Here is a 57671-nt window from a genome sequence, read left to right as displayed (position 1 = left end):
CGCGCGCCACCCCCAGGCGGCAGGCGATCTCATTGGTGGTGGTAAAACGCCGTTCATCCTCGGTCACCAGCTGCTGGGGCACTCCATCAGGCCCCCATGGGGCCGTTCCCCGGTTCATCTCCGCGGTCCGCGCCAGGCAGGCAGCCGCCACCGCCTCCGCCCAGGCGGCCCAAGCCCCCAGCCGGTGGCAGGCCGTCACCAGTTCACTGAGTACTTCACCGCCCAGCGCGGCCAAAGCGTCAATCCCGGTCCCCTCGCCCCAGTCCACGCCAAGTGCCCCGGCCGCCTGCGCCAGGCTCCGATCGGCGGGACTGGTGACAGCCTCCAGTACTCCATCCAGTTCAGGGACATCCAGCACCTCAGTGACCTCAACGTCTGCCTCATCCACCTGCGCCTCATCCCGGTCACCGCGGGCAGCCACTAGCAGACCTGCCAGCAGCTCCTCGACCAAACTCGCCAAACCGGCCCCCGCCGGCGCCTCGGCCAGGCGCCCGACCAGCGCATCCGGGTCCGCAGCGCGCCCGCCCGACACTGCCCGCGCGGCCATCGGTGCCGCCACCGGCAACCGATTCTTGGCCGCCGGTGGCACAGCCTCCGCCACGCAAGCCCCGATGGCTTGGTCCTTGGCGCCCCTGCCCTCCAACATGCCTCCACGGTATCGCCCCACACCGACATGAATTCCGACCTCTTAAACGAGCTCTGCCGGCATGCGAGCACGTTGGGCGGGGAGAGCCGGCTTGCCAGCCCTTCGGACACCATGCCCGCCTCCGTATGATGTCGTGCTGTCACCGGTCAGATGTCTATCTGATCGTGCACGGCCACATTAATCAGTTCTACGCGGCCATCAGGCAGACGCCAGAAGTGCAGCCTGCGAGCCGACGGCGTCTTGACCTGGACGGCCACACGGAAAGCGACGGCGCCGTCCTCGCGCGTACGCGCCTGGCTGCTGTGAGTGCTCATACGCAGCCGATGCAATTGCCGCGACGGGATGTCCTTTACCCGGCCGGTGAGAACCTCTACCACCACCCGCAGCACGCGTTCATGATCCACCCCCTCCAGCGCATTGAGCGAGTCTATGAATCCGGGGCCCACCGCGTAGTCAGTTGGGAGCGGCCACAGCGCCTTGTCCTGCGGCGGCGTCAGTTCCGCCCAGGCCACGTAGATCTCATGACGCAGCTGATCCTCCGGGTCCAGGAACAGTGCTTGCGCGGTGTGGGAGGAATCCTCTCCGTCGCCCGCAGCACTACGCGTCTCCTCCCGCTCGGCCTTGCGCTGCGCAAGTTTGCGGGAGGCGTGGCGGTGCTGCGACATGGAGTGCTGGAGCCGCTCGGTCAGCTGTGCGACCTCGTGCGTCGCCTCACGCTGAAGCTGCCTGGTCAGCGACAGCTCCATGCGCAGATGCTCGGCCTGCTCGCGTTCCTGATCCAGTCGGTCGGCGAGCCGTGACAGGCTCTCCCGTGCACTGGCCAGACTGCGTTCCAGCTCAATGATGCGGCGCGCCCGGGCATCCTCTTCCGCCTCGCCCACACCCAGGGGCGCCGATTCGGCTCCGCCTTCACTCGCAGCGGCGTCCTCGGCGTCGCCGTCCGGCAACACCGCCTGAGGCGGAGGCTCATCCGCGGCGGACGGCGTCCCCTTCCCGGATACGGGGTCTGCGCCTCCCGCCACCAAGTCAGCGCCCTCCCAAGCAGCCGCCCCCGTCTCCTCCAGCCAAGGCGGCCCTCCCGGAAGCAGGCTCGACGCCGTGCGGACCGGCTCGTCGTCGTCGACATCATCCATGGACAGTAGGAGCTCGTCTTCAGTGGCCTCGACGCGGGCGCGCGCCACAGCGCCGATCCAGAACAAGTCATCCAGGCTGTCGAAGGGATTTGGGGTCACGCGGGCCTTGGGTATGCGGACCGTGACTCGTGGATAGGGCTCAACGATCAACTCGTCCGGCGTCATGGCGGAAACCCTGACCAGGACGACTTCCCCGGCAGTCAGCCCACCCAGCGCGTGCTGCGATGACAGGACGCCGGCGGAGACGTCGAGGTAACCGGTGGTGGCGTCGTAGGTGCCCTCGACGTGTTGTCCCTCGGTGACAAGCTGACCGATGCTCACACCGAGTGCGGGCACGGAGTCCTCCGGTGAGATGGTGGCCAGGGTCGCGCCATCACTGCCGCCTTCGACCAGTGCGCGGGACGGGGGAATCAGCATCCTCACGATCCCTTCGAAGCTTCGTGTCGTCGTAGACCGGCCCTCATAGGGCAGCAGGCGTGCGAGCTCTCCGATCAAGCCGTCGGTTGCCCGCTGGCCGGAGGCCTCGTCATCGGCCAGGAACAGCCTAGAGCTCCTCCAGTCCGTCACCCAGGCGAGGTCCGGGGTGTAAATGCGGCCGGCCCCGCCGTACACCTGGGTGTACGGGGGCATCGCATCCGCGAAGGCGTACGAGGCCCGGCCCGTCACCAGCACATAGACCGGCACCACTCCACGTCCGTAACGGGCCAGGGCGACGGCGTCGATGAGTGGCTCCTCGCTGCCCGCCGGAGTGGAGACCACGGCGACGGCGGCCTCTCGGTGCTCGTCCAGCAGAAGGGCGGCGAGATCATGGGCACGGTCCGGTGTTGACACCACAACCGGTTCCGGGGTGCGCGGACGGGCAACGTCGGCGGGCGTCGCGGGGCGCGCCGCAGCCGGACGTTTGTCCTTCCGCCTCCGTTTGACCAAAGTTGCCTCCCAGGGGTGGTTCCCTCGCGCGCGTTGCCCTCGAGGTTGCGCATGAGCCATTCTTCCACGCCCGGCCCGCCGCCGGGCGACCGCCCGACCCGCCGCCAGGTAGTGGGTCCGCCCGATGGTCGCCGGGACGACGGCGTAATGTCCCGCAATCGAATCGTTGTGCCTGGGCGTGTCTGCCCCGACAGTATCGCTATATTGCGAACCGGGAACGCCCCGCCGTAGTCTCGGCATGCGATCGCGGGCTAACCCATCGCCGACTCGACCGATCCCTGGAGGTCATCGTGGCTCGTCTCAAAGACACCGCGGCACCGCTCAAAGACGCCTTGGGCGACGCCCTGCTCACACTTATGCGCGAGATGCCGTTGAAGAAGATCACCGCTAGCCAGATCGCCTCGCTCGCCGGACTGGGCCGGGTGACGTACTTCCGCCACTTCTCATCCAAGGAGGAGGTGCTGGCCTACAAGTACCGCACTGCGTGGCGGGACTTCGCCACGCACCACTGGTATGACCAGGCCGACGACCGTGCGAGCGCCACGGCTCGCTTCCAGTTCTGCCTGCAGGTGCGTGAGATCAACGACGTCGTCTATGACGCGCAGCTCGGGTGCATCCTGCTCGAAGTCATTGTGGACACGCTCGTTGACGAAACCCCGGAACCGACAGCGGTTGCCGGTTCCGACACCCGGGCCGCCGATGCCGCTGACCGGGCCGTGTACCTGAGCCGCTTCAAGGCCCACGCCCTGTCCGGACTTATAGATGCCTGGATCCGCGGCGGCTACCGACAGCTCCCCGAGGAGATGGCCGCCATCTACATCAGTTTCCTCAGTCCCGAGCTGGAGTCCCTGGGAGCGCGCGGCTCCGAGCGCCGCACCGGCGGCAGAGCGGCGCGGATGCGTCGCCTGCAGCGCATCCGGGAGGCGGCGGAGCGACGCAACCCGCGCCGCTACGTCATCGATGACGGATCTTGACATCCGCATTCCATTCAATATTGAATACAGTCTACCGGTCGCAAGCCGATGTCCTGGCCAATGACGTCAGCGCCGCAGCCGCGACTCCCAGCACAGAGCAGGCGCACCTGCTGAGCCGGCGCGCTTTCTGGATCGTGGCCGGCGCCGTCGCCGGGGCCGAGGCCAACACGATTCACCCCGATCACGCTTGCAAAGGAGCAAAGCCATGACCACCGCCCGCAAGACCTGGACCAACGGTTCATTCCCTTGGCTTTCCGAAGCCGACGGGCTCCCCGGGGTGACTCCCCGCACCCGCGTCATCATCGACAACGACTTCGCCGGCGACCCCGACGACCTGTTCGCCCTGGCCCACCACCTACTGGTTGAGGGCACGCAGGTGCGCGGCGTCGTCGTCTCCCGGCTGCGGGAGGATGACCCCTGGAACCGCACCGCCTCCTCCGTGCGCGCCGGCCGCGAGCGCGTTGAGACACTGCTGGCGACCATGGGGGTGACCGGCGTGGAGCTGTACGACGGCGACGACCGCGGCTTCGACACCTACGACGCACCCACCGCCGCCTCCCGCTTCATAGTCGACGAGGCGCTGCGCGACGACGACCGGCCTCTGTTCCTGGTAGCCGGCGGCTCGCTGGGGGATGTTGCCCGCGCCTTCAAGACGGAGCCTGCCATTGCCGATCGGCTGACCCTAATCTGGATCGGCGGCGGGGAGCATCCGGGGCTCGCGTATGTGCCCGAGGGCGGCACGGATCTGGAGTACAACCTAGCGCTCGACCCCGCCAGCGCCAGCTACGTCTTCAACGACACCGAGGCGCGTATCTGGCAGATACCGCGCGACGTGTACCGTTCCGCCACGGTATCCATGCCGACCATCCGCCGCGGCTGCGCCCGGGCGGGAGCCGTCGGCGCCTACCTGCTGAGTGAACTGAACCAGGTGCGGGAAATGGTGGCGGGCATGGCACATCCGGGAGCCACCTACGTGCTCGGCGACCAGCCGCTCGTGCTGCTGTCCTCATTGCAGACCACCTTCGAACCGGACGCCGCCTCCTCCTACTACGACGTCATCCCCACGCCCCGCATCGCGCCAGACGGCACCTACCGCTACCCGCAGAACACCCGGCCGATGCGCCGCTACCAGCGCATCGACAACCGGCTGCTGTTCGACGATATGTTCGACTCCCTGGCCGTGTTGTCCGATTGGCTGGAGAGCTGAGAGGCGCAGACGGGTACGACTCCATGGTTGTCTCCACCGTCCATGGTCCGGTCCGTGAGCGGATCGCAGGGGCGTTGCCGTCTACCGCCCTGGCCTGCTCACCGCATCCGGGCACTTCCCCACCCCACCAGCCCCACCAACCGAACTCGATGGTCATATCTACCGATCTCGATGGTTATTTCGACCGAACTCGGCGAACACGGCGCAAACCGGAAGAGCCCGATTAGTCCGCCAGCAGGGCGCGTGCCGTGGTGGCATCGGTGATGAGGATGTTCACCCAGCCGCCGCGCAGGGCGGCGCGGATGGCGGCGTGCTTGCGCTGTCCGCCCGCGGCCGCCAGTCGCCGCGGGATGGCGCGCAGTTGTTCGGCGTCGGCCCCCACCAGGCGGCGGTCGAAATCGGAGTTCACGTGGTCGCCGTCGGCATCGAAATAGCGCAGACACACGTCCCCAACGGCGCCCGCCCGGCGCAGCTCCTCCCGGTCGGCGTCGGAGTAAATGTTTCCGGACTGGCGCAGCAGCGGCGACGGCTCCAGGCTGCCGATACCCACCAGGGCAATGGTTACCTGAGGCAGCAGCTCGAGGACGCGTATGACGGAGGGGTCATTGCGCAGCTCGGCGGCAGCAGCAGCGGTGCCCAGAACCGCCGGTGAGGGGAAGAACTCGGGCACGGCCCCGGTAGCGCGGGCGAGCAGGTCGATCATACGGGTGGCCTTGACCTGCACGGTGGGGTTGCCGATACCGCCGAAGAGCTGCACGACGGAGGACGCCACCCGGGTTCTGAAAGGCTGCAGCCTTTCGATCGCCGCCAGCCAGGTCGCGCTCCAGGAGGACAGCCCTATCGCATCTCCCCCGGTCAGCGTGGTCTCCAAATAGGTGGCGGCCGCGGCGGCGAGCGCGTTCTCAATGGTCGCCTCGTCCTCACCGGCGTCCACGACCACGCACTCATCCAATCCGTGCCGGGCCTCGACCTCCTCCTCAAGGGAGGTGAAGGTGCCGGCGGGCAGGGTGACGACGGTGCGCACTATGCCCTCTTCGGCTGCGCGTTTAAGGAGGCGGGATACGCGGGGCTGGGAGACGTGCAGCTCGTCCGCGATTTCGGACTGCTTGATCCCGTGCTCGTGATACATGCGTGCAATACGAGCCATTAGGCGCAGCTGAGCATTGTCATTCACCGGCGTGATTCCTTTCCCCGAGGCAGGGCTCAGGGCCTAAACCTACCGCGATGGGGAGCAATACCACGCGGGTGCGGCCGAGATCGCAATGCCGGTCCCGGCCGCACCCGGCCGCTTTGGCGACGGCTCAGGTCTCCGGTTCCTTGGCGCCGGGTCGGCCGAGCAGCTCCTTGGCGGTGGCGATAATGCCGTCAGCACTGATGCCCCAGAGGTCCATCAGCCGGCCCTCCGAACCGGTGGGGGCGAAGGTGTCCGGGATGCCAATCCGCCTCACCGGCACGGGCCGGTGGGCGGTCACCAGTTCCGTCACCGCACCGCCGAGCCCGCCGGATGCGAGCCCCTCCTCGGCGGTGATGAGGCCTCCGGTCTCCTGCGCGGCCACCAAGACCGCCTGCTCATCGAGCGGCTTGACGCAGGCCATGGACAGCACACGCGCACCGATACCCTCCGCGGCCAGTGCCTGCGCGGCAGCGAGCGCCCGGTGCAGCACCGTGCCGTTGGTGATGATGGTCAGGTCGTCGCCGTCGCGCAGCATGGTGGCCCGTCCCGGGGTGAACACGTAGTCGGAGGCGTGGACGGCGGGCACCTTCATACGGGAGATGCGGATGTATACGGGACCGTCGTGTTCGGTGACCGCCCAACGGACCGCGGCGGCGGTCTCAACCGGATCGGCCGGGACGATCACCGTCATATTGGGTATCACCCGCATCCAGGCGACATCCTCCGCACTGTGGTGGGTGCTGCCGAGCTGCCCGTAGGCCAGGCCCGGGCTCTGCGCGGCCAGCACCATGTGCCGGTAGGAGTAGGCGGCGTCGATCTTGATCTGCTCCATGGCCCGCGCGGACAGGAAGGACCCGGCGCAGGAGACGACCGGAATCCTGCCGCCGCCCTCAAGTCCCGCGGCCACACCCACCTGGTTCTGCTCGGCGATGCCGACGTTGATGATTCGCTCCGGGAAGCGGACGGCGAACCCTCCCAGCTTGGATGAGCCCACGGAATCGTTGACGACGGCGACGATACGCTCATCCGCCCCGCCCAGCTCCTCCAGCACCGCCGCGAAGGCGTCGCGGCAGTCATATAGGGCATTGGCTTCGGCGGCGGTCATGCCAGTGCCTCCAGTTCTGCTAGTGCCCGCTCCACCTCGGCATCGGTGGGCAGCCTGTGATGCCAGGCGACGGCGTCGGACATGAAGGAGATCGGGTGCCCCTTGTGGGAATGGGCGATGATGAAGGTGGGCCTGCCGGAGGCGGCCGGCACCTTGGCGAAGGCATCCAGGAGGGCACCAACGTCATGCGCGTCCACATCGACCACCTCCATGCCGAAGGCGCGGGCTTTGCCATCCAGCGGGTTCAGGTCGTTGGTGTCCTCGGTGGTGGCACCCTGCTGGAGGTGGTTGCGGTCGGCAACCACGCAGAGATTGGCCAGGCCGCGTTGGGAGGCGAACATTAGGGCCTCCCAGTTGGAGCCCTCCTGCAACTCCCCGTCCCCGGTCAGGACGAATACCCGACGCGGCGAGCCGTCCAACTGGGCGGCAATGGCCTGGCCGACGGCGATCGGCAGTCCGTGCCCCAACGGCCCGGTGTTGGCCTCGACGGCGTCCACGTACAGGCGGTTGGGGTGGCCGTTGAGCCGGGACTCGGGCTGCACGAAGGTCTCAAGTTCGGTCACATCCAGCAGGCCGGAGGCGGCGAGTGTGGTGTACAGGGCGCAGGCCGCATGCCCCTTGGACAGGATCAGGCGGTCGCGCTCGGGATCGTGCAGCTTCCCCGGGGTCACGTTCAGCACGTGGAGGTAGAGGGTGGCCAGCACATCCGTAATGGAGAACTCTCCGCCCAAGTGGCCCATACCAGCATTCGCCACCAGGGTGAGGTCCTTGCGGCGGATGAGGCGGGCGCCCTCCTTGATGTGCGCAATCACCTCTTCCCGGCTCATGTCGGGCGTGGTACGCCCGAGTACGGGCAGTTCAACGGTGAAAGTCATGTCTGCTCCTCACGCGTCACCCGGTCCGGACCTCAGGCCATGCAGGTCAGCAGGGCGTCCTGGACGATCCGCTGGGCGGCCAGCGGATCCTGCCGGGCCTGGGCATCGGCCAGTGCCGCCTCGTCGAGGTGGTCCAGGGCGCGGTGCAGGGCCTTGAGGAAGCGGATGGAGGTGCGGGCGTTGTCGACGGCGTCCTCCCTGAAGGGGAACTGGTCCAGCTGCCAGACTCCCTCCCAGCCATTCTTCTTCAACGTGTAGAAGAACTCGAAAATCTCGGTGATGTGGACGGTGCCGACCACCATGTCATCATCCCAGCCGCGGTAGTTGTCATTGACATCCATGCCCCATAGCAGGCCGTGGTCGATGAGCAACTGGGCGGCCTCGGCGGGTGCCTCGCCGCCGAACAGGGCGTGCCCGAAGTCCAGAAGCACACCCACATTGTCAACGCCCATCTGCTGGATTCCCAGTACGGTCTTGGCGGCCGAGGACCAGAACATGTGGGTGCGGGGCTCGCGCGGCTTGTACTCAATGACGAACTTCAGATCCGGGTTGGCCTGGGCCAGATCACGCATGCCCTCCACCGCCAGGCGGCTGAGTTCTTTGTAGTCGACCTGGAAGGGGTAGTCAAAGCCGTCCTGCCCGGGCCAGATCTTCACGTAGCGGGCACCGAGCTCGCGTACGGCGTCGGCGGCGCCTTGAATGATCGCCATGGCGCAGGCGCGCTTATCCGGATCGGGGTTGGTGAAAGCGCCCATTTGGTGCTCACGCAGGTAGATGTCCGGGGTCACGCCGATGGCCTTAAGGCCGGTGCGCTCCAGCGCAGCCTTGACGTCGTCGAGGCTCACACCGGACGTGAAGGGATAGTTCAGGTCCACATAGCTGATATCGCCGACCTCGGCGGCCAGCTCGATCTGCTCGATGGTGGAGCGCGGCTCACCGTAGCCGTCGGTGGCGTAGCGGTCGACGTAGGTGGCAAAGTTCCACAGGCCCGCGCCGAAAACGGGGGTGTCAGACATTGGTTGTTCAACTCCAGTCGTAGTTGTGTTGTGTTGGGTTGTGTTCTTGTTGGCAGGTGATCGCGGCCGGCTAGGCCGGCGTGGCTCGGGACCGGGCCAGAGCCTCACGCCACCCGGCCCGGGCGGCGCCACGGGCGGCGTCGTCCAACATGGGCCGGAAGCGTCTGCCCTCCTGCTGCGAGACTGCGGGCAGTTCCCAGCCCAGTCGGGCGAATCCCATCAGGGCGGCCCCCAGGGCGGAGACCTCCGCGTTGGCGGCCACCACTACGTCACGGCCGAGCAGGTCCGCCTGGCACTGCATAAGCAGGCGCGAGGCGGTGGCGCCGCCGTCGGCATGAAGGACCTGCAAGTCGGAGGTGTCCAGGGCCGCGACGACGTCGGCGATCTGGTGCGCGACGGCCTCCAGGGCGGCGCGGGCTACGTGTCCTTGGCCCGTGCCGGCGGTGAGCCCGCAGATGATGCCGACTGCCTGACGGTCCCACCAGGGGGCACCCAGTCCGGTGAAGGCGGGCACCAGGCTGACGCCACCGGAGTCTGGGACGGTAGCGGCCAGCTCATCCAGCTCACGGCCGGGTTTTACGCCCAGCAGCCGGGCGGTCCAGTCCATGGCGGTGCCGGAGGCGACGATATTGCCCTCATGCCCGTACATAGGGGTGTCGGTAAGCCAGGCGACAGTGGTGGACACTCCCTGGCGGACACCCCGGTCCGTACCGGAGGGGATCATCACCGACGAGCCAGTGCCATAGGTGGCCTTGCCCTCGGCGGTGGTGCGGCAGCCGTGGCCGAACAGGGCGGCATGGGAGTCCCCGAGCACCCCCACGATCGGCACGCCGTCGGGCAGGAAGTCCAGTCCGGCGGTGGCGCCGAAGTCCGCATTGGAGGGGGCGACGTCGGGCAGCACGGCGCGATCGATGCCGAACAGCTCGCACATGGCGGGCGACCAATCGAGGGTGGCCAGATCCAGCAGCAGCGTGCGGGAGGCATTGCCGGCCTCAATGACATAGGCGGCCTGACCGGTCAAGCGGGCCACAAGCCAGGAGTCCACGGTGCCGATGCGGACGTCCCCGGAACCGACCCGGTCCAGCAGATAGCGCATCTTGGGGGCGGAGAACATGGGATCCAGGCTCAGGCCCGTGGTGGAGGCGACGGCGAACTCGCGGTCCGGGGAGCGCAGCCAGTCGCAGAACTCGGCGGTGCGGGAGTCCTGCCAGCCGAGCATCGGCGCCAGTGCCTGGCCGGTGGCACCATCCCAGGCGACCACGGATTCGCGCTGATTGGAGATGGCGATGCCCGCCGGGGTGCCCTCCACCCCGGCCAGGCACTCCCGGATGGCGGCGCACTGGGCGTTCCACACGGCGTCGGCGTTCTGCTCCACCCAGCCGGGGCGGGGATAGGAGACGTCCACGGGGGCGGAGCCGGAAGACAGAATGGCGCCGTCGGGGGCGATGGCGAAGGCCTTGGCGTTGGTGGTGCCCTCATCAAGGGCAAGGACGTAGGCAGGCGCCTTCCCCGCCTGTTTCCGTGCAGCCGTGTCGCCCATGCGTTCATCCCTCCTCGAGCTCGAAGAGCGTGTAACGATCGGCGTTGGTCTGGTCGATCAGGATGCAGTCCACGAGCTGCTTCTCCTTCTTCCCGGTCTCGCCGTTCTTGATGTAGGCATCAGCCTGCTCCACGGCCATCTCGGAAATACGCACGGCCGGCTGCATGCCGGTGGCGAGCATGGTGCCCTCCTTGATCGCCTTGACCGCGTCCGGGGAGCCGTCGAAACCGATCACCAGGATGTCGTCGGTCTTGCCCGCCTGCTGCACCGCCGCCACGGCGCCCACCGCCATGGTGTCATTGCCGCAGATGATCGCCTGCACGTTCGGGTCGCGCTGCAACAGGGTCTCGACCTTCTGGTAGCCGAGCTGCTGGTCCCAGCTGGCAGTCTCGGTGCCGACGAGTTCCATTCCTGGGTACTGGTCGAGCACGGAGTGGAAGGCCGTGGACCGCACCTGGGCATTGGTGTCCGTCTCCCGGCCGAACAACTCGTAGTAGCGCCCCCGGCCCTGGAGGGTGTCAGCGAGCTTCTCCGCGACCAGAGCGGCGCCCTGGGAGTTGTTGGCGACGATCTGCGCGACGGCGAGTCCGGCGGCGTTGATCTCGCGGTCAATGAGGAAGACGGGGATGCCGGCCTCAACCGCCTTGCGGACCGCGCCCTCGGTGGAATCCGCGCCGGCGTTGTCCACAATGATCGCCGCCGCATTCCGGGAGATGGCGGTGTCGAAGAGTTCGGATTGGGTGTTCACGTCGTCCTCATGGGAGAAGGCGTCCGCGGTATAGCCGAGCGCCCTGGCCGCGGCGACGGCGGCCTCGGCCTCCGTCTTGAAGAAAGGGTTGTCGTGAGACGGAGTAATGACCGCGAAGTAGTTGGAGTCACCACTTCTGGAGCACGCACTCGCACAGGGCAGGAGGGGAATGGCAAGAGCCCCTAACGCCCCGGCACGCAGCACTGAGCGGCGGGAGGGGTGACTCGTTGATGATCTGAGGGAGGTGATGGTGGATGTCATGATGGTTTCCGCTTCTTTTCCGTTTTACTCATAGTTCGCCGAGATCAGGCCGGACCGCCGCCGGCAGTGGTCGCCGCCCGCTCAATGCGGGCGGCCTCCCGTTTGACCTCCTGCGCGGCCTGGGCGGCGGCGCGGGAGCGCTCCAGGCGCTGCTGCCCCTGGTCGAGCATGACGGCCAGGACGATCACCAGGCCCTTGAGGAAGGTCTGCCAGAACGAGGACACACCGACCAGAACCAGCCCGTCATTCAGGAAGCCGATGACGAAGGCGCCGATCAGGGCGCCCTTAACGTCGCCACGACCGCCCGCCAGTGAGGCGCCGCCGATGACGACGGCCGCGATCGCGTTCATCTCATAGGTCTCCCCGGCGGCCGGGGCGGCCGCAGTCAGTTCAGAGGCGATGATCAGGCCGGCCAGTGCCGCCATGGCACCGGAAACCATGTACACCCGCATTTTCACGCGCTTTACAGGCACACCGGACAACTCGGCGGCGCGTTCATTGCCGCCGACGGCGTAGAGCCAGCGGCCGAAGGGGGCGCGGGCGACGACCAGGGCGATGATGACCCCGAATATGATCATCAGCCACACGCTGGTGGGCAGTCCGAGTGGACGAGACACCCCCAGGAAGGAGAAGCCCGTGTTGCCGAAGGCCTCCTCGCCAGCCAGATCCGGGTAGGTGGCACCCTTGGAGATGAGCAGGGCCGCTCCGCGCGCCATATACATGGTGCCCAGGGTGGCGATGAAGGGGGCGACGTTGAATCTGGTTATCAGCATCCCGTTGATCGCTCCAACGCAGGTGCCCACCAGCAGGGCGACAATCACTACGACGAGCACCGACGGGTAGGCGTTGAGATCGAAGACCGACAGGTGCAGCCCCTTGAGCATGACGCCGGCGATGACACCGGACAGGCCGACGATGGAGCCGATTGACAGGTCGATACCACCGGTGAGGATGACCAGTAGCATGCCCAGGCTGAGTAGTGCGTTGTAGGCGACGTGCTTGGTCATGGTCACCAGGTTGGTGGCCGTGAGGAAGGAATCGGACAGCGAGGCGAAGATGACGATCAGCACGAGCAGGGCGATGAAGGCGCGTTGCGCCATGAGGAACTCGCCGATGCTCCGATTGCCGATGCGCAGGCCGGAATTCTGGGTGGGTGCGGGGGTCATGCTCGGTCCTCGTCCTTCGTGTCACTGGCCGCGGTGTGAGCGGGCGCGGCTTGGTCGTGGGTAGTTGTGATCTGTTCACCGGTTGCGGCCATGACCTGGTCGCGGGTGGTGGTGCGCGGGTCGAGGTCGGCCACAATCCGTCCGCGTGCCATGACGATCAGGCGCGTGGAGGCGCCCAGGGCCTCGGACAGCTCGGAGGTGGCGAACAGGACGCCGACCTTGGTGCTCGCCACCTCGGCCATGGTGGAGAAGATGTCCGATTTGGCGCCGATGTCGATTCCGCGCGTGGGCTCATCCATCAGCAGCATGCGGGGCGCGGTCATCAGCGCCTTGGCGATGACAACCTTCTGCTGATTACCGCCGGAAAGGGAGGTGATGCCAATGCTCGGGGACTCGGTCTTGATGCGCACGGCCTCAATGCCGTGGCGCACCTCTTTGGCCTCTTGCCTGCGCTTGACCTGCCCGCCGCGAGTGAGAATGCTCAGCGCGGCCAGGCTCATATTGCGCCCTACGCTCATGAGTTGGACGATGCCGTCGGCCTGCCGGTCCTCCGGGGACAAGACAAGCCCGGCGTCGATCCGCTCGCCGATGGGAGCGTGGGAGACGTCCCTTCCGTCAAGCAGGATCCGACCCGAGACCGCGGTATGCCGTCCGGCAAGAGTCTCCAGCAGCTCGGTGCGTCCGGCGCCCATGAGCCCGTAGATGGCGACGATCTCACCCTCACGCACGGTGAGTGAGAGGTTGTCGACGGCGATGCGTGAGGGATTCGCCGGGTCCGGCACCACCAGATTCTCTATTTCCAGAATCGGCTCACCGGCAGCGGCCGTGATGGCCGTGAACAGGTCGGATTGCTCACGGCCGGCCATGGTCTTCACGATCCAGGGCAGATCCACATCCGCCATGGGTGCGGTGGCGACGTGCCGGCCGTCACGCAGGATGACCGCGGTGTCCGCGATCTCCAGGCACTCGTCCATGTGGTGGGAGATGTAGACGATGGCAACGCCGTCGGCGGTCAGCTCCCGGATGATGCGGAAGAGCACCTTCACCTCGGTGGCCGACAATGCGGAAGTCGGCTCGTCCATGATGAGCACACGCGCCCCCTCCACCAGAGTGCGAGCGATCTCCACCAGCTGCTGCTGCCCCAGCCGCAGGTCCCCCACGAGGGCGTCGGGGTCGATCGGCTCCTCCAGACGGGCGAGCGCCTCAACTGCCTGCTCCCGCTGGCGTGAGCGTGCGATACCGGTGGGCGAGGTGAGCTCGCGGCCGAGGAAGATGTTGTCCACCACCGACAGGTTGGGGCACAGGTTGAGCTCCTGGTGGACGATGCCAACACCGTGTGCCACGGCATCGGTGGTGTCGGCGAAGGTGATGGGCTCGCCGTCGAGCTCGATTGTGCCGGAGGTCGGCGGCTGCACCCCGGACAGGATCTTCATGAGGGTGGATTTACCGGCGCCGTTCTCTCCGATGAGGGCCACCACCTCACCCCGCCGGATTTCGAAGTCGACGCCGCGCAGGGCATGGGTGGCCCCGAAGGCCTTAGTGATGCCACGGCCGGCAAGGACGACCGGGGCGTTCTCATTCAGGGTCATGACGCCGCCTGGATCGAGATGGGGGTGATGACGACATGCGTGGGATCGGAGTAGGCGAAGGCGCCGACCACGGTGATCTCCTGGCCGATCATGGAGGTCAGGTCGTTGTCGGCGAGCACCCCGGTCTTGAGCGGATCGTTTAGCGAAAGTCCCACCTGGGCGTAGTCGATCTGGTTCTCGAACATGTCAAAGGTGACTTCGCCGGTGACGTCCCGCAGCGCCGTTCCCATGACGGCGGGGCCGGTCTGAACGGAGACGGTGACGTCGGAGGGAACGCCTTCGACGGCGAGATCGACCTGACCGAATCCGCCCTCCTGCACGGTTCCCGTGGTGGTTACTGCGAAGGTGTAGGCGGCCTCGCCGTCGCGCTTGCCCAGTTCCTCGCTGGTGCCCTGCTCATCGGCCCGAAGATCTTCGATGAGCCCGGCCAGGTCGGTGGCGCTGTCGTTGATGTAGGTGATGGTGGAGTCGTAGTGCTCTTCGGCGTAGGCGACCGGATCCGTGGACCCGGCGGTGAGCAGGGCCTCCGCCTCCTCCGGTGTCATGAAGGTCGTACCGAAGAAGCAGACAGCGAGTATCGCCACCGCTCCGCCGGCTTTGACGATGACGCCCCAGGGGCGTCCGCCACGGGTCTTATTGGTACGTGCCATCGCGTGAGCCTCCTCGCTCGACATGGCGGTTCAGGGATGAGCCGCCAACATTGACATACTCATTCGGCTATGAATGGCCACTCAAGTGTCCTATTCACTCCGTCTTTTGTCAAGCGCATGTCACGACCGAGCATCCGGCGCCGATTCGGCGGAGTGACACGGAATCGTCGGCCCGGTTGTCAGATCTCAATGGACTTGATCGCCCCGTAGGAGGCGGCCGCACCCGCAGAGAGAACCGCGGCCGACCCCGCCCGCATGGCCTGCGATACGGCCCGTTCGAAGTCCAGGCCGAGTGCGAGGGCGGCCGCCAGCGCACCCACGGATGCGTCTCCCGCTCCGGTGGTGTCCACGACGGGGCCGGCGGCGATGGCCTCGACATGGGCGCCCCGCGGGCCATCGGCAGCAAAGGCGTCATGCCAGACCGCTCCAGCACCGCCGAGGGTGATCAGGATGCGGCGCGGACCGCGCTCGGCCAGACGGGCGGCGGCACCGAGCGCCTCATCGGTGCCGCTCGGAGCCGGGCGGCCGAGGACCAGGCCGGCCTCGGTCTCATTGACCACGAGGATGTCCACCGCGGCGAGGTCCTGCGGGGCGATGTCGTAGACCGGTGCGAGGTTGAGGATCGTCCTCGCCCCGGCCCCGCGAGCGGCGGCGATGGCGGCGGCATTGGCAGCTGCCGGAATCTCGCCCTGGAGGACGACGACGTCCGCCCGCCCCAGCGTCGCGGCCGCTTCAGTGGCCTGCCGGGCCGTGACCCGGCCGTTGGCACCGGCGTCGATCAGGATGGTGTTCTCCCCAGTGGCGGACACGGTGATGAAGGCGGAGCCGGTGGTGCCCTCGTCGACGAGGAGGCCGGTCACGTCAACGCCGTGGCCGGCGAGCTCTTCACAAAGGGCAGGTCCGGCGGCATCGGAGCCGACGCGTCCGACGAAGCTGGACCGGGCGCCGGCATGGGCGGCTGCGGCGGCCTGATTGGCGCCCTTGCCGCCCAGACGGTAGCTGAGCGAGCGGGTGTACAGGGTCTCCCCCGGCTCGGGGAAGCGGTCCACGGTGACCGTGACATCCTGGTTGATCGACCCGATGACGACAACGCTTGCAGACATGGCCATCCTCGCCCCTTCTCAGTCCTGCGGCCCGAAGCTCGGCAGCACGCCCTTGGTGAGCAGGTAGCAGCCGTACGGCCGGGCCTCCTGGGTGTGAATAACGGCGGAGGCGGAGCGGGCGGCCTCATAGAAGTCGAAGCGCTCCATGGAGGCGCCGGCGATCTCCCGTCCCTCGAGTTCAGCGGCGACGTCGAGGACCTCACGGGTGACCTCGCGCAGCTCGGTGTCCCCCGCGCCGATCATGTAGCGCACGGGTGCGTCGACGAAGGTGTCAAGCGGTATGAGTTCAACCACTAGGCGCACGGCCTCAGGGCTGTTCAGGGACGGCATGGGGATGACCGGTCGGCCGGTGGCATAAGCGGGGTAGTTAGAGTCGACGACTGCGATGACGTCGCCATGGCCCATACGGGCCAGCACGCCCAACAGCTCGGGCGTGACGAGGGTGTTGATTCCTTTGAGCATGTTCATCTCCTGTCAAGGATCGGTTTGGCGGATGGAGGGGCGTGGAGGGGGTTCAGCGCACCTCCTCCCCGGAGCCGCGGCCGCCGGGATCAGATGACGCCGTCACCATGGAGTCGGAGAATCCGATCAGGTAGGTGGTTATGGCGGCGCCGAAGAAGGCGATCGCGCAGGCGACCACGAATCCACCGAAGCCGGCACCCACATAGGCTGGCATGGTCAACAGGCTCGTGGAGACCAGTGCCGAGGCTCCGGCGCCGGAGGCGGCCACGATGGCGCCGGCGATTCCGGAGAAGATCGCGCCGATGACGAAGGGACGGCGGTACTTGAGGTTGACGCCGTAGATGGCCGGCTCCGTGACACCGGCGAGCACGGCGGACAGGGAGGACGAGCCGGCGATGCCCTTCAGCCCCCGCTGGCGGGTCTTCAGGAAGACGCCGAAGGCGGCACCGGCCTGCGCCATATTGTTGGGGCCGGTGATGGTGAACAGGGTGTCGCGCCCGTACAGGCCGAGGTTCTGGAAGACGATGGGGACGAAGCCGTAGTGGACTCCGAACATGACCGCCAGGGGCCAGATCCCGCCGAGCAGCAGCCCGGCGACGACCGGGCTGAGGGAGACCAGCCACTGGTACCCGGAGGCGAGTCCGTTGCCGACCGCCGTGGCCACCGGACCGATGACGAGGTAGGTCAGCGGAACCACGACGATGAGCGTGACCAGCGGGATGATGATATTGCGGATGGACACCGGGATGATGCGGCGCAGCCACCGCTCCAACCAAGACTGTCCGTATACGGCCAGGATGATCGGCAGCACGGAGGAGCGGTACGCCACCAGGGTTACCGGAACGCCCAGGAAGGTGAGCGCGGCGTCGCCCTCATAGGCCGCCACCATGTCCGGATACAGCAGGGCGGCGGCGATCGCCATGGAGACGAAGGGCGTGGCGTTGAACTTCTTCGCCGAGGTGTAGGCGAGAAACATGGGCAGGAACTGGAAGATGCCGTCGCTGGCCGCATACAGGATGCGGTAGGTGCCGGTGTCCTCCGAGAGCCAGTTGAGCGTGGTGGCCAGAATGCACAGGCCCTTGAGCATGCCGGCCCCGGCCATGGCCACGATGATAGGAGTGAAGATCGAGGCGATCACATCGACGACGGCGGCCGGGCCACGGGGCTGCTGCGCACCCGGGTCGGCATCCGCGCCCGCCCCGCCTTCCGGGGCGGTTACGTCAGCACCAGCTCCCGGAGACGCAGAAATGCCCGCGCCCCCGCCCGCCTCGGCGTGAACGCCATTGAGGCCGATGAGCGCCTCATACACCTCCGGAACGCGTTGGCCGACAACCACCTGCGTCTGGCCGCCGGCGTTCATTGCGGTCAGGACGCCGTCGACCTGCGCCAGGGCGGTGAGGTCCGCCCGGGAGGCGTCCGCCAGGACGAAGCGCAAGCGCGTGGCGCAGTGGGTAACGCTGCGCACATTCGCGGCTCCGCCCACCAGCTCCAGTACGGCGCGGGCCGTGTCTTCGGCATGCTCCAGAGTCGACGACATCATGCCTCCTCGCATGTGCATTCATTGTCGAATGCAACCACCCTACGGCCGTGAGCCGTGCGAGTCAACGGGCGCGTCCGCAGCTCATCCGGCACAGCGGCGCTGGAACGCCAGGTTGTTTTGGGACTTGGGGGATGGCTAGCATTTCCCGTGATCTGATAGTTAGGATGGATGAGCCTTTCTCATCAGGGGAGGTTGTTGTTCAGGTTGAGGATGACTAGCGCGGTGGCGGTGATTTTGGTGATGGCCGATGGGTCGAGGGTGACTCGCTTGAGGGCCTTGAAGCCCTTGAGCAGGGCGTTGGCTGTTTCGGCGGGGGCTCGCAGGTGGGCTTGGACCTGGTTGTAGGAGCGTGTCCCGGTGTCGGGTTTGGTGCCCTTGATGGGCACCTTGATGCCGATGCCGGCGCCGGCGTACCCCTTGTCCGCCAGTGTGGGCGTCCCGTCGGCGGTTACCGGGTACAGGGCTGGCAGCACATGGGTACGGGCCGCCTTGATGTCGTGGACCGAGCCGGGCTCGACCGGCGAGGTCCACACCGGATAGCCGGTTGAGTCGGTAAGCACTTGGATGTTCCCGCGTGAGGCGCCTTGTGCTTGCCGGAGTATCACAGGTGGTATCCGGTGTCGGGGTCACGCTCGGCGACCCGGTCGGTGCGGATCAAGGTGCCGCCCCCAGGCACACAAACGGCTCCCCGTTGTCCTTGAGCCGACGTAGCACCTCGGGCAGGTCCGGCGCCTTTGAGGGCACTATGTCCAGGGCCTTGCGGCTGGTACCGGTAAGCGGTGGCAGGGGACACGCCTGCGTCGCGGGCGATGCCGGCCACATCGGTGGCGTGGATCAGCCAGCGCAGCAGCATGACAACGGCGGTGGGCGGCGATCCACCGGGACACAGTCCCGGCAGTGGAAACTGGGACGCCCGTGAGTGGCACGATAGGACACCCGCGCGGGACCTCTTTTCGGGCTTGGTTTTTTGGTCGAAACACATGCTGCCGGAAGGCCCCGCGTGCACCACCAGCGACACACCCACCTTCCCGCACCACCCCAACGACCCCAACCCGCACCCCCTCAACCCCGGTGAGAAAGGCTCAATCTATCTTCTTGAGCATGGTAGGCTCGTTTCGTGTGGTGACCACAAGTCGCTCTTTGAAACATCGGAACTTTATCGGCGTATGACCCTTGAACAACATCTATCAGATAATCCAGCCATCGCACAGGAGGAGAATTATGCCTGAACCGCACCCATGTCTTCCACATGCAGAGGGTCGTATTGAGGTCACGCGTTTGTGTAAGGCGCGTCGCGGAGTCGAGATCTTGCATGAGGTCACGTTTGAGGCTCAGCCGGGTAAGGTCACTGCGTTTCTCGGGCCCAATGGCGCTGGCAAGAGTTCGACGCTTCGCATCCTTTTAGGCTTGGATCACGCGACGAGCGGGCGGGCGAGGTTCGATGGTCTGGACTACCCAGAATTGAAGCGTCCGCTCACCCATGTGGGGGCGCTGCTTGATGGGCTAGCCGGAGCGAAGAGCCGGAAAGTAGGCACGCAACTGTCGATTGTGGCTGAAAGCAATGGGATCACACGGAGCCGGGTTGGTGAGGTGCTGGACGCTGTCGGGATGACTGCGAAGCGTTCTGCCCGTCTGGGCACGCTCTCGCTTGGGGAATCACAACGTGTTGGGTTGGCCCAGGCGCTGCTCGGTGACCCCCAGTTCCTGATTCTGGACGAACCGACGAACGGACTGGATCCGGCGGGAATACGATGGTTTCGTGGATTTGCTTCGGCGCAAGCGCGTTCGGGTAAGACGGTACTGCTCTCCAGTCACCTGCTGTCGGAGGTGCAGGAGATCGCTGATACGATTGCGGTTATTGCCGGAGGTCGGATTGTGATGACGGGCTCGATGCCAGAGGTTCTCCGGCACATGGAGTCGCTGGAGGACTTGTTCTTCGAACTGACGGAGGACACGCAATGATTGCCTTTGTTCGTGCCAGCGTGTTCGATGCCAGGAAGATCTTCTCAAGGAGGTCGTTTTGGGTCGTAGCCTTTTTGATTGTGGTGGTTCAGCCTCTGTTCGCGTTCCTCGAGGCGGGGCAGATTGCGGATATAGGAGTGAATGCGACACCTGAAACTCATCCGGAGTTGGTGGAAGCGTTGCCGCCAGTGGCCTTCATGGGTTTTGATGTGATGGCGTTCGGTGATGCGGTCATCGTAGTGTTCGGTGCTCTGCTGGGGGTGAGTGAATACCAGGACCGCGAGTTGCGCGTGACTTTTCTGGCTGTGGGGCGTCGCCCAGTGATGCTCGTATGTAAAATTGCCACGAATGTCGGCGTAGTTGCGGTGCTGGCTGCGGTCGGTAACTATGTGACTCTGGTCTTGACACATGTTGGGCTGGGCTCGCAGGGCTTGAACCCGTTCACGTTAGCTCGCGAAACGTGGGGAGCCCTGGGTTCGGTTGTACTGACGTGGATCGTGTTCGCGTTGGTTTCCTGTGCAATCGCGGTGATCACGAAACGGTGGTTGGTGGCGCTGCTGCTCATGGTTCCGCAAGCGGTTGGTCTAGGTGATGCGTTCGCAGCGTCGTGGAGCCCGGCTCGGTATCTGCCTGTTGCGGCTGGGCATTGTCTAAGCGCTTTGCCTGGAGATGAGTGTGGGTGGCAGCCTTCGGCGAGCGTGGCCCTAATCGTAACAACCGCGCTCTTGCTATCCGTGGCGGGGATGTTGTTTGTTAGGCGGGATGTGGGTAGCCGATGACCCAGACTATCCGATCCGAGCTGCGCAAACTGTTGGCGAATGCGTTAGGGGTGGCTGCTGTGGTCGCGCCCGTGGTGGCTGTTCCACTTCTCGCTGGGCTACTGACTCGGCCAACGGCGGGTGCTGTTGATGCGCACAACGCCGTCCTGCGGGCCTTGCAGTTGACTCAAATGTTCCCCGTGATCGTTGGTGGAAGCGTGAGCGGGCAGGAATACACCGAGTCCGCTCTGCGAACATCACTATTGGCAGTGCCTCGACGAGCATATCTCTTCTGGGGCAAGACAGTTGTTGTGATCGTTATTGTGGGCATTTCCTACCTTGCGAGCCTTGGCATTGCGCTACTGATGCTGGGACCGGATCTGGCGTCGGGTACTGCGTTAGCGGCGGGGGCGTCGTGGTTAGGGCTGGCTATTCTCGCGGAATTCCTGGCCATGGCCTGCCGTTCACTCGTGGTGCCACTGGCAACGCTGGTGCCACTAATCTTGGGACTAAGCATGATCATCCACTCCTTTACTCCCCTAGCCCGATTCTTGCCTGATCTCGCAACGATTACCGTCTTTTTGGGTCCCGGTCCGCAGCTGCTCGCACCTGCACCTGGGGGGCTCGTCCTGCTGGCATGGGCGATCGCTTCGGGGATTGCTGCGTTCACGGTTCTCGTGCGAAGCGACGTGCGCTGACACTCCAGAGGTTGTTCCCTTCGCCTAACAGTGAACTGGACCGGGTTTGATAGAGGCAGTGAATACACGGAAGGATCACTGCCGGGAGTGCGACTCGTGGAAGTATCCCGAAGAGGGTTGCGGGAGCGGGCCACCCGGATGGCTGTGCAGGGGCCCGTAGGGATCCGGAGAGGTCTAAGGGGCGATCCTGGAGGATCGCTGAGGAGTTGGGCGTCCCGCCCCGGAGGCGTTGCGTACCTGGGTGGTAGAGGGGCCGAGGTCGATGCGGGCGCCCGGCCGGGAACCACCGGTGAGGATGCTGAGCGGATCAGGCAGCTGGAGAGGGAGGTACGCGAGCCGGGGGCGGGCTAACGGGGATCCTGCGCAAGGCGGGGCGCGTATATGCGCCCCGGGAGGAGTGTGAGGCGCCGGTGGAGGTCACCGGTCTCATTCATCGACGGGCAACAAGGCGGACCTCGGGGCCTGTGCCGGTTCTGCCAGGTGCTTACTAGTGCCGGCGTCAAGATCGCCCCTTCCCCTCCTGCCGTGCCCGCAAGTCCCGTTCCCCGAGGGTGATGCTCCTATGTGTGTCAAGCGGTGGTGCGCCATTGGTCGTAGGTGGTGGCGAGGTCGCGGTCGGGGCGTTTGCCTCGTTCGAGTTCGCTGATGCGGGCGGGCCAGGTGTGTAGGGCGGTGGCGGCTTGTCAAGCCCTCAACCCCGCCCCCAACCTCGTCCTCTGGCTGACCGACGACTTCTTCCAAAACCACGTCGTGCTCACCCCGGAACAGATCAACACCTCCTGGGTCAACCATGCCGAACACAACCCCATGACCGAATACCCCCAGTACTTCACCGACCCACCCGGCGTCTTCACCCCCCAACCAGAACCCGTCACCACGACCATCCGGCTACCCCGCTGGCCCCCCGGCAGACGCCGGTGACTCCCACCCACACTCCGCACCGGACCCGGCCCGGAGGCGCTATCGCCGTAAGCTTCAGCCCTTCACCGCACCGGAGAAGGCACCGGACACGAAGTAGCGTTGGAACAGTAGATAGACGATCAGCACCGGGATCGCCGTCATAATGATGAAGGCGTTCAGCGGCCCGTAGTCGGTGCCGTGCTGGGCGGAGAAGTTCTGCACAGCCAGCGGAATGGTGGCCATCGAGCCGGATTGCAGGATCGTTGAGGCCATGGCGTACTCATTCCAGGTGGACACGAAGTCCAACACGAACAGTGCGGCCAGGGTCGGTTTGATCAACGGGCAGCAGATCTGCCAGAAGATGCGGAAGGTGGAGGCGCCGTCGAGCCGGGCAGACTCCTCGATCTCGTCGGGTACGGCCCGGAAGGAGCCGTAGAGCATGAATACCTGATAGGGCACCCCGAAGGCCAGATAGGGCAGAATCAGGCCCACGTAGGTGTCCAGCAGGTTCGCCTTCAGCAGCAGCTGGAACATGGGGCCCAGCGCAACCTGGATGGGAACCATGGAGCCGACGGCGAAGACGGCGACGATCCATTTGGCCCGCCGCATGTGTATGCGGGCCAGCGCATATGCCGCGAGCGCCGCCAGCAGCAGTCCGAGGGGCACCTTTATGACCGCCACCAGCAGGCTGTTGGTGCCGCTGATCCAAAGGTCACCGGTGTCCACGGCGTCGGCGTAGTTGCTCCACAGCCACTGCGCGGGCAGGCCGAGCGTGGAGCCGCTCACCAGGTCCGCCCGGCTCTTGAAGGAAGTGAGCACCATAACGGCGAAGGGCACCAACCAGAACGCGGCCGTGACGAGCAGCGCGATCCAGAGTCCTACGGTTACCCAGTCGCGTGGTGGCCGATTCGGTGTTGCGGCCGCACCGTCGTCGGGGCCGACGGCGGTACGGGCTACGGGAACGGCGGTCATCTCAGTCATCTCCCTTCATGGACCAGGCCAGGTAGGGGACCACCAGGCACAGTGAGAGAATCAGTAGTACGGTGGCGACGGCGCCGCCCGCGCCGAAGTTGTGGTTGGAGAAGGACTGCTGGTAGGACCACAGGGCCAGAACCTGACTTGACTGTGCCGGTCCTCCCCCGGTCATGCCGACGACCAGGTCGTAGACCTTCAGCGAGTTGATGATGGTCAGGATGACGACGACGATCGTCGTAGGCCGCAGCGCCGGCCAGGTGACATTGCGGAAGACCTGCCAGCGGCCGGCTCCGTCCACCCTGGCGGCATCCACGAGTTCCGCGGGGACCGACTGCAGTCCGGCGAGGAACAGCACCATGTTGAAGCCGACACCCTGCCACACCGAGGCGACGAAGATGGAGTACAGGGCGGTACGCGGATCGCCCAGCCACTCATGGGCCAGGTCACCCAGGCCGATCGCTTCGAGCGCCTGGTTAATGACACCCATGGTCGGGTTGTAGATCCACCGCCAGATAGCCGCCACCGTAATGGAGGCGAAGACGCTCGGGATGTAAAAGATCGAGCGGAATGCGTTGCGCCCCCAGATGCGCTGGTTGAGTGCGAGGGCCATGAGCAGTGACAGCACCATGGGGATGGCGACCGAGAGCACCACCCAGATCATGGAGTTCCTCAGGGCGGTCCAAAAGACAGTGTCCTGGGTGAGTAGGTACCGGTAGTTCTTAAGGCCGACGAACTCCTGGGGGGCGGTGGCGTAACCGGACCAGGAGAAGAAGGACAGCCGCACCGAGTCGATCATCGGATACAGCAGAAATATGCCGTACAGGAGTGCGGCCGGCGCCAAATAGGGCAGAGAACGCAGCACGCGGTGCTGCCTGACGGCTCGTGCGTGTGCCGAGGCCGTTGTAGCTGTTGCCATGAGAGCTTCTTCCGCTGATTGATGCGCGGGCAGGAGCCGACCCGAACCGGACCGACCGCTCGCGCAGCACAGTCCGGTCAGGAATTTGCCTCGATGAATTTCTGCATGGCCGGACCGGCCTGCTCGGGCGCCATATCACCGATGAGGACGGCGTTCTGGATGCGCCAGTACTCGGTTGTCTCATCCAGGCCCAGGGCCTGATCGAAGTTGTTGTACATCTCCTCCGAGGACTCCAGGATCGGCGGCCACAGCGCGTCGAGCGGATTGTCCTGGGAGACTTCCACCTCCTTGTTCACGCTCACGGCCGCCCAGGCGCCACCGCTGCCGCTCATCTGCTCCGCCGAGGTCACGAAGTCCAGGAATGATGCAGCCAGGTCGGCCTTGGGGGTGTTGGCGTTAATGTAAAAGCCCTCACCGAATCCATACAGGCGTCCGGTGCCCGTGGGGAAGGGGAAGATGCCCACTTCCTGCGGGTCCATGCCATTGTCCACGCACTGGGCGTTGAACCAGGTGCCCTCCAACGCCATGGCGGCCCGCCCGTCCCAAAACAGCAGGCTGGAGTCGTCATTGGAGATGGACATGTAGCCGCTGTTGAAGTACTTGTCCGCCCAGGTCTTGAGTTCGGTGAAGGCCTCGGTGACGCCGGCCTCGGTGTCCCACCCCGTCTTATCGGTAACCAGGCTCCGGGCAACGTCGGCACCGCACTTGGTCTCGATGAGCGAGTCCAGCAGGCGCATGACGTGCCAGTTGACGGTGCCGCCGAACTCGATCGGCGTGATATCAGCGGCCTTCAGCGCATCGCAGGCGGCGAGTAGCTCGTCATAGGTGGAGGGCTCGGTGGTGATGCCGGCGCGTTCGAACAGGGTCTTGTTGTAGTACAGGCCCTGAGCCTGAAGAGTCCAGGGGATGCCGTGATAGCCGCCGTACTGGGTGATGCCCGCCATTGAAGCGGCGGTGAAGCGGTCCTCCCAACCGTACTGTGCGTAGTAGTCGGTCAAGTCCAAGCTCATGCCGGCCTCAACGAGATCGCCGCCGAGTCCCGGACCCTCCCAGTACCAGTAGATGTCCGGCCCGGCATTGGTGCCGGAAACCTGCCGCATGGACTCCTTCAAGTCATCCGTAGAGTGAGTCTCATAGTTGACGGTGATGTTGTTGGCTTGCTTGAAGGCCTCGACCAGGCGGTCGATGTCCCGCCTCTGAGAATCCTCTAGCGCGCCGAGCCAGAGTGTCAGCGAGTCGGCGTCGCCTCCGGACGATCCTCCACCCTGGCGGCCGCAGGCGGCCAGAGCGCCGGAGGCGAGGATGGCGGAACCGAACCCGAGGGCGTGACGGCGGGTGAGCGTTGTCTTCATGGTCTCCCCTGTGGCGTTGAAGCGTTGCACGGCAGCGGCGCCCCACAACGCATGGAATATTCATTCCTCACTGAATGAATGCTGTTAAGCATAACAGCACCTGCTCGCGTGTCAAGACCTTGATCCGGACAACCGCGCCAGTGCCGTCTCAGCCCGGTATGCCGCGGAACTCGGCCGTCGAGGCGCGCTCCATTAGCTCGGGCCGCAGCGCATCGCCGTCGTAGTCGGTCCCGGTGACTTCTGCGACGGCCCGCCGCAGTGCCGTCTCTCCGATCCGTTCGAAGTCGATGCGGGCGGTTGTCAGCGGCGGATCCATGAACTGCGCATCGGGCATGTCATCGAATCCGGCTATGGCGTAGTCGCGGGGAGCCAGCACGCCCCGCCGTCGCAGTTCACTGATGAAGCCCAGGGCGATGGTGTCGCTTGCGGCGAAAACCGCCGAGAACGAACCCACCTGCGCCAGTCGGGCGCACTCGGCCCCGGACGGGGCGTCCCACTCCCTACTCTCCAGCACCGGCAGGCCTTCAAGACCGGCGGCGGTCATCTCCTCCTCGTAGGCACGCCGTCGGGCGAGCGCCTGCGCCCGGTCGGATGGGCCCGAAACGTGCAGGATCCGGCGGTGCCCCAGCGCGATCAGATGCCGCATGACCTTGCAGGAAGCCTCATAGGAGTATGGCCCGACGGCGTCGACATCCTTATCGGGCAATTCGGCCAGAGTGACCAGCGGAACCGCACCGTTGACGTAGCCAATGATCCGCTTGATGCTGCCGTAGGGTGAGCCCACTATGAGGGCGTCCACACGCATGGACAACAGCGTGTCGACCTGCGCCAGGAGGGCGGACCAGGACTCGGCGCTCGTGGCGGGATCGCTTTCCATGTGGGAGATCATCACCGCCTGCCCGGTCTCCCGGGCCGCACGCGTCAGGCCGCTCATGATCCCGGCATTGCCGTAGTTGAGGGGCCCCAGCAGCACCAGTCCGATCAGGTTCGTGCGCTGCGCCTTCATCTGCAGCGGAATCCGATTGCGCACGTACCCAAGAGCATTCACCGCCGCTTCCACCCGCACCCGAGTCTCGGCCGAGACGTATCCGCCGTTGAAATAGCGCGAAACTGTCTGGGCGGACACCCCAGCGGCACGGCCGACGTCGACCATGCTGGGTCGCCTGCCTGCCGCACGCACCATGCCGCCCATATCCTTCTCGCTTGCTCCCGGCCGCACAGAGTCTTCTCGTAGCGGCCCTCCCTATGCGGCTCAGAGTAGTCGGCACCCCGTCACCCGCTCGCCTCCAGGGCCAGGCGGTCGCCGTGCGAAAGCGCGATGGCCTCAAAGGAATGCATGCCCCGTCTGCTCGTCGACGACGAGATAGCCGTAGGTGGCGAACACCCCTCGGGCCAGAAGCGGGCGAACCTGCACCCCCATCAGATCGCGCACCCCTCCGGGCCGCAGGCCCCGCCCTCGGCAGCACCCTTAGCGAGCGCCGCATCGCGCGCACTGGTGAGTACCCGAGTCATCTCCTCAATGGGCTGGCATCCGGAGATCACGTACTTGCCGTCCACCACGAAGAACGGCACGGCGTTCACCCCCATGGACTGTGCCTCACGCTCATCGGCACGCACGGCGTCGGCGTACTCGTTGCTGGACAGCACGCGCTCCACGTCCACCTCCGGCAGTCCGGCCTGCTTAGCCAGGCGGCGCAGGACGACGTGGTCGGACATGACCTCGTTGTCCACGAAATAGGCGTGGAAGCAGAGTTCCTCGAAGCGGGTGTTGCCCAGCACGTGGGCCAGCTTGGTGAGCCGGTGCGCATCAAGCATGTTGGTGTTAAGCGTGGTGGCGTAGTTGAAGTCAATGCCCTCGGCCCGCCCCATGGCGCTTATGGAGTCGATGCGCTGGCGCGCGGCCGCCCTGGTCAGGCGGTACTTCCTAGCAAAACGGTCGAGTGTGGGGCCCTGCACCTCACGGGGCGCATCCGGGTACAGTTCATATGCTTTCATCTCCACCTCGACGTCGTCGACCAGGCCGAGCGACTCGATCGCCTTGTGCAGCCGAGTCTCGCCGACATAGCAGTACGGGCAGGCGAAGTCCGACCAGTAGGTCACCTTCATGTGTTCCTCCTCGGGTTCTTAGTGCTGGCACGCTGTGCGCGGCCCGGCATCTGGAACAACTGTCACCCACCTCCCTACAGCTCCGCTAGTACTATCTTTTTCTGTAGTACTAGCGGTGCGAACGGGAGGACTGTCATGGTTGAAGCCCCCAAGATCGAGTGGTGCCCCGCGATCTCTTCCCTGCAGAAGGTAATCGGGCTCTTCCGGTTTGATGGTGTGGTGGTTGGGTCCGGGGCTGCGGTGTGGTGGTCGTTTTCGGGTGTGGGAAGTCGTCTTCGATGGGTGTCGATCTGCCGCAGACGACCTCTTCCTCCCCAAACCCTCCACATTCGGGCGGGTTTCGGGCCGGTAAGGGCATTATCGGGCTGATGAGAACGTCTTCGCCGAACCAGGGACGTTCTCCGGCCGACGGGGATGTTGTCGGGCGGGCGGTGGAGGGCCTTGCGGGAACGATTCGTTAGGGCCGTTGAGACCATCCGAACGCCGACCGGAGCGGCGGCCGTCGACGGCACCGCTCAGTACTTACAGTGATTCCGCTGCTTGCTAATAATGCCGCGACCCCAGGCGCCTCGGGCGCGCATGCGCCGCTGAGGGGCACGGACCTAGGGCGTGTCCGCCCGTGTGCCCCGCACGACGGTTCGTCATGAACGGCAACGATTCGTCACCTGGCACCAACGCTTCGGCACTTCCCACGACGGTTCGTGCCTCTAGGTGCCGAACCGTCGTGGGAAGTGACGAACCGCCGACCAGAACATACGAACCGTCAGGCCCACTCCAAAGCCGACACCAAAGCACTACCACCTCGGTACGTCATTAGTGCCGGTCTCGGTGTGTTACAAGTGCCGGTCTCGGCGTGTTACCTCACCCAGCCGCACACACCCGGCGAACCGCCACACCCTCAAACCGGAAGAACCGGTAATCGGCGGCAAGTGGAAGATCGAGATCCTCTTCTACGTGGCCCTGGCCGAGGTCAGGCACTTCGGCAAGCTAAAGCGGTGCCTGCACGGTGTGTCGGACTCAACCCTGTCCAAGCAGCTGCGGGAGTTGGTCGCGGACGACTTTCTTGAGCGCATCGACTACGGCGAGGTGCCGCCCCGGGTGGAGTACCGGCTGACCCGCCGCGGGAAGAGCTTCAAACCCCTGATCCAGGCCATGTGGGACTGGAGTGAGGCGGAGTTCGAGTTCTCCCGCGCCGAGGCCGCCCAGATGCGCTCCGCCCGCGACGAGCTGGGCATTCCCCAGGTGCGGTGAGACACGTCAGCAGCGTGGCACCCGCTCGACGACGGCGTCGGGCACTCCCAGCAAGCCGGCGCCGAGGTGGCCGGCGGCGCCCTTTCGGCGCGGGTGCCGCAGCGGCTCAGGACACCTTGAAGCCCTGCTGGTTGCCGTAGGTGATGCAGGCCTGCTGCCAGGCCGACAGCCCATCGGCGATGGATGTGGCGCCCTTGGACTCGTAGGCCTTGCCGACGGAATCGTTGAAGATGGAGTTGGCGTAGGCCTGGAAGGGCAGGAAGGACCAACCCTCGGTGACGGCCTCGGCGGACTCGGCGAAGACCTCGTTGGCCTTCTGCCCACCGAAGTACTCAAACTCGGCGCCCAGGAAGTCCTGGCTGGTCAGGTCCGCGGTGGTGGCCGGGAAGGCACCGTTGGCGATACGGCTGGCAACGCCGGCCCCGGCGTTGGCGTACTCGATGAAGTGGTAGGCCAAAGCCTGCTTACCACTGGCGGCAGTCACCGCCAGCGAGGAGCCGCCCATCTCCGATGATGCGGTCTCCCCCGTCTTCCATGCCGGCAGCGGCGCCACCCGCCACTTGCCGGCCCCGGCCTCAACACCGCCGACGAAGGAGGCCGGCATCCACGCCCCCATGGCGAGGGAGGCGATGGTGCCGTCACCCAGGCCCCGGTACCACTCATCGGACCAGTCGGCGCAGGGGTAGAGCAGTTCCTCCTCGATCAGCGTGGTCCACAGCTCGGCGTACTTCTCGGAGCTCTCCTCACTGAAGTCGATGCCGACGGTGGTGCCGTCCACCGTGTAGGGGCGGGAACCGGCCTGCCACAGCAGTGACAGCGTCTTAACCGCGTCACCGATGTCGTTGGCGATGTACTGCTTCGGGTCGGCGGCGTGAATGGCGCGGGCGGCATCCAAGTACTCCTCCCAAGTGGTGGGGACGGCAATGCCCGCCGCATTGAAGACCTCCTCGTTGTAGAACAAGGCCACCGGGCCGGAGTCCATGGGCAGGCCAAAGATGCCCGCATCAGAGGCAACCGCCGCCCAGGGGCCGGCGGAGTAGGAGTCGGCCAGCTCGGCGGCGCCGAACCGGGTCAGGTCCGCCAACGACTCTGCCAGGGAGAACTGTGGCAGGGCGTAGTACTCGATCTGCGCGACGTCCGGGATGCCGGACCCGGCGGAAATGGCGTTCTGCAGCGCCGTGTACTGCTCGGTGCCGGTGCCGGCGTTTACCAGCTCTACCTTCACATTCGGGAAGGCCTGCTGGTACTCGGCGACGACGTCGGTCAAGGTGGGCTCCCATGACCACACAAGCAGCTCGCCACCGGCCTCGGCGGCGGCCGCTGCCGCTGACGGATCGACTTCGGCAGCGGGCTTGGAGTCGCCCCCGGAGCCGGAGCAGGCGGCAAGGGTGAGGGCCAGCGCCGAAGCGCCGAGGGCGGACAGGGCATTGCGACGGGTCAGGTCTATGGACACGATGGGCCTCCTGTGTTTCTCGGGTCGGATTCGCAAAGCGCGCATGGCACGGTCAGGAGACCGTGAAGCCCTGCTGGTTTCCGTAGGTGATACAGGCTTCCTGCCAGGCGGCCAGGCCCTCGGCGATGGTGGTGGCACCGTTCGTCGTGTAGGCCTTGCCGACATGGTCGTTGAAAATCGAGTTGGCGTAGACCTGGAAGGGCAGATATGTCCAGCCCGGCAGCACATCCTTGGCGGCCTGAGACAGGATCTCGTTGGCCTTCTGGCCGCCGAAGTACTCGAACTCCTTACCCAGGAAGTCCTCGGAGTCCAGCTCCGCCGTCGTAGAGGGGAAGGCGCCGCCGTCGATGCGGATCTGGATGCCCTCCTGGGCGGAGCAGAACTCGACGAAGGAGTACGCCAGCGCCTGCTTGTCGGAGGCGGCCATGACGGCCAGCGAGGAGCCGCCGTTCTCGGCGCCGGCGGGGGTGTCGGCGTCCCACCGGGGCTGGGCGGCGACCCGCCACTTGCCGGAGGCGTTCGGTACGGAGGAGGTGAAGTTGCCGGGCATCCAGGCACCGGTGACCAGCGTGGCGATGGTGCCGTCACCCAGGGCCTGGAACCACTCGTCGGTCCACCCGGAGATCGGGGCGAGCAGCCCCTCCTTGATCAGGGTGGTCTGCAGCTCGGAGTACTTCTCCGCCTCGGCGCCGGTGAAGTCGATGGTGACATTGGTGCCGTCGACCGTGTAGGGCCGGGCGCCCGCCTGCCACAGTCCGGAGAGAGTCGAGCCCGCATCGCCGGTGTCATTGGCGATGTACTTACTCGGATCGGCCTGGTGGATCATGCGGGCGGCTTCCAGGTACTCCTCCCAGGTAGTGGGGACGTCGACGCCGAGCTCGTTAAAGACCTCCTCGTTGTAGAACATGGCCATCGGGCCGGAGTCCAGAGGCAGGCCGTACACGCCCTCACCGGTGTGCACGGAGCTCCACGGCCCCTCGGTGAAGGTGCCCTCGTAGTCGGCAGCGCCGAACTGGGTCAGATCCGCCAGGGACTCGGAGATGGAGAACTGCTGCAGGGCGTAGTACTCCACCTGGGCGACGTCGGGCCCGCCCTTTCCAGCGGAGATAGCGTTCTGGAGGGAGGTGTACTGATCAGCGGAGGTGCCGACGTTGGTGACGGTCACCTTCACATTCGGGTACTTGTCCATGAAGGCCTGCGCGCAGGGCTCGATGGTGTTGTCCCAGGCCCACACGAGCAGCTCGCCACCGGCCTCGGCAGCTGAGGCGGCGGCCGAGGGGTCGGCCGCGGCCACGCCGTCGGAGGGCGAGGAGTCGGAGCCACAGGCGGCCAGGAGCGCAGAGGCGGCCCCGGCCACGGCGACGGCGGAGGTGGCACGCAGGAACATGCGACGATCGATTGTCATGGGTTTTTCCTTTCCAGTTCACACCCTTGCGGTGCTGGGTGGGAGTGTTGTGGGTCGGGACTCATTCCTTGACGCCGCCGGAGGCCAGGCCGGCCTGCCAGAAGCGCTGCAGGCTGAGGAAGGCGGCGATCAGCGGGATGATCGTTAGCAGCGAGGCGGTAATGACCAGGTTGAAGATCGCCTGTCCGCCGGCGGTGGCCGCCTGAGCATTCCATGCGTTCAGGCCGATCGTCAGCGGGTACCAGCTGGCATCCTTGAGCATGATCAGCGGCAGGAAGTAGTTGTTCCAGGTGGCCACGATCGCGAATAGGGCCACCGTCACAATGCCGGGGCCGAGCAGTGGCAGGGCGACCTGGCGGAAGGTACGAAACTCGCTCGCGCCGTCGATCCGGGCGGCCTCAAGCAGCTCGGTAGGCACGGCGTCGCGGGTGAACTGCCACATCAGGTACAGCCCGAAGGGGGAGATCAGCGAGGGGATGATCACCGACCAGGGAGTGTTGGTCAGGCCCAGCTTGGCGAACATGAGGAAGGTCGGCACTGCCAGGGCAGTACCCGGGACGGCGACGGCACCGATGACAATGGCGAAGACGGCGTTCTTGCCAGGGAAGTCGAACTTGGCCAGGCCGTACCCGGCCAGCACCGACAGCAGCACGGAGCCGCCCGCGCCCAGGATCACATACATGAGCGTGTTCAGGAACCAGCGCACGAACTGGCCGTCGTTATAGGTCAGCGTCTCACGGATATTGTCCCACAGGGCGAAGTCGTGGCCGAACCACAGCCCAAAAGTGGAGAAGAGGTCCCCCTGGGTCTTGGTGGAGGAGATGAACAGCCACAGCAGCGGCAGGTAGGTGTAGATGAGCATAAGGCCCATCACGAGTGTCAACAGTCGGCTCTTGCGCGGGTTCTCAACGTTGTAGCCGCGGTGGGCGACGGCGGGGGTGGTCTTCTTGCTCATACTCAGTTCTCCCGGTTCCCGCGCAGCTGAACGAGATAGGCCACGGCCATGGTGATCAGGCCCATGACAATGGCAACGGTGGCCGAGTAGTTGTACTGCTGCCCGGCGAAAGACAGGTTGTAGGCGTAGTAGTTGGGCGTGTAATAGGTGGTGATCGCGTTGGGAGCCAGGTTCTGAAGGATGGAGGGCTCGTTGAACAGCTGAAAGGAGCCGATGATCGAGAAGATCGTGGCGATTCCCAAGGCGCCACGCAGCGCCGGGATCTTGATCGCAGTGATTATGCGCCACTCGCCGGCGCCGTCGATGGCGGCAGCCTCATACAGGCTGTGCGGGATGGTCTTCAGCGAGGAGTAGAAGATCAGCATGTTGTAGCCGACGAACTCCCAGGTGACGATGTTGCCGATGGACACCAGGATGACGTTGGCGCCCAGCGGATCGGGGATGGTCACACCCAGGAAGTCGGACAGCGAGCCGACCAGTCCGAAGCGGTTGCCGTACATGAAGCCCCACATGAGGGCGGCCACCACCGCGGGAACGGCATAGGGCATGAAGATGGAGATGCGGAAGAAGGCCGTGCCGTAGAGCTTCAGGGAGTCAATCGCCAGGGCCGCCAGCAGTGACAGCGTGAGCATGATGGGCACCTGGACCACCAGGAACAGGGCCACGCGGCCGAAGGCCTCCCAGAACTGTGGATCGGCCAACAGCTGGGTGTAGTTGCTCAGGCCCACGAACTGGTTGCCGCCTACCAGCCGGTTCTGGAACAGACTCAGGTAGATCGAGTAGCCAATGGGCGCCAGGAAGACGAAGGCGAAGACCGACATGAAAGGGCCCACGAAGCCCCATCCGGTCCAGCGACGTCTGGGGCGCCTGGTGGGTACCTGCGTATGGTCTGCGGCACTTGACGTGCTCGCTGCGACGGGGATCGCCGACATGCCTGTCCTTCCGTCTCTGCACTGAGCGGAGTGGGATGGGAAGTTGGGATGTTTACGAAATCAGCTGCCACGACAGCCATGGTTGCGCAAACATTGTGGACGCGTAACAGCGTGTCACATAGACTCAGGTGTTGTCAACATCCGGTAACCGCCCACGCGCAGACAGGAGTCAGCGGATGCCCACCCGACGCCGTCGTCAGGTCTCCATGGCAGATGTGGCCCGGGCGGCGGGTGTGTCCGCACAGACCGTCTCACGCGTCTCCAACGGATACGAAGGCGTAGTCCCCGAGACCCGCGAGCGGGTGGTCGCCGCCATGCGCACACTCGGCTATCGCCCTAACGCTGCCGCCCGCGCTCTCAAGCGCGGCAGCTTCCGCAATATAGGCGTGGTCATGTTCGATTTGACCACCACGGGCAACACCTCCACCCTGGCAGCCATCTCCGAATCGGCTTGCGCCCACGGTTACACGGTCACTCTCCTGGCACCGCAGGCACGCACCACCGCCTCGGTGTCCGGAGCCTTCGATCGCCTGCATGAAATGCTGGTGGACGGCGTCATCCTGGTAATGGAATCCATGCCGGACAACGCCGAAGGAACCTCCTTCACCGTCCCGGACGTGGAGCACCTGGTCGTCGTCGACTCGGCCCTGGGCCCCGAGCACGCCGTGGTAGACACCGATCAGGCCGCCGGCACCCGTAGCGCTGTCGAGCATCTGCTGGCACTGGGCCATCGGACCGTCCATCACATCACCGGCCCGGCCCACTCCTACTCCGCGCAGCGCCGTGAAAGGGCATGGCGTGAGGTACTCACCGAGGCCGGACGCCAGGTGCCCGAGCCGGCGCACGGTGACTGGTCGGCCGCCTCCGGATATCGTGCCGCACGAGACCTGCTGCAGGATCCGACCTGCACCGCGGTCTTCTGCGCCAACGACGAGATGTCCCTCGGGCTGCTGCACGCCGCGCAGGACCTGGGTCGGCGCGTTCCGCAGGACCTGTCCGTGGTGGGCTTTGACGACATCCCCCTGGCCGCGGACTTCGCTCCCCCACTGACCACCGTGCACCAAGACTTCGCCGGAATGGGACGCGCCTGCATGGCACGTCTGGTACACATGATGAACACCGGGGTGGCGCAGACCGGTCAGGAACTGGTGCCCACCTCATTGGTGGTGCGAGCGTCGACGGCGCCGCCACAGCGATCCTGAAACACGGTCGGCGCCGAGCCCGAGACGACCATGCTTCAGGCGGCGCTGCGGCGCTTGCCGACTATGTCCACGGCGACGGCAAGCACCAACACCAGGCCCTTAATGGCCTGCTGCCAGGCGGAATCAACTGCCATGATGGAAAGCCCCATGTTGAGCACGCCCATGATCAGCGCACCGATGATGGCGCCGGACACTCGTCCGACACCGCCAGAGACCGCGGCGCCGCCGATGTAAGCCGCCGCGATCGCGTCCATCTCATACAGGTTGCCGGCGGTGGAGACCGCTGCACCGGCCCGCGAGGTGGTCACAATCGCCGCCAGCGAGGCAAGGAAGCCCATGTTCACGAACACCATGAAGTCCACCCGCTTGACGTTCACGCCGGACAGACGCGCCGCCTTGAGGTTACCGCCCACGGCGTAGATGTGGCGCCCAAATACGCTCTTGTTCATGACGAATGAGTAGATGAGGATGACCGCACCCACGATCACCAGCACGATCGGGGTGCCGCCGGCCGAGTAGGCCAGCAGCATGGTGAAGAACCCGATTGCGGCGGCGAAAACCACCAGGCGCAGCGCCACCACACCTGCCGCGTCGACTGCCCGTCCCGCGGCGCGATTGCGACGGCGGGTACGCAGCTGGGTCAGCACCAGCCCGGCTATGGCGACCGCACCGATCAGGATGGTGACGCCGTCATAGTTCTTGAAATATCCCAGCCAGGCGGGCAGTGAGCCGTTGGCGATGGACACGAAGCTGGGCGGCAGCCCAGAGACGGTGCGCTGAACCAGCACCACAGTCAGTCCACGGAAAATGAGCATGCTGCCCAGGGTCACGATAAACGCCGGGATCTCCATGATCGCCACCCAGAACCCTTGCCAGCAGCCGATCAGCAGGCCGATGGCAATTGCCACCAGCACGGCCACCGGCCACGGCACCCCGGAGTTGACCACGAGCAGCCCGATGACGCCACCCACGAACCCGACGATCGAACCGACCGACAGATCGATGTGCCGGGCGATGATGATCATGACCATACCCACTGCCAGGATCATCACGTAGGCGTTCTGCTGAATGAGGCTGGCAACGTTATTGGGCGCGAGCAGCAGTCCGCCGGTGAGGAACTGGAAGAAAATGATGATCACCACCAGGGCGGCGAGAATGCCGTACTGGCGCAGGTTGCGGCCGAGTGACTCACGCAGTCTGGCACCGGTCGAATTAGGACTCATCGCTGTGTTCCTTCCTTTTCCGCGCGCGGCGCATGCTCCTGGCCGACGGCGTCCTTCTCGATGGTCATAAGCTTCATGAGGTTCTCCTGCGTGGCCTCGGCCCGGGGCAACTGCCCGGTGATACGGCCTTGGCTCATCGTGTAGATGCGGTCGCAGATCCCCAGGAGCTCGGGCAGCTCCGAGGAGATGACGAGTACGGCCTTGCCCGCGTCGGCGAGCTGGTTGATGATCTGATAGATCTCGTATTTCGCGCCCACGTCGATACCGCGCGTGGGCTCATCAAGGATCAGCACGTCGGGATCGGAGAACATCCATTTGGCCAGAACCACCTTCTGCTGGTTGCCTCCTGACAAGGAGCCGACCGGGGTGGCGAGCGACTCCGTCTTGGTGCGCAGTTCGCGCCGATAGCGTTCGGCCACCTCCTCCTCCGCGGCGTCGTCGACAATACCGCGGGAGGCGACCTTGTTCAGGGCGGCGGCGGTGGTGTTGGTCTTGACGTCCTGGATGAGGTTCAGTCCGAGCACCTTGCGGTCCTCGGTGACGTAGGCCAGGCCGTTGTCGATGGCCTGGCGCACGGTGGCGGTGGAGATCTCCTCACCGTCCTTGTAGACGGTTCCGGAGATGTCGGTGCCCCAGGAGCGGCCGAACAGGCTCATGGCCAACTCGGTGCGGCCGGCCCCCATAAGCCCGGCGAGCCCGACGATCTCTCCGCGGCGCAGACTCAAGGCGGCGTCGTCGACGACGGCGCGGGAGGTGTCGATGGGGTGGTGAGCGGTCCAGTGGTCGATCCGCAAGACCTCCTCCCCCACATGCGCAGTGTGCTCGGGGAAGCGGCTGGACAACTCACGTCCCACCATCAAGCGGATGATCTCGTCCTCGTCAATGGCGTCGACGCCGTGCAGGGGTGCCGTCTGGACGGTGTGGCCGTCGCGGATGACAGTTGTGCGATCGGCGATTGTGGCCACTTCCGCCAGCTTGTGGGAGATCATCACCATGGTGATGCCGCGCTCACGCAGGCCCCGCATAAGGTCGAGCAGGTGGGCGGAATCGTCGTCGTTGAGGGCGGCGGTGGGCTCGTCCAGGATGAGTAGGCGCACATCCTTGGACAGCGCCTTGGCGATTTCCACCAGCTGCTGCTGACCGACGCCGAGGTCGGCAACGCGCGTCTGCGGCGGGATGTCCAGGCCGACCTCATCCAGTAACGCGGCGGCCGCCTCATTGGTGGCATCCCAGTCGATGAAGCCGCGGGTGGACTTCTCATTTCCCATGAAGATGTTCTCAGCCACGGACAGGAAGGGACTCAGGGCCAACTCCTGGTGAATGATGACGATGCCGACGGCCTCCGAGTCCCGAATCGAGCGGAACTCACGGACCTGACCGTCGTAGTAGATTTCGCCGTCGTAGGTGCCACGCGGCCACACCCCGGAGAGCACATTCATCAGCGTGGACTTGCCGGCACCGTTCTCCCCACACACGGCGTGGATCTCCCCGCGCCGGACCTCCAGGTTGACGTCTTCCAGCGCTTTAAAAGAGCCGAAGGCCTTGGTGATGTGGCGCATCTCGAGAATGGTCTGGGCAGCCATTAAAGCCCGACCTCCGTCGCGGTGTAGTAGCCGGAGTCCACCAGGACCTCCTGGACGTTGTCGGCGTCGACGGCGACCGGATCAAGCAGGTAGGAGGGAACCACGAGCTGGCCGTTGTCGTAGGACTCGGTGTCATTGACCTCCACCTCCTGGCCCCGCGCGATCTGGTCGACCATGGTGGCGCAGCGTTCCCCCAGCAGGCGGGTGTCCTTGAAGACTGTCATGGACTGGCGGCCCTTGACGATGTTCTCAACGTTGGCCTGGTCGGCATCCTGCCCAGTCAGCACCGGCCAGTTGTCGTCGTTGTAGCCGGCGGAGGCCAAGGCCTGTCCCACCCCCAGGGCGATGGCATCGTTCGGAGACAGGATGACGTCAACGCGCTCGGTGGTGGAGTAGAAGGAGTTCAGACGGTTCTCCATCTCTGCCTGCGCGGTGGTGTTGGACCAGGCCTGGATCCCGATCGACTGCCAGTCGTCAACGCTGGCAGGCAGTTTGCCCGAGGGGCACACCAGCTTGCCGGACTCGATGTAGGGGTTAAGCACGTCCCAGGCGCCTTCGAAGAAGAAGCGGGCGTTGTTGTCGTCCGGAGAGCCTGCGAAGGGCTCGAAGTTGAAGGGGCCGGAGGCCGTTTCGAGCTCGAGGGAGTCGACGATGTATTGCCCCTGCATGGCGCCGACGTTGTAGTTGTCGAAGGTCACGTAATAGTCGACCGCCTCGGTGTCACGGATGAGGCGGTCGTAGGCGATGATCTTGACCCCGAGTCCGGCGGCGCGCTGGAGCACCGGGCCAAGCGCGGAACCGTCGATGGAGCCGACGACGATCACCGCCGGGGACTTGTTGAGCATGGTCTGGATCTGGGAGTTCTGCTGCTCGACCTTGTTGTCGGCGAACTGCAGTTCCACGGAATAGCCCAGATCCTCTAGCAGCGACTTGAGGTTCTCACCGTCACGGCTCCAGCGCTCCAGGTTCTTGGTGGGCATGGATACGCCTATCAGGGCGCCCTCACCGCCGCTGACGTCGCCGTAGTAGTCGGCCGTCCGCTCCGCGGTGCACGCCGCCAACAGGGCGGCGGTCGCGACGGAACCGACCGTCATGAACGACCTTCGAGACAAATCTGACATGAGGCCTCCTCGCCTCGGGGATATGGGTACGGACCGGACGGTCCATTTAGTTGCACGCTAGCACTTATATCTGCTCGTGACAAGCCCGCCCACGCGCGGGTCCTCAGCGCTTGTGCACCGCAGGCAGAAGTGAGAACGGCTCTTCGCGTTTGAGGGTGTAGTGGGTGGGCGTGGGCCCGGCCGGCTGCCGGCCGCGGACGTCGCCGGCATGGCCGGCCCAGGCCCGGCCTGGCAGCGGCCGGGCTGGACTGTGGGCCGGGCTGGACTGTGGGCCAGGCTGGTCTGTGGGCCGGGCTGGTCTGTGGGCCGGGCCGGACTGTGGGCCGGGCCGGGCCGCGCGTCCGGTTGGGCCACGGGCCAAGTTCATCGCCAAAGACGTCCCAGCGATCGGACAAGGGGGCCGGGTTGGTGACCAGAGGCCCTGGCCTGCTTACCGCATCAGGACGGTAGGCCGGCGCCTGGGAGCCAAAGTGTCCAAAATCGGCACCAACACCGCGCCCCTCCCAGCACACGCCCTCGGATTGGTTGGAATCATGCGGATCTGGTGCGCGGCGTCGGGCGAGGGAACATCGTTCGTGCCGAATCTGGACACTTCCCCCGGGCCCGCCGACCCCACCAACCGAACTCGATGGTTATATCTACCGAACTCGATGGTTATTTCGACCGAACTCGGCGAACGCGGCTCAAACCGGAAGAACCTGTTTCATGAGCGCTCAGACACGCGGCCGCCCTCGCCCAGAGCAGCAGCGGGCTGAGCCGCATCTGAATCACCAGATCCGCACGCGATTCATCCCCGTCTTCAGACCGGCTAGCGGGCCGGCCGGGTAGGCGGCGTCGTGCTCCTTAACCCCACCCGCCAGGTCGACGTCGGCGAAGGCCTCGGTGCCGTCGGGATTCTCCCAGGCGGCGTCGGGATACCAGGCGCGCCCCAGCGCCCGCCCGGCGATCGTCGTCGAGACGGCCGCGGCGAAGGCCTCCGGCAGCTCAATCGCCAGTTCCACACCGCCTCCCGGAGCATCCTCTACTCCCGCGCGCACCCGCCCCAGGTGGGTCGGCCGAATCTCCTGCGCATAGGCGGTGGCGCCGTTGCCGTAGGCGTTGTCGCGCACGTGCACGGGAAGCTCCACGCCCTCAAACCGCTCGTGGTCCCCCTTGGAGGGGTCGTTGACCTGCGCCAGGTAGGCCTCCACCCCGTGGGGATGCCCATCGAACAGGGCGGTGCCGTCGCTGATCCGCCGGTGAGCCGGAGGGCTAGTGAAGGCCGCTTCCCCAACCGCGGACAAGAATAGGTTCGCGATGTAGCGGTCGTCCCCGCCACGGATGGCCGCATAGCCGGCGACCTCCGTGGAATGCGGCAGATGGTAGGGCGTGGGCCGCTCGATAATGGGTTGGTTGGCGACCACGCCCAGCAGGAGATTATTGACATACGCACCCCCCTGGGAATGCCCCTCCAGGGAGACCGGCGAGGCGAAAACGTTGTGGTCCACTAGGTAGGGGCCGTGACTGACCTCGATGAACAGGTCACGGGTGTTGCGGCGGTACACATTGCGGGTCACGCGCGTGCCCTGTGCCTGCCAGTCCAGCCATGTTCCCAGCGTGCAGTCCTCTATCAGGTTGTGGCGCAGGACCACGTCGATGGCGGCGTGGAGTTTGATGCCGGCGATCTCGTAGCCGTAGAACTCGCGCTTGGTGGCAATGTGGTGGATATGATTGTCCTCAACCACCGAGAACACGCAGCCCAGGTGCCCGACAATGCCGGTCTGTCCACAGTCATAAATGTGATTACGCCGCACCACATGCGAGCCGATCAACTCCCTGGACCAGCCCACCCGACGGGCCGAGAACACCGCCTCCAGCTGGTACTGGTAGCCGGGCTTGTCCAGACGCTCGGCGGCCCAATTCGCCCCGGAAGAGTTCTCCTTGCCCAGAGATACGGCGGAGCACTTGGCGTCGTGGATGTCGCAGTCCTCAATCACCCAGCCCTTGGCCCAGTTGGGCCCGATCAGGCCGGGCTGGTCCGCCGTCGGCGGTGCCCAGGGCGTGGCGGCCTGCGCCAGCTCCAAGCCGCGCACAGTGATGTAGTTGATGTGGTGCACCTCTGGGTAGAACACGCTGCAGCGCACGTTAACCTCCACCAGCGACTCATTGGGATCTGCTGGCCCGAAGTTCGCCCACACCGTAGTGGCCCGCTCCCCCACCTCCGCGTACCAAACGCGCCGGGTCCAGTCCGGGTCGCGCACGGGCTCAGGCGTGCCGGTCCACTGGTCGACGTCCTGGGTTCGCCTGGGCGGACAATCGACCTCCGCCCGACTGGTCACCTCGAATAAGCTGCGCCCATTCAGGTACACCTCTCCCAAGTGCTTGCGCGGGGCCTGCCGGGTGGGGTAGACGATCCAGTCACCCTCGATCTGCTCGGCGAAGGGGTTGAAGTCGCCGAACATGGCATTGGGCAGTTCCGCCCGCCATACGGCGCCCGTCTCCCGCTCCCAGCCGGTCACGACCTCCGAGCCCTTGATCACCGGGCGCTCGCCGGGGGCGGCAGCGAAGGTGATGCGGCGCTCCTCATCTCGCCCGGTGCGCGGAGGGCGCACCCACTCGCGGTAGGTGCCCTCGTGGATCAGGACGGTGTCGCCGGGCATGGCGGCCCGGGCGGCCCGGTTGATGGTGCGAAAGGGGGTGGCGGCGTCGCCGGGGCCGGTATCGGAGCCGGACGGGGATACGTGGAAGACGGTGGACATGTATGCGCTCGTTTCTGTGGTTGTGTGCGGTGGCGACGCGCCTCAGCGCTGAGGATGGACCATGCTCTTGAGTGTGGTTGGGGCGGGCTTGCCCCGCAGCGGGACCTCGGCGTCGGCCAGGCCGTAGTGGTCGGTGGCCAGGGAGTCGAGATCCACCTTCCCGGAGGTGACGAGCTCGATGGCGGTAGGCCAGGTGTTGTTGTAGCGGAAGACGCCGGTGACATTGACCTCGTGGCTGGTTATGTATGCCACTGGCAGGAGCATGTCATCATCCCCCATGCCGATGATGATCGCCGCGCCGCCCGGCTCCACGCGCTTGATGCCATCGACGACGGCGGCGGTCACGCCGGTGGCGTCGAAGAAGGCAGTGAAGGTGCGTCCGTCGAGTGCGACATCCCCGGGTGCGTAAGCCTCGGTCGCCCCCAGCTTCAGGACGGTACGGCGGCGCTGTTCCACAGGGTCGGTAACGACGACGGTACTGGCTCCGTATGCTCGTGCGACCTGGGCGAGGATGGCCCCGATGGGTCCGGCACCGGCAATCAGCACGGTGTCGCCCACGCCGGTATGCGCCTTACGCACCGCGGCGATGCCTACGCTCAAGGGCTCGAGCAGCGCTGCGGCGTCGAAGGACATGTCCTGCCCAATGGCGTGGGCGAAGTCGTCCTGGATGAGGGCGTATTCGGCGAAGCTGCCGTCGATCGGCGGGGTGGCGTAGAACTCGATGTGCGGGCACAGGTTGTACTCCCCCCGTTTGCAGTACTTGCACACGCGGCAGCAGCGTTGAGGCTCGATGGAGACCCGCTGCCCCACCCGGGAGGGATCAACATCGGCGCCGACGGCGACAATGGTGCCGGCTGACTCGTGACCTAGGATAATGGGCCCACGTACCACGTGGTCTCCTATCCGCCCGCGCTGGTAGTAGTGGACGTCGGAGCCGCAAACGCCCACGGACTCTATGCGAACCAGGACCTGGTCCGCATCCGGTGTGGGCACCGGCCGCTCCTCCATTACGACAACGCCGACCTCCTTCAGTACGGATGCGCGCATGGCTTCGGGTAGGGCAGTTGGCTGTGGGTTCTGGTTCATGTCTCTTTCTTTTCTGCTGGGACCTTTGGTTCGGGATGACGATTACTTGCCGACGCCGGCGGTCAGGCCGGCCACCATCTGTCGGCGTCCGAAGGCGTAGGCAACAATCAGCGGTAGGGCCGAGAGCACCACGGCAGCGAGAATGGCGGGCGTGTTGGAGGAGAAGGCCCCCTGGAAGTTCCACAGCGATAGCGGCAGCACGCGCTTGTCGGCACTTTGCGTGAGTACCAGGGGGAACAGGAAGCCGTTCCACACGTTGAGGGCGTCATAGATGGCCACGGTCACCAATGCGGGCCGGCACATGGGAGCGGCCAGGCGCCAGAGCATCTGCCAGTCGGTGGCGCCGTCGACCTTCATCGATTCGAACAGCTCCCGGGGCACATCCCGCAGGAAGTTGGTCAGGATAAGCACCGAGATGGGGATGGCGAAGGCGACCGAGGGCAGTATCAGGGCCCACAGGGTGTCATACAGGCCCAGCTGCACGATCAGGTAGTAAACCGGCACGATCGTGGCCTGGATCGGAATGGCGATTCCCAGCAGGAACAGGGAGAAGATCCGATTGGAGAAGGCGGTGCGACTGCGCACGATCACATAGGCGGCCATGAAGGACACGACGAGGATTGCGGCGACCGTCGCCACCGTCACGATGACCGAGTTCAAGAAGTAGGTCCAGAAATCATTCGCGAAGACCTGGATATACGCGTCCAGCGTCGGGTTGGTCGGCACAGACAGCGGGTTCTCGACGTAATAGTCGGCCTGGGTGCGCAGACTCGTGACAATGATGTAGTAGATCGGGACGACGGCGATCGCCAGCCAGATCCAGCCGAATAGTCCGCCGATCAGGTTGGGGCGCACGCCCCCGCGGAAGAGCCGCATCACAACGCTCCTTCCATGTCGCTCTCCATTTTCGAGCTGCCGGAGACGTGGTTCAGCAGCCAGGCGATCAGCAGGCCGACGACCACCAGGATCACGCCGATCACGCTGGCCCCACCCATGTTGTAGGAGCGGAATCCGGTCAGGTACATGTCCAGAGGCAGTACGCGCGTGGCATTGCCCGGCCCGCCGGCCGTCATCACGAAGATCAGGTCGAAGTAGGTCAGAGAGCCGGTGATCATCAGGGTGGAGGAGGTGATGATCGTGTTCCGCAGCTGCGGCAGGGTTATGTAGAAGAAGTTCTGCACCCTACTGGCCCCGTCGATCATTGCCGCCTCGTAAATACTGGCCGGGATTTGGCGGGCGGCGCCCTGGTAGAGCAGGGAGTGGAAGGGGACGAAGCACCAGGCGATGACCACCATGATTGTCGGCAGTGCCAGGCTCGGATTCCCCAGGAAGTCCCGGGACAGGAAGTCGAGTCCGAAGGCCCTTGACATGCCGAAGTTGGGGTCCAGCAGTGCAGTGAAGGCGATGCCCACCGCGGTGGCGCTGAACAGCAGCGGCAGGAAGTAGAGCACCGCCAGCACGGCGCGGTAGCGCTGCTGTCCGGCCATGAATACGCCCAGCAGCAGGCTGATCGGGGTCTGGATGACCCAGCACATGACCGTCATGATCAGGGTCAGGACGATCGCGTGCTGAGTGGTGGCGTTACCGAGCATCCGGGTCCAGTTGCCCGCCCCGGCCAAGGACAGCTCCCCCAGGCCGTCCCAGTTCATGAAGGACAGTACGAATACGCCGATGAGCGGCACCAGGGCGAAGAAGCCGAAGAAGACGAGCGCCGGAGCGGCGTACCAGGCCGAGGGTCCGGCCCCTACGCCGCGTCCGCCCGATTTGCGGACCCGACCCGCTGCTGGTCGGCGGGCAATGGGATTAGTCATGATCGATCCTGCAAGACATATGTGCGGCTCGGAGGACCCTCACAGGGTCGCGTTCATATTGGTGACGAACTGTTCGGGATCGATCTGCAGTAGGAAGATCTGGGAGAGGTTGGTGAGCAGTTCTTGCGCCGCGGCAGAGGACAGCGCCTGGTCCCACGACTGGGTGAAGCTCCCGGCGTTCTTCACCATGTCATAGCCATAGGCGAGGTACTCGGCGTGTTCAGAGGCGGCAATGGCCGCATCGGCGTCCAGCGCCGCCGGAATGGTGCCTCCTGCCACGAGCGCTTCTATATAGTCCTCGTTGTAGAGCTCCTCATTGAGGTAGTCGATGGCGATCTGCTGCACCTCCTGAGAGCCGCTAGCGGAAATCGACCAGTAGTTGGCGGGGTTGCCGACGATATTGGTCAGATCGCCGGTGCCGCCGGCCACCGAGGGGAAGTCCATGTAGCCGAGGTTGCCGGCGCTCATGAAGTCAGGGGCATCGGTGAGGAAGTTGGCGTAGACCCAGGAGCCCTGGAGGATCATGGCCGCCTTGCCGGTGTGAATGAGGGCGATGTCAGCACCGGAGTCGGCGTCGACCGAGCCATAGGAGTCTCCGAAGCCGCCGGCCCTGACCAACTCCTGAATCTTCTCCAGGGCCCCGGTGATCGCCGGGTCGGACCAGGCGTCTGGTTCACCGGCGACAATCTTGGCGAAGGGTTCTGGGCCACCGATGCGGTCGGTCAGGTATTCGATCCACATCAGGTAGGGCCACTGGGAGGAGCCGGCCTCGGCGAAGGGGATGTACCCGGCGGCGGTGAACTCGGGGACCAGCCTCATCAGCTCGTCCCAGGTGGTCGGCGGCTGCGCGCCGATGGCCTCGAAGGCAGGCTTGGAGTAGTAGAGCATCACCGGCTGAGCATTGTTATTGGGCAGGGCATAGACCTTGCCGTCGATCTTGCCGGGATCCAGCAGCGAGGGGACGATGCGTTCCTGCGCCGTGACGGTGGATTCGGTAAGGTCGATCACCTGCTCGTTGGCGACATAGTCCGCCAGCGTGCCGCCGGCCCAGTTGTACAGCAGAGTCGGTGCATTGCCGGCACCGACGGCGGTGCGGATCTTCTCCTTGTAGGCATCATTGGCGAACCACTCGGTGGCGATCTGCCGCTCGGAGTAGGCGGTGTTCCAACGCTCGAAGGAGTCGCGGAAGGTCTGTTCCGGGCCACCGGTCAGCACCCAGGCAGTGGCACCGCCCCCTGCGGAAGACGCGCCTCCAGGGCGGTTGCCGCAGGCGGCCAGAAGTGAGGCTGCACCCGCAGCGAGCATGCCCGTGGTCATCCGCCGACGCGAAATCTTCAGCTGGTACATGGTTGTTCCTCTCGAGGCGAGTCGGCGCGGCAGCGATGCCACGCCACAGGAGCGGACAACAGCGTCCACTCGGCGAAAACATTTTCGTTTGTTTCACCGACAAACCGATGCTACCCCGTCACATTGCCCCGAATCAACGCCGAAGAAGGGCGCAACTGATCACAATCACATGACGGCCATCGCAAGCGACGCCCGTCGGTGCGAAACTAAATGAAATCTATCGCTCCGCTCCCGGGAGGTCCCGTGTCCAGACCGCGCTCATCCAGTCCTACGCAGGCCGCCGTCGCCGCCCGTGCGGGAGTCTCCGTGGCCACCGTCTCCAAGGCGCTGCGGGCCGATCCCGTCATCTCCGCACCCACACGCACGGCCGTGCTCGCCGCCGCGCGCGAACTCGGGTATCGCACCCCAGTAACCACCCTGCCCGGAGGCGCCGAAGACCGGATCGCGCGCCCGGTGACGGCGGTATTCGACACCGTAGACACCCAGTACGCCGCCCACGTGCTGCGGGGACTGCTGGAGGAGGCCGAGCTCGACGGCGTCTGGCTGCGAGTCCGGCACATTGGTTCGGCGATGGACCAGTTGGATGAGGCACACCGCCAGGCGTGGGAGCACAGTGTGCTGGAGGTGCTGCCATCCTCCTACGGGGTCGTGCTGGTAACCACCGGTGTCACCGCGGCGATGGTCCAGGCGGCCGAGAAGCACGGGATTCCTCTGGTGGCGGTTGACCCGGCCAGCGCGGTGCCCGCGGGCACCTCATCAATTGGCGCCACCAACCACCGCGGTGGCGGGCAGGCCGTAACGCATCTGCTCGACCTGGGACACCGCCGCATCGGCATCATCACCGGCCCCACTGGTTCCATCCCCGCGGGCGAGCGGCTGGCCGGTTACCGCAGCGCTCTGGCCACCGCGGGTATCGAGTGCGATCCCGAGCTGGTGCGCACCGGCCGTTTCGACTACGAATCCGGTGTCCTCCACGGCGGGGATCTTCTGGACCTCCCGGTGCCGCCCACCGCCGTCATCGCCTGCTGCGACGCCGCCGCAGTCGGCGTGATCGAGGCCGCCCGGCGCCGTGACCTGCGCGTGCCCGAGGACCTGTCGGTTGTCGGCTTCGACGACACCCTGACCGCCACGGTCTGCTCCCCACGCCTGACCACCGTTAACCAACCCCTGGTCGACATCGGCGCCGAGGCCATGCGCACCCTCATCCGCCTGGCCACCTCACGCGGCTCCCGCGCCCTGTCTCCCATCGAACTGGCCACCAGCCTCGTAGTGCGTGACTCCACCGCGCCACCCCTTAACACCTGTTCGGTCGATTGACTCCCCGGCACCAGCAGTTCAGTGTTTGGGGGCGGCGATTGGTGGCGTGTTCCGGTCGGCCCTGAGACGGCCTATCCCGCACCCGAGGGCGGGATCAGGTCCCCGTCCCTGAAGCCCGCGCCAACGGGTCCTGGGACACGAGCACGGCGCTCCAGCCGAAATACGACGGGAGGGTGCGACGGCGTCCCATCGCACCCTCCCGCGGTGATGGCCAGTAGCGTCCCCCGCCGTCACCACCCGCAACCGGGGTGTACCGCCCCGGTCACGGGCGTCTCAGGCCAGTCGGCGCCTAGCCCGCAACGCCACCGCTCCTGTGAGTAGCAGCAGGGCCGCCGCTGGCAGCGCCAGGATTCCGGCGCCGGTACGCGCCAGTGGGCCCGTGCCGGCCTTCGGCGACGGCGCCACGCCCACCACCGGGGTCGCAGTTGACGTCCTCGAGGTCGCACCACCGACACTCGATGCGGCCGGGGCGGAGGGCTGAGCGGGGGCCGCCGATGCGCGCGCCGTCGGCTCCTGAGTTGGCTGGGCAGTGGGCTCGGGAACGCTGCACTCCTGCGGCGTCGCCGGAATCTCCTGGCCAACAGCTGCCGCGTACGCCCACTTGCCGCGGTAGTACGGGTCGAACAGCAGCGGGTCGCCCTCGTAGAAGCGCCAGGAGCCGGAGTCGACCAGGCCCCACAGCGTCACCGAGAACAGGTCCCGCTTGGCGTCCTGCTCCGCGAAAATCTGGAACAGACGCTGGTAGAAGCGGCCCTGGTCCAGCAGCGTCTGGGTGTCGACGGGCGTGCCGGTGCGGGTGGGGACGTCCAGTTCGGTGACCGCCTGCACCAGTGGCAGGTCGTCGAAGGCGCTCATGGCCGCACCGAAGCCCTCGACGTCGTCGTCGAGCCAGGCGTGGAATTGGTGCCCGACGCCGTCGATCGGGACGCCGCGCGCCAGCAGCCGCTCTACCAGGGCATGGTAGCGCCCGGTCTTGGAGGAGGCATCGGTGCCGTACTGGGTGTTGTACTCGTTGATGAACAGCGTCACCGGGTGGTCGGCGCCGGGTGCTGCGTAGGTGTAGTTGAAGGCCTCGTTGGCGTAGATGAAGGCATCGTCGATGAACTCCTCGCCCAGGATCTGGTACCAGTAGGAGTCGCGCAACCCATCGGTCTGGGGTGAGGGGCCGTCAGTGATGACCTCGTTGACGACATCGAAGGCCACCAGCGGGTTCGTCTCCGAGCCGAACAACCCGTACCTATCAGACAGGTACTTGGCCACATTGTTGATGTGGGTGCGCATCCGCTCACGCAGCTCGGCGCGGTCCGCCTCGGAGTCACCCGACAGAAAGGTGCCGTCCTCGTGCTGGAAGATCCATTCCGGAGTCTGAGAATGCCATACGAGCACATGCCCATACACCCGGCCGCCGCCCGCCTGCGCCCAGTCCATCACGGCATCGGCCTCGGCGTTCTCGGTGACGAAGCTGTGGTCGCCGTTGTACCAGGCCTCCGGCTTCATGAAGTTCTCAGGAGTGACCTGGTTGAAGTGCCGGTTCAGCAGCTCCAGCGAATCGCCCTGGACGGTGTTGGCCGTAACCGCTGCGCCCACCGGGTAGGGCAGAGCGTCGAGCAGAGAGGCGGAGTCGTCCACCGGGCCGCGCCCGCAGGCGTAGGCGGTGATGGCGGCATCGTCCACGTAGAAGGAAGCGGTGGGGTCCTCCAGTTCTATGTAGATGGTCCCGCCGACTCCCGCGGGTGGCGAATAGCCGCCGGTGAGTTCCACCCACTCCTGACCGACCTCGGTGGGCGGGGCGATCTCCACATACCGCCCGTCGCCCTGGGCGGCGGTGAGCTTGGCGCGGGTGGAAGCCGCACCATCCGGGAGCCGTACCCAGGCGGTTACGTCATAGGTCCGACCGACCTCCATGAACTCTTCTATGGAGATCTCCAGGCCGTGCCAGGCCCGGGTGCGGCCAGTCACGTACAGACTGTTCCAGGGACTGCGCCGCACCTCGTTGGTGGTTGTGGCGGTCACGCCCTCGCCGCGTGGGGCCCACGGCATGTCCGGCTGACTGGACTCGAAGTTGGAGTAGCTGATGGCGTAGGGCTGGGGCTCCGTCGGAGCCGCGACGGCGGCCGCACCCGCGGTCAGGCCCGTGATCGCGACTCCGGCCGCGGCAACCGCCCCGAGTAGGCGGGAACGCCGCGGGCGCCTGATTGTTCTTGTGCGCATGCTGTTGTCTCCTTAGCCGGCCACACATCATGACGCGGCAGGAATCAGCATGCGGCAGTACGTGCCGGCATGGACCCACGCATCAGGACGGGTCGGATGCAATCAGTTGAAGAAGCGTATGGGGAAGGTGCCGGCCGACATTGGCCAGCACCCAATACGCTACACAATCCGAAATCAGCTCTCAACTGTTTCGCCCTGTTTCGATACGACCGGCCCCTCTCACACGTGCTCCGGGCAGACGCTCTCGAGAACCATCGGCCCCGGGGCGACAACCCGTTACAGGCCTAGTCACGGGTAGATCATGCGCCCGGCGGCATCCGGGATGCCCGAGTGACGCAGGAAGTAGGTGCACACCTGGTCTCGCCACTCGACGGCGTTGCGCTCCTGGGCCCGCCAGCGTCGGTCGATGTCGGTGCGGATGGGCTCGGGCACTTGTTCCCGCACCGCCTCCCAGTCGCGCCGCATGGCACGCACCTGCGCCACACCTTCGAAATGGGTGTCGTAGATCCGCTGTATCAACGTAACCCCGGAGCCGGGCAGCACCTGGTCATAGCGCAGATGGTGGAAGAAGAGCAGCAGCCTCTCCGGGCACTCCTCCAGCGACCGGTAGCGGGCCGCGAGCGCCGGTGGATACTGCTCGGTGTAACCGGAGCCCGACGGCGTACGGTCCACGCCCACACCGTCCCGATCGGCGAAGTGGTAGGTGCCCCACGGGGAGTACTCGTATCCGTCGATATTGGGACCGTAATGGCCGCCCGGGGTGACCATGAAGCCGACGCCGAGCGGAGCGGTGTAGTTCTCATACGCCTCCCGGGAGGTGAGCAGGATGCGCACCAGCGCCGCGTGCAGGGCCTCATCTCCGGTGAAGGAGGCGGCGGCCCACTCGCGGGCTATACGCTCGGCGCCGGTGTGCAGGTCCCAGGCGAGCCGGCCGTAGCCGTAGAGGTTGGCCTGGGAGAAGGTGTTGCCGGTCCAGTTCCAATCCCGCCCCACCCCGGCGACGGCGACAACCGCCGAGTCCGTGCGCGCCTTCAGGTCCTGCCCCAGGTCCATGCCGCCGTCGCCGGCGACGTCCAGGTCCAGCACCTCCCGCCAAGCGGTCGGCAGGAAGTAGGTGTCCCAGGCATGCCCGGTGTACTCCTGGGCGATCTGCAGCTCCAGGGCCGCCCGGGTGTGGCGCAGGCCGAGCAGGAGCGGCGAGATCGGTTCGCGCACCTGGAAGTCCAGGGGCCCGTGCTTGATCTGCAGCAGGACGTTGCCGGCGAAGCGCCCGTCCAGGGGCATGAAATGGTCGTACGCGGCGCGGGCCCGGTCCAGGCTGCGGTCGCGCCAGTCCTGGTGGTGGTCATATACGAAGCACCGCCACATGACCACCCCGCCGTGCGGTGCCAGCGCATCGGCCAACAGGTTGGCTCCGTCGGCGTGATCGCGTCCGTAGTCAAAGGGCCCGGGGCGCCCCTCGGAGTCGGCCTTGACCACGTAGCCGCCCAGGTCGGGCACGGTGGCATACACGTGATTGGTCGTCTTCCGCCACCACTGCCGCACGCGCGCATCGAGCGGATCGCAGGTGCCCAGGTCCCCCAGGGTCATGGGGGCGGCATAGTCAACGGCGATGAAGGTGGTGATATGGCGGCGCCGCAGGATGTCAGCAATGGCCTGCACTAGCCCCAGCCGATCAGTCAGCAGGGTGGCCTCGGTGGCGTGAACGTTGACGTTGTTCAGGCACACGGCATTGATGCCGAGTGAGGCCAGCACCAACGCATAGTCGTCGATGCGGTCCGTGTCGGGAGCCAGGCCGCCGTCCTCGAAGAACACCGAGTCGCCGGCGTAGCCGCGCTCCACCGTCCCCATGATGGGGTGGGGCACAAGGTTGTCCCAGTGGTCGAGCATGCGCAGGGACAGATCCGGGGTGCCGGTGGCGGCGTCGCCGCCCGCCAGGATTGCTGCGGGTCCGCCGATGAGCAGCCGCAGGGTGCCGTACAGGGCGCCCGCCCCGTCCGCGCCGACCACGGCCAGGTCACCCGCCTGATCCCTGACGACGCTGTAGCCCTCGGGGCCCGGCGCCTGTTCCGCCAGGGCCCGCCTCGCAGACTCGGCCAGGGATGAGGGCAGCTGATCGGCGTGTGCGCGGGTGGTGATGTTCAGCGTGTGTCGAGCAATCGCCCCCAACTGTGGGGCCGCCGGCGCGGCGGACGCCAGTCGGCACCAGTCGTCAGCGGCCTGGGCCACCAGCTCCTCCTCCCCCAGGATCCGGGGCGCATATGCGGCCAGCCACGGCTTGGTGCCGGGCTCGAGCCACATGGGCGAGCTCGTGGCGAAAGGGGCGGTGGCGGGCATGGGCGGCCTCCTGGTTTCATTCTGGGCAACAGCGGGACCCGCGGCCTGCGAGCGGTCATAGGCGCCGTAGCACGCTCACCTCTCCGGGCGGGATGGTCATTGGCGTTCCCGCGCGCGCGGGGGACCCGGTGAGCAGGTCCACCGCGTCCACAACCGGAGTCCAGGGCAGCGGGATCTGGTCGTGGTTGATCAGGATGTCGAAGGTGCCGTGGGCACCGACGCGGACGGTGTGTTCCAGCTCGCCCGCCAGTGGGTGGCCGGCGGCGGGGGCGGTCAGCGAGGCCACCAGGCGCCCACGCCCGGCCCGGCTGAGGAGGGCACCGAGGCGGACGACGGTGCCGGCGCCGAAGTCGTTGCGGACGATGGCGGGCCGTCCCGCGAACCATCCGGCCGCCCAGGTGCCGGTCACCCGCCCGCCGGTGGGACGCAGAATCTCAAAGAGATGATGGGCGGTGTCGGCGGTGCCGTCGGGGAGGATCAGCTCAATGCCGTCATCGGGCCGGCGGGCATCGCGCTCCTCGATCTGGCAGCCGAGCAGCTCGTCCACGCGCGTATCGATCAGGACACGGCCGGTGGGGCCGGTGGCGAAAGACATGGGCCCGGCCACAAGCGTGCCGCCCGCGGACACGTATCGGCGTATGGTTTCGACGACGTCGTCGTGAGCCAGGTACAGGCCGGGGGCGACGATCACCTCATACCGGGACAGGTCGTCCCTTCCGTCGGTTACGTCCACCCCACCCAGGTGACGGGCCAGTACCTCATGCCAGCCGCGGGCCTGCTCGACCAGGTCCCAGTGGTCGGAGAAGCCGTCTACCACGCGGGCGTACCACCAGGAATCCCAGTCCATGAGGACGGCGGCACGCGCCTGGACGCGGCTGCCCACCAGCCCTTCCAGGTGAGTCAGCTCCCGCCCGAGTGCGGCGACCTCACGATACGTACGAGTATCGGTGCGGCCGCGATGGTCCAGGACACCGCCGAACCACATCTCCGAACCCGCCGGGGCGGCGCGCATCTGAAAGTGGAGCACCGTGTCGCACCCCTGCGCCAGGGCCTGCAGGCTCCAGCGGCGCAGCACCCCCGGAGACCGGGTGGGGTTGACGTCGCGGCAGGTGGTGGCCACGGGCGCCTGCTCCATCAGCCACAGCGGCCTGCCGCGGCCCACGGCGCGCATGAGCGAATGATTGAAGGCCATTTCCGGCCAGGCGCGGGCGGTGCGCGGATAGTTGTCCCAGGAGATGACGTCGAGTTCCCGGGCGAAGCGGAAGTAGTCCAGGTGCTCATAGGCGCCCATGAGATTCGTGGTCACCGGGTGGGTGGTGTCCCGGCGCCGCACCCGGTGGACCTCGCCCTCCAGGCAGGCGGCGAATTGCTCGGTCATATACCGCTTGTACTCCAGGGTGATAACCGGGAAGCCGCTGCGGTAGGGGCCGCCCCAGTGCTCTGTGAGCGCGTTGGGGGCGGGGATCTGGTCTACGTCGGTGAAGCGATGAGACCAGATCTGCGTGCACCAGTCCCGGTTGAGCGCAGCCAGCCCGCCGTGCGTGGACAACAGCCAGCTGCGAAACCCGGCCGTGCAGTGCTCGCAGTAGCAGGCGCCGCCGTACTCATTGCCAATATGCCAGGCAAGCAATGCCGGATGCGTGTGATAGCGCTGCGCCAATGCCTCGGCGATATTCCCGGAAAGTGCGCGGAACACCGCGGAGGTGGGGCAGAAGTGGTGCCGCTGCCCGTAGCCGTGTCGGCGTCCCTCGAAGTCCACGCGCATAACGCTCGGCTCCGCCGTCGCCAGCCACGGGGGCACAGCCGCCGTCGGGGTGGCCAGGATGACGCCGAATCCGCGCGCATGAACACGGTCCATAAGCGCATCCAGCCGGTCCCATTCGAAGCGGTCGGGGCCGGGTTGAAGGCAGGCCCAGCCGAAGACGTTGAGGGTCAGCGTGTTGATGTCGGCCGCGGCCAGCGCCGCCAGATCGGCATCTACGGTCGCGTCATCCCACTGCTCGGGGTTGTAGTCACCGCCGTGAAGGATATGGCCGGGGTAACGCATTCATGCCTCCTGGTGTAGGCCCGTCGGCTCGGCCGGATGAGTGAATTGCTCGATGAGTATGCGCCGCTGCCCACGCGTGGCCGGCGCCACCAGGGCGCATAACGGCACCCAGGCGAGCATCAGGGCGACCGGGGCGTTAAGCGCGATCGCCAGCCCCGTCGCGCCAATGCCAGCCAGCAGAAGAGTGCCGGCGGCGTCACGCACGGTCATGACCACCGTGAGCACCAGCAGATCGGCGGTCCTGAAGTCGAACAGACCTGCAATGGCGCCTACGCGCCCCAAACCCAGCCCCAGGGCGGCAAGGAAGACCAGCAGGAGCCCACGCATCCCGCCGGTGATCCCGGAGGCCGATCCCATCAGCCCCAGCACCAGCACCACCGCCAGCCCAGCCATGGGACCGAACTGACGCAGGGATCCGCCCCATCCGCGCCACAAGGCGGCGATGCGTCGACGCGCCGAGGGATCATAGGTCCATCCCGGGCGCGTCACGGCATAGACGACCGCGGGCAGTGCGGTAAGTGCAATCGTCCAGGTCAGCGCCATCGTCAGTAATGACCAGGCGCTGGCGCCGTCGAGAATGGCCATGGCGGCCGCCCCGGGGACAATCAACGGTAGGGCGCCTACGAATAGTGCGGCGGCCTGGTATACGACCGCGCTGAAGCGTGCCAGCGGCGAGTCAGTGAGGGGGTCCGGCGCGGGCGGCGCACCATGCCCGTCCGCGGCTGCTGGCGCCGTCGGGCGGACACGGGCGTGCGGAGGGCAGGCGCCCGCAGCAGCGGTTCGGTCAGCCATTGTTCTCCACGTAGGTCGCGCGGGCCGCGTTGACGATCTCCATGTAGGAGGACACGCCCTTGGCCTCGCATTCGGTGACATAAGCGTCCCAATCCGACAGCTCGCGCTTGCCGGTGATGAACTTCAGCGTCTCCTGCATGACGTAGTCCTGCAACGGAGTCAGCAGCAGAGTCGCCTGCTCGCGCTGGGTCTCATCCAAGGGCGCTGGCGGGTCGATCGGCCTCTGCGTGTGGGTGGCGGCCATCTCCTCCTGCCAGGACAATTCCTTGTCCAGCATCATCGAGTGCAGCAGTTCGGTGGTGCCGCCGTATGCGAATACGCCCCCGGAAAATCCGTACTCGATGCGCAGGTCCTTGTCTCCGGCCGGGTTCAGACCGTTGTAGTTGATGTCGTCGACCAGTGTGCGGTTGCCGTCGGCGTCCTTGTTGTAGGTGGTGCCCTCCACGCCCCACTTGGCGAATTCCTCGCCCTCATCGGAATACCACAGCCAGTCGATGAACTGCATCATGGCCACGAAGTTCGGATCGTCGGCGGCCTTGGAGGAGATCATGATGCCGTTCTCCAGCCGGGTGCCGCCGATCAGGGCGCCGGCCGGTCCGGCCGGCTGGAGGATCTTGACGACCTCGTAGTTGCCCTCACCGAGAGTCTCCCTCATGGTCGTGTCATAGGTGACGTCATACTGGGAATTCGTGCCGATGGCGATGGACTTTCCCGTGGTGAAGGTGTTGACGGCCGTGTCCTCGTCCTGGGTGAAGGAGTCCGGGTCGAGCACCCCGGCGTCGACCATGCCGCGCAGCATGGTGACCATGTCTCGGTAGTTGTCGGATGTGCCGCAGAAGATGAATGACTCCGTCTCCTCATCCCATTCGGCCATGGTGGTCATCCCCCAGGAGCCGCCGGACTGGGTGCCGTAGGAGACCGCCGCGAGATTGAGCATGCTCAGCCCCTCGAAGCGGTCGGAGATGCCCTTCATGTCCGGGTGTCGCTCCTGGATCTTGGAGATGACTTCTTGCAGCTCCTCCCACGTGGTGGGCAGTTCCAGTCCCTGCTCGTCGAGCAGGTCCTTACGGATCTCGAAGGTGTAGTCGGGCCAGATCTCCTCATGCAGACCGGGCAGGACATAGATGGAGCCGTCGGCCTGCCGCAGGGTGTCGAGTTCCTCATCCAGCTGCCACTGCTCGACCTTCTTGCGGAAATTAGGCATGAGGTCGAAGTAGTCCGACACCGCCAGGACCGCCCCGGAGGAGACGAAGGCAGACTCCTGACCGGGGTAGGTCTTGGGCAGAATGAGCGGGGCGTCGCCGGAGGAGATCAGCAGGGAGCGCTTCTGCTCATAGTCGGACATCGGCACGATCGTCAGGTCCAGCGTGACATTGGTGCGCTTGGTGATCTCCTCCAGCAGCATCCAATCGGCCTTGTACGGGTAGTTGGGATGGTCGGAGAACAGGCAGCTGAAGGTGAGGGGCTCACTGGCCTTGAAGCTGGTGTCGGCGGCGAAGTCCTCCATGGCGGCCGCCGTGTTGCTCACTCCCTCGGCCGGCCCAACGGAATCCGATCCGCTGCCGCAGGCGGCCAGTGCAGCGGCAGCGGTGCCAAGCAGCAGGGCGCCGGCCCGACGGCGGGTAATGGGGTGGGAGAGGAGATTGGGGCTCATCGTCGAGTGCCTTTCTTGTGGTTTCGGCCGCGATCGGCCGGTCGGGTGGATTTGGAATAGTGGCGGATGGCGGGTTTCAGGGACGGACGTCGTCGCCTGGATGCGCCGGGCTGCCGGACGGCGTCCCGGCGGTGGCTTCAGCCCTTCACGGAACCGAGGGTGACTCCGGTGACGAAATATTTCTGCACGAAGGGGTAGACGCACAGGATCGGTAGTGAGGTGAGCACCATGGTCACCGATCTGAGGTTGGATGAGATCTGGGTCTGATCGGCGGTCCCTCCCCCCAGGGAATCGGAAGTGGTCACTCCTGCCAGCATGTTGCGCAGGTAGATGGTCACCGGGAACAGGTCCTTGTCGTCGAAGTACAGGAAGGCCCCGAACCAGGCGTTCCAGTTGGCGACGGCGTAGAACAGGAACATGGTGGCGAGGATCGCCTTGGACAGCGGTAGCACGATGCGCAGGAGGATTCCGTAGGTGCCCAGACCGTCGAGTTCACCGGCCTCCTCCAGTTCATGGGGCAGCCCCTCGAAGAAGGACTTCATTACCAGCAGGTTGAACACGTTGATCGCATTGGGCAGCACAACCGCCCAGATCGTGTTCTTCATGCCCAGGTTGGTGATCAGGATGTAATTCGGGATCAGACCTCCGTTGAAGAACATGGTGAACACGGCGAAGCCGATAAGTGCATTGCGCCCCCGCAGACTCCTCTTGGACAGCACGTAGGCGAATGCGGTGGTGAAGACCAGCGCTATCAGGGTGGCGACCGTCGTGTACACGACGGTGTTCCGGTAGCCGGTCCAGAAGGCCGGGTCCGACAGCACCACCTTGTAGGTGGTGACGTTGAAGCCCTTGGGGATGAGATTCACCTCGCCGGCCGAGATGGCTGCCTCGCTGGAGAAGGACTTGGCCACCACGTTCAGGAAAGGGAACAGGGTCACGAAGATGACGCCCAGGAGGATAGCCGCGTTTAGTAGACGGAAGGCACGGTAGCCACGCGAGTCGTATTTGACGTTCTGCCCAGGCATGGCTCATCACCACAGACTCGTCTTGGCGAACTTGCGGGAGGCAAGATTGGCGGCCATCACCATGATCAGCCCGATTAACGACTCGAACAGGCCGATCGCTGCCGCATAACTGAAGTTTGACGACTGCAGACCCACGCGGTACAGGTAGGTGGAGATCACGTCCCCGGTCTCGTAGGTAAGCGGATTGTAGATCAGCAGAATCTTCTCAAATCCCACCGCCAGGAAGGAGCCGACGTTGAGGATCAGCAGGGTGACAATGGTGGGCCGGATGCCCGGCAGCGTGATGTGCCAGGTCTGCTGCCAACGGTTGGCACCGTCGATCTGGGCGGCCTCATACAGGGTCTGGTCAATGGCGGTCAACGCCGCCAGGTATAGGATCGTCCCCCAGCCGACGGTCT

48 protein-coding genes (2 of these 48 only partly in view) are annotated in these 57671 nt (G+C 65.7%); 9 read left to right on the top strand and 39 right to left on the bottom strand.

The window, feature by feature from the left end:
• Together CWT10_RS03025 and CWT10_RS03020 are read right to left on the bottom strand one after the other, a co-directional pair.
• Positions 1 to 646: the beginning of an HNH endonuclease signature motif containing protein gene (locus CWT10_RS03025; RefSeq protein ID WP_233187977.1), read on the bottom strand. It extends 1802 nt beyond the left edge of the window; only the first 646 of its 2448 coding nucleotides appear in the window; the start codon lies at positions 644 to 646; its stop codon lies beyond the left edge, outside the window.
• 146 nt (positions 647 to 792) lie between these two features.
• The gene (locus CWT10_RS03020) at positions 793 to 2613 is read right to left on the bottom strand and encodes a hypothetical protein (protein ID WP_103061724.1); all 1821 of its coding nucleotides are present in this window, start codon (positions 2611 to 2613) and stop codon (positions 793 to 795) included.
• A 383-nt stretch (positions 2614 to 2996) separates the two neighbouring features.
• Here CWT10_RS03020 and CWT10_RS03015 point away from each other — a divergent pair, with 383 nt between their 5' ends.
• Both CWT10_RS03015 and CWT10_RS03010 read left to right on the top strand, forming a co-directional pair.
• Entirely contained in the window at positions 2997 to 3680 is a 684-nt protein-coding gene (locus CWT10_RS03015; RefSeq protein ID WP_103061723.1) for a TetR/AcrR family transcriptional regulator, read from the top strand.
• Positions 3681 to 3885: 205 nt separating this feature from the next.
• Positions 3886 to 4887: a nucleoside hydrolase gene (locus CWT10_RS03010; RefSeq protein WP_128683252.1), complete on the top strand. Its 1002-nt coding sequence runs from the start codon at positions 3886 to 3888 to the stop codon at positions 4885 to 4887.
• A 223-nt stretch (positions 4888 to 5110) separates the two neighbouring features.
• Here CWT10_RS03010 and CWT10_RS03005 read toward each other — a convergent pair whose 3' ends face one another.
• From CWT10_RS03005 to CWT10_RS02945, 13 genes are all read right to left on the bottom strand, one after another.
• A complete protein-coding gene (locus tag CWT10_RS03005) occupies positions 5111 to 6061 on the bottom strand; it encodes a sugar-binding transcriptional regulator (protein ID WP_233187976.1) in 951 nt (316 codons plus the stop codon).
• Positions 6062 to 6188: 127 nt separating this feature from the next.
• On the bottom strand, positions 6189 to 7166 hold the full coding sequence (locus CWT10_RS03000; RefSeq protein WP_103061721.1) for a transketolase family protein: 978 nt from the start codon (positions 7164 to 7166) through the stop codon (positions 6189 to 6191).
• Positions 7163 to 8041: a transketolase gene (locus CWT10_RS02995; RefSeq protein ID WP_103061720.1), complete on the bottom strand. Its 879-nt coding sequence runs from the start codon at positions 8039 to 8041 to the stop codon at positions 7163 to 7165. The genes CWT10_RS03000 and CWT10_RS02995 overlap by 4 nt, the downstream gene beginning before the upstream one ends.
• 32 nt (positions 8042 to 8073) lie before the next feature.
• Positions 8074 to 9057, bottom strand: a complete 984-nt coding sequence (locus CWT10_RS02990; protein ID WP_103061719.1) for a sugar phosphate isomerase/epimerase family protein — start codon at positions 9055 to 9057, stop codon at positions 8074 to 8076.
• 70 nt (positions 9058 to 9127) lie between these two features.
• Complete coding sequence (locus CWT10_RS02985; RefSeq protein WP_103061718.1) at positions 9128 to 10597, bottom strand: FGGY-family carbohydrate kinase; 1470 nt, start codon at positions 10595 to 10597, stop codon at positions 9128 to 9130.
• A 4-nt stretch (positions 10598 to 10601) separates the two neighbouring features.
• Entirely contained in the window at positions 10602 to 11606 is a 1005-nt protein-coding gene (locus CWT10_RS02980; RefSeq protein WP_103061717.1) for a D-ribose ABC transporter substrate-binding protein, read from the bottom strand.
• Between the two features lie 44 nt (positions 11607 to 11650).
• Positions 11651 to 12772, bottom strand: coding sequence for an ABC transporter permease (locus CWT10_RS02975; protein ID WP_128683251.1), 1122 nt, complete (start codon positions 12770 to 12772; stop codon positions 11651 to 11653).
• Positions 12769 to 14361 carry a sugar ABC transporter ATP-binding protein gene (locus CWT10_RS02970; protein WP_103061715.1) on the bottom strand — a complete coding sequence of 531 codons (1593 nt, stop codon included), beginning with the start codon at positions 14359 to 14361 and terminating at the stop codon, positions 12769 to 12771. The genes CWT10_RS02975 and CWT10_RS02970 overlap by 4 nt, the downstream gene beginning before the upstream one ends.
• A complete protein-coding gene (locus CWT10_RS02965; protein WP_158247572.1) occupies positions 14358 to 15011 on the bottom strand; it encodes a DUF2291 family protein in 654 nt (217 codons plus the stop codon). Before CWT10_RS02965 ends, CWT10_RS02970 begins: the two co-directional genes overlap by 4 nt.
• A gap of 179 nt (positions 15012 to 15190) precedes the next feature.
• Positions 15191 to 16114, bottom strand: a complete 924-nt coding sequence (locus CWT10_RS02960) for a PfkB family carbohydrate kinase (protein WP_103061713.1) — start codon at positions 16112 to 16114, stop codon at positions 15191 to 15193.
• Between the two features lie 18 nt (positions 16115 to 16132).
• On the bottom strand, positions 16133 to 16576 hold the full coding sequence (locus tag CWT10_RS02955) for an RbsD/FucU family protein (RefSeq protein ID WP_103061712.1): 444 nt from the start codon (positions 16574 to 16576) through the stop codon (positions 16133 to 16135).
• Positions 16577 to 16628: 52 nt separating this feature from the next.
• Entirely contained in the window at positions 16629 to 18116 is a 1488-nt protein-coding gene (locus tag CWT10_RS02950) for a PTS transporter subunit EIIC (RefSeq protein WP_158247571.1), read from the bottom strand.
• 182 nt (positions 18117 to 18298) lie between these two features.
• Complete coding sequence (locus tag CWT10_RS02945) at positions 18299 to 18676, bottom strand: transposase family protein (RefSeq protein WP_168190751.1); 378 nt, start codon at positions 18674 to 18676, stop codon at positions 18299 to 18301.
• 748 nt (positions 18677 to 19424) lie between these two features.
• Here CWT10_RS02945 and CWT10_RS02940 point away from each other — a divergent pair.
• The 4 genes from CWT10_RS02940 (at position 19425) to CWT10_RS02925 (ending at position 22455) form a co-directional block, all read left to right on the top strand.
• Positions 19425 to 20078: an ABC transporter ATP-binding protein gene (locus CWT10_RS02940; RefSeq protein WP_233187974.1), complete on the top strand. Its 654-nt coding sequence runs from the start codon at positions 19425 to 19427 to the stop codon at positions 20076 to 20078.
• The gene (locus CWT10_RS02935) at positions 20075 to 20857 is read left to right on the top strand and encodes a hypothetical protein (RefSeq protein WP_103061708.1); all 783 of its coding nucleotides are present in this window, start codon (positions 20075 to 20077) and stop codon (positions 20855 to 20857) included. Before CWT10_RS02940 ends, CWT10_RS02935 begins: the two co-directional genes overlap by 4 nt.
• Positions 20854 to 21534, top strand: a complete 681-nt coding sequence (locus CWT10_RS02930; protein WP_103061707.1) for a hypothetical protein — start codon at positions 20854 to 20856, stop codon at positions 21532 to 21534. Before CWT10_RS02935 ends, CWT10_RS02930 begins: the two co-directional genes overlap by 4 nt.
• A 672-nt stretch (positions 21535 to 22206) precedes the next feature.
• A complete protein-coding gene (locus CWT10_RS02925) occupies positions 22207 to 22455 on the top strand; it encodes a hypothetical protein (RefSeq protein WP_103061706.1) in 249 nt (82 codons plus the stop codon).
• A 54-nt stretch (positions 22456 to 22509) separates the two neighbouring features.
• On the opposite strand, the gene CWT10_RS02920 is transcribed toward CWT10_RS02925, so the two are convergent.
• The 5 genes from CWT10_RS02920 to CWT10_RS02900 form a co-directional block, all read right to left on the bottom strand.
• Complete coding sequence (locus CWT10_RS02920; protein ID WP_233187973.1) at positions 22510 to 23415, bottom strand: carbohydrate ABC transporter permease; 906 nt, start codon at positions 23413 to 23415, stop codon at positions 22510 to 22512.
• Complete coding sequence (locus CWT10_RS02915) at positions 23408 to 24325, bottom strand: carbohydrate ABC transporter permease (protein WP_103061705.1); 918 nt, start codon at positions 24323 to 24325, stop codon at positions 23408 to 23410. Before CWT10_RS02915 ends, CWT10_RS02920 begins: the two co-directional genes overlap by 8 nt.
• Before the next feature lie 77 nt (positions 24326 to 24402).
• On the bottom strand, positions 24403 to 25677 hold the full coding sequence (locus CWT10_RS02910) for an ABC transporter substrate-binding protein (protein ID WP_103061739.1): 1275 nt from the start codon (positions 25675 to 25677) through the stop codon (positions 24403 to 24405).
• Positions 25678 to 25825: 148 nt separating this feature from the next.
• Complete coding sequence (locus tag CWT10_RS02905) at positions 25826 to 26830, bottom strand: LacI family DNA-binding transcriptional regulator (RefSeq protein WP_158247570.1); 1005 nt, start codon at positions 26828 to 26830, stop codon at positions 25826 to 25828.
• Between the two features lie 266 nt (positions 26831 to 27096).
• Complete coding sequence (locus CWT10_RS02900) at positions 27097 to 27783, bottom strand: DsbA family oxidoreductase (RefSeq protein WP_103061703.1); 687 nt, start codon at positions 27781 to 27783, stop codon at positions 27097 to 27099.
• A gap of 816 nt (positions 27784 to 28599) precedes the next feature.
• Here CWT10_RS02900 and CWT10_RS02895 point away from each other — a divergent pair.
• Positions 28600 to 29034 (top strand): winged helix-turn-helix transcriptional regulator, encoded by a 435-nt coding sequence (locus CWT10_RS02895; RefSeq protein WP_342353551.1) that lies wholly within the window; start codon positions 28600 to 28602, stop codon positions 29032 to 29034.
• Between the two features lie 106 nt (positions 29035 to 29140).
• On the opposite strand, the gene CWT10_RS02890 is transcribed toward CWT10_RS02895, so the two are convergent.
• The 4 genes from CWT10_RS02890 to CWT10_RS02875 all read right to left on the bottom strand — a co-directional run bounded on the left by CWT10_RS02890 (position 29141) and on the right by CWT10_RS02875 (position 33680).
• Complete coding sequence (locus CWT10_RS02890; RefSeq protein WP_199176315.1) at positions 29141 to 30487, bottom strand: extracellular solute-binding protein; 1347 nt, start codon at positions 30485 to 30487, stop codon at positions 29141 to 29143.
• 52 nt (positions 30488 to 30539) lie between these two features.
• Entirely contained in the window at positions 30540 to 31892 is a 1353-nt protein-coding gene (locus CWT10_RS02885; protein WP_103062323.1) for an extracellular solute-binding protein, read from the bottom strand.
• Positions 31893 to 31953: 61 nt separating this feature from the next.
• A complete protein-coding gene (locus tag CWT10_RS02880) occupies positions 31954 to 32847 on the bottom strand; it encodes a carbohydrate ABC transporter permease (RefSeq protein WP_103062322.1) in 894 nt (297 codons plus the stop codon).
• Positions 32848 to 32849: 2 nt separating this feature from the next.
• A complete protein-coding gene (locus tag CWT10_RS02875; RefSeq protein ID WP_233188043.1) occupies positions 32850 to 33680 on the bottom strand; it encodes a carbohydrate ABC transporter permease in 831 nt (276 codons plus the stop codon).
• A gap of 275 nt (positions 33681 to 33955) precedes the next feature.
• Between CWT10_RS02875 and CWT10_RS02870 the strand changes: the two genes are divergently transcribed.
• Positions 33956 to 34981 (top strand): LacI family DNA-binding transcriptional regulator, encoded by a 1026-nt coding sequence (locus CWT10_RS02870; protein ID WP_103062320.1) that lies wholly within the window; start codon positions 33956 to 33958, stop codon positions 34979 to 34981.
• A 35-nt stretch (positions 34982 to 35016) separates the two neighbouring features.
• Here the strand turns inward: CWT10_RS02870 and mmsB are convergent, their stop codons facing one another.
• The 8 genes from mmsB to CWT10_RS02830 form a co-directional block, all read right to left on the bottom strand.
• The gene (gene mmsB / locus CWT10_RS02865; protein WP_103062319.1) at positions 35017 to 36204 is read right to left on the bottom strand and encodes a multiple monosaccharide ABC transporter permease; all 1188 of its coding nucleotides are present in this window, start codon (positions 36202 to 36204) and stop codon (positions 35017 to 35019) included.
• Positions 36201 to 37787 (bottom strand): multiple monosaccharide ABC transporter ATP-binding protein, encoded by a 1587-nt coding sequence (gene mmsA, locus CWT10_RS02860; protein WP_103062318.1) that lies wholly within the window; start codon positions 37785 to 37787, stop codon positions 36201 to 36203. The genes mmsB and mmsA overlap by 4 nt, the downstream gene beginning before the upstream one ends.
• On the bottom strand, positions 37787 to 38881 hold the full coding sequence (gene chvE / locus CWT10_RS02855) for a multiple monosaccharide ABC transporter substrate-binding protein (protein ID WP_233188042.1): 1095 nt from the start codon (positions 38879 to 38881) through the stop codon (positions 37787 to 37789). The genes mmsA and chvE overlap by 1 nt, the downstream gene beginning before the upstream one ends.
• Positions 38882 to 39675: 794 nt before the next feature.
• Positions 39676 to 41646: a right-handed parallel beta-helix repeat-containing protein gene (locus CWT10_RS02850; RefSeq protein WP_103062316.1), complete on the bottom strand. Its 1971-nt coding sequence runs from the start codon at positions 41644 to 41646 to the stop codon at positions 39676 to 39678.
• A gap of 42 nt (positions 41647 to 41688) precedes the next feature.
• Positions 41689 to 42732 carry an NAD(P)-dependent alcohol dehydrogenase gene (locus tag CWT10_RS02845; protein ID WP_103062315.1) on the bottom strand — a complete coding sequence of 348 codons (1044 nt, stop codon included), beginning with the start codon at positions 42730 to 42732 and terminating at the stop codon, positions 41689 to 41691.
• A gap of 42 nt (positions 42733 to 42774) precedes the next feature.
• Complete coding sequence (locus CWT10_RS02840; protein ID WP_103062314.1) at positions 42775 to 43608, bottom strand: carbohydrate ABC transporter permease; 834 nt, start codon at positions 43606 to 43608, stop codon at positions 42775 to 42777.
• The gene (locus CWT10_RS02835) at positions 43608 to 44543 is read right to left on the bottom strand and encodes a carbohydrate ABC transporter permease (protein WP_103062313.1); all 936 of its coding nucleotides are present in this window, start codon (positions 44541 to 44543) and stop codon (positions 43608 to 43610) included. Before CWT10_RS02835 ends, CWT10_RS02840 begins: the two co-directional genes overlap by 1 nt.
• Before the next feature lie 39 nt (positions 44544 to 44582).
• Positions 44583 to 45890 (bottom strand): extracellular solute-binding protein, encoded by a 1308-nt coding sequence (locus CWT10_RS02830; protein WP_103062312.1) that lies wholly within the window; start codon positions 45888 to 45890, stop codon positions 44583 to 44585.
• Between the two features lie 243 nt (positions 45891 to 46133).
• On the opposite strand from CWT10_RS02830, the gene CWT10_RS02825 reads away from it, so the two are divergent.
• On the top strand, positions 46134 to 47207 hold the full coding sequence (locus CWT10_RS02825) for a LacI family DNA-binding transcriptional regulator (protein WP_158247596.1): 1074 nt from the start codon (positions 46134 to 46136) through the stop codon (positions 47205 to 47207).
• Positions 47208 to 47480: 273 nt separating this feature from the next.
• Here the strand turns inward: CWT10_RS02825 and CWT10_RS02820 are convergent, their stop codons facing one another.
• From CWT10_RS02820 to CWT10_RS02790, 7 genes are all read right to left on the bottom strand, one after another.
• Positions 47481 to 49418 carry an endo-1,4-beta-xylanase gene (locus CWT10_RS02820; RefSeq protein WP_103062310.1) on the bottom strand — a complete coding sequence of 646 codons (1938 nt, stop codon included), beginning with the start codon at positions 49416 to 49418 and terminating at the stop codon, positions 47481 to 47483.
• Positions 49419 to 49706: 288 nt separating this feature from the next.
• Complete coding sequence (locus CWT10_RS02815; protein WP_103062309.1) at positions 49707 to 51755, bottom strand: alpha-glucuronidase; 2049 nt, start codon at positions 51753 to 51755, stop codon at positions 49707 to 49709.
• A 55-nt stretch (positions 51756 to 51810) separates the two neighbouring features.
• Positions 51811 to 53802, bottom strand: coding sequence for a beta-galactosidase (locus tag CWT10_RS02810; protein ID WP_103062308.1), 1992 nt, complete (start codon positions 53800 to 53802; stop codon positions 51811 to 51813).
• On the bottom strand, positions 53803 to 54594 hold the full coding sequence (locus CWT10_RS02805) for a hypothetical protein (RefSeq protein ID WP_103062307.1): 792 nt from the start codon (positions 54592 to 54594) through the stop codon (positions 53803 to 53805).
• Positions 54587 to 56248 carry an ABC transporter substrate-binding protein gene (locus CWT10_RS02800; RefSeq protein WP_103062306.1) on the bottom strand — a complete coding sequence of 554 codons (1662 nt, stop codon included), beginning with the start codon at positions 56246 to 56248 and terminating at the stop codon, positions 54587 to 54589. Before CWT10_RS02800 ends, CWT10_RS02805 begins: the two co-directional genes overlap by 8 nt.
• A 137-nt stretch (positions 56249 to 56385) precedes the next feature.
• On the bottom strand, positions 56386 to 57273 hold the full coding sequence (locus CWT10_RS02795) for a carbohydrate ABC transporter permease (RefSeq protein WP_103062305.1): 888 nt from the start codon (positions 57271 to 57273) through the stop codon (positions 56386 to 56388).
• 6 nt (positions 57274 to 57279) lie between these two features.
• A protein-coding gene (locus CWT10_RS02790; RefSeq protein ID WP_199176314.1) for an ABC transporter permease crosses the window boundary here: on the bottom strand, positions 57280 to 57671 show its 3' portion. Its footprint extends 628 nt past the window's final position; 392 of the gene's 1020 nt are visible here — the last part of the coding sequence; the start codon falls outside the window, past its right edge — the gene reads right to left on this strand; its stop codon occupies positions 57280 to 57282.

Origin of the sequence: Actinomyces qiguomingii (assembly GCF_004102025.1) — a bacterium.
Taxonomy (GTDB): domain Bacteria; phylum Actinomycetota; class Actinomycetes; order Actinomycetales; family Actinomycetaceae; genus Actinomyces; species Actinomyces qiguomingii.
This window is presented reverse-complemented; position numbering and strand designations above follow the sequence as displayed.

Bases quoted from the DNA above. Each gene is read 5' to 3' on its own strand.
- CWT10_RS03010 (WP_128683252.1), top strand. From the start codon at position 3,886: ATGACCACCGCCCGCAAGACCTGGACCAACGGTTCATTCCCTTGGCTT.
- CWT10_RS03000 (WP_103061721.1), bottom strand. From the start codon at position 7,166: ATGACCGCCGCCGAAGCCAATGCCCTATATGACTGCCGCGACGCCTTC.
- CWT10_RS02995 (WP_103061720.1), bottom strand. From the start codon at position 8,041: ATGACTTTCACCGTTGAACTGCCCGTACTCGGGCGTACCACGCCCGAC.
- CWT10_RS02990 (WP_103061719.1), bottom strand. From the start codon at position 9,057: ATGTCTGACACCCCCGTTTTCGGCGCGGGCCTGTGGAACTTTGCCACC.
- CWT10_RS02985 (WP_103061718.1), bottom strand. From the start codon at position 10,597: ATGGGCGACACGGCTGCACGGAAACAGGCGGGGAAGGCGCCTGCCTAC.
- CWT10_RS02980 (WP_103061717.1), bottom strand. From the start codon at position 11,606: ATGACATCCACCATCACCTCCCTCAGATCATCAACGAGTCACCCCTCC.
- CWT10_RS02975 (WP_128683251.1), bottom strand. From the start codon at position 12,772: ATGACCCCCGCACCCACCCAGAATTCCGGCCTGCGCATCGGCAATCGG.
- CWT10_RS02970 (WP_103061715.1), bottom strand. From the start codon at position 14,361: ATGACCCTGAATGAGAACGCCCCGGTCGTCCTTGCCGGCCGTGGCATC.
- CWT10_RS02965 (WP_158247572.1), bottom strand. From the start codon at position 15,011: ATGGCACGTACCAATAAGACCCGTGGCGGACGCCCCTGGGGCGTCATC.
- CWT10_RS02960 (WP_103061713.1), bottom strand. From the start codon at position 16,114: ATGTCTGCAAGCGTTGTCGTCATCGGGTCGATCAACCAGGATGTCACG.
- CWT10_RS02955 (WP_103061712.1), bottom strand. From the start codon at position 16,576: ATGCTCAAAGGAATCAACACCCTCGTCACGCCCGAGCTGTTGGGCGTG.
- CWT10_RS02950 (WP_158247571.1), bottom strand. From the start codon at position 18,116: ATGATGTCGTCGACTCTGGAGCATGCCGAAGACACGGCCCGCGCCGTA.
- CWT10_RS02935 (WP_103061708.1), top strand. From the start codon at position 20,075: ATGATTGCCTTTGTTCGTGCCAGCGTGTTCGATGCCAGGAAGATCTTC.
- CWT10_RS02930 (WP_103061707.1), top strand. From the start codon at position 20,854: ATGACCCAGACTATCCGATCCGAGCTGCGCAAACTGTTGGCGAATGCG.
- CWT10_RS02920 (WP_233187973.1), bottom strand. From the start codon at position 23,415: ATGACTGAGATGACCGCCGTTCCCGTAGCCCGTACCGCCGTCGGCCCC.
- CWT10_RS02915 (WP_103061705.1), bottom strand. From the start codon at position 24,325: ATGGCAACAGCTACAACGGCCTCGGCACACGCACGAGCCGTCAGGCAG.
- CWT10_RS02910 (WP_103061739.1), bottom strand. From the start codon at position 25,677: ATGAAGACAACGCTCACCCGCCGTCACGCCCTCGGGTTCGGTTCCGCC.
- CWT10_RS02905 (WP_158247570.1), bottom strand. From the start codon at position 26,830: ATGGTCGACGTCGGCCGTGCCGCTGGGGTGTCCGCCCAGACAGTTTCG.
- CWT10_RS02900 (WP_103061703.1), bottom strand. From the start codon at position 27,783: ATGAAGGTGACCTACTGGTCGGACTTCGCCTGCCCGTACTGCTATGTC.
- CWT10_RS02885 (WP_103062323.1), bottom strand. From the start codon at position 31,892: ATGACAATCGATCGTCGCATGTTCCTGCGTGCCACCTCCGCCGTCGCC.
- CWT10_RS02880 (WP_103062322.1), bottom strand. From the start codon at position 32,847: ATGAGCAAGAAGACCACCCCCGCCGTCGCCCACCGCGGCTACAACGTT.
- CWT10_RS02870 (WP_103062320.1), top strand. From the start codon at position 33,956: ATGCCCACCCGACGCCGTCGTCAGGTCTCCATGGCAGATGTGGCCCGG.
- mmsB (WP_103062319.1), bottom strand. From the start codon at position 36,204: ATGAGTCCTAATTCGACCGGTGCCAGACTGCGTGAGTCACTCGGCCGC.
- mmsA (WP_103062318.1), bottom strand. From the start codon at position 37,787: ATGGCTGCCCAGACCATTCTCGAGATGCGCCACATCACCAAGGCCTTC.
- chvE (WP_233188042.1), bottom strand. From the start codon at position 38,881: ATGACGGTCGGTTCCGTCGCGACCGCCGCCCTGTTGGCGGCGTGCACC.
- CWT10_RS02850 (WP_103062316.1), bottom strand. From the start codon at position 41,646: ATGTCCACCGTCTTCCACGTATCCCCGTCCGGCTCCGATACCGGCCCC.
- CWT10_RS02845 (WP_103062315.1), bottom strand. From the start codon at position 42,732: ATGAACCAGAACCCACAGCCAACTGCCCTACCCGAAGCCATGCGCGCA.
- CWT10_RS02840 (WP_103062314.1), bottom strand. From the start codon at position 43,608: ATGCGGCTCTTCCGCGGGGGCGTGCGCCCCAACCTGATCGGCGGACTA.
- CWT10_RS02835 (WP_103062313.1), bottom strand. From the start codon at position 44,543: ATGACTAATCCCATTGCCCGCCGACCAGCAGCGGGTCGGGTCCGCAAA.
- CWT10_RS02830 (WP_103062312.1), bottom strand. From the start codon at position 45,890: ATGTACCAGCTGAAGATTTCGCGTCGGCGGATGACCACGGGCATGCTC.
- CWT10_RS02820 (WP_103062310.1), bottom strand. From the start codon at position 49,418: ATGCGCACAAGAACAATCAGGCGCCCGCGGCGTTCCCGCCTACTCGGG.
- CWT10_RS02815 (WP_103062309.1), bottom strand. From the start codon at position 51,755: ATGCCCGCCACCGCCCCTTTCGCCACGAGCTCGCCCATGTGGCTCGAG.
- CWT10_RS02810 (WP_103062308.1), bottom strand. From the start codon at position 53,802: ATGCGTTACCCCGGCCATATCCTTCACGGCGGTGACTACAACCCCGAG.
- CWT10_RS02805 (WP_103062307.1), bottom strand. From the start codon at position 54,594: ATGGCTGACCGAACCGCTGCTGCGGGCGCCTGCCCTCCGCACGCCCGT.
- CWT10_RS02800 (WP_103062306.1), bottom strand. From the start codon at position 56,248: ATGAGCCCCAATCTCCTCTCCCACCCCATTACCCGCCGTCGGGCCGGC.
- CWT10_RS02795 (WP_103062305.1), bottom strand. From the start codon at position 57,273: ATGCCTGGGCAGAACGTCAAATACGACTCGCGTGGCTACCGTGCCTTC.